The sequence below is a fragment of the Chryseobacterium oranimense genome, assembly GCF_900129755.1.
GTDB lineage: Bacteria > Bacteroidota > Bacteroidia > Flavobacteriales > Weeksellaceae > Chryseobacterium > Chryseobacterium oranimense.
In genome coordinates, this window is record NZ_FQWT01000003.1 from 457,789 (window position 1) to 515,459 (window position 57,671).

General features: G+C 37.6%; 49 protein-coding genes, 1 tRNA gene and 1 pseudogene (1 of these 51 running past the window's edge). 16 read left to right on the forward strand and 35 right to left on the reverse strand.

Annotated features, from left to right (window positions below; translation table 11 throughout):
• Nucleotides 1-500: 500 nt before the first annotated feature.
• From BUB03_RS22105 to BUB03_RS12775, 8 genes are all read right to left on the reverse strand, one after another.
• Nucleotides 501-734 carry a helix-turn-helix domain-containing protein gene (locus tag BUB03_RS22105; protein WP_228417870.1) on the reverse strand — a complete coding sequence of 78 codons (234 nt, stop codon included), beginning with the start codon at nt 732-734 and terminating at the stop codon, nt 501-503.
• A complete protein-coding gene (locus BUB03_RS22110; RefSeq protein WP_228417872.1) occupies nt 734-1,153 on the reverse strand; it encodes a response regulator in 420 nt (139 codons plus the stop codon). The genes BUB03_RS22105 and BUB03_RS22110 overlap by 1 nt, the downstream gene beginning before the upstream one ends.
• A gap of 1 nt (nt 1,154) precedes the next feature.
• Entirely contained in the window at nt 1,155-2,897 is a 1,743-nt protein-coding gene (locus BUB03_RS12750) for a sensor histidine kinase (RefSeq protein WP_073063590.1), read from the reverse strand.
• Nucleotides 2,898-3,817: 920 nt separating this feature from the next.
• Nucleotides 3,818-4,168, reverse strand: coding sequence for a DoxX family protein (locus tag BUB03_RS12755; RefSeq protein ID WP_073063798.1), 351 nt, complete (start codon nt 4,166-4,168; stop codon nt 3,818-3,820).
• Nucleotides 4,169-4,260: 92 nt separating this feature from the next.
• Nucleotides 4,261-5,016: an SDR family oxidoreductase gene (locus BUB03_RS12760; protein ID WP_073063593.1), complete on the reverse strand. Its 756-nt coding sequence runs from the start codon at nt 5,014-5,016 to the stop codon at nt 4,261-4,263.
• A 312-nt stretch (nt 5,017-5,328) separates the two neighbouring features.
• The gene (locus BUB03_RS12765; protein ID WP_073063596.1) at nt 5,329-5,694 is read right to left on the reverse strand and encodes a VOC family protein; all 366 of its coding nucleotides are present in this window, start codon (nt 5,692-5,694) and stop codon (nt 5,329-5,331) included.
• A gap of 49 nt (nt 5,695-5,743) precedes the next feature.
• The gene (locus BUB03_RS12770) at nt 5,744-6,337 is read right to left on the reverse strand and encodes a dihydrofolate reductase family protein (RefSeq protein WP_073063598.1); all 594 of its coding nucleotides are present in this window, start codon (nt 6,335-6,337) and stop codon (nt 5,744-5,746) included.
• Nucleotides 6,338-6,394: 57 nt separating this feature from the next.
• Nucleotides 6,395-7,264, reverse strand: coding sequence for an alpha/beta fold hydrolase (locus BUB03_RS12775; protein ID WP_139258839.1), 870 nt, complete (start codon nt 7,262-7,264; stop codon nt 6,395-6,397).
• Between the two features lie 280 nt (nt 7,265-7,544).
• On the opposite strand from BUB03_RS12775, the gene BUB03_RS21900 reads away from it, so the two are divergent.
• From BUB03_RS21900 to BUB03_RS12805, 8 genes are all read left to right on the forward strand, one after another.
• Nucleotides 7,545-7,688, forward strand: a complete 144-nt coding sequence (locus BUB03_RS21900) for a bacteriocin-like protein (RefSeq protein WP_155859182.1) — start codon at nt 7,545-7,547, stop codon at nt 7,686-7,688.
• 28 nt (nt 7,689-7,716) lie between these two features.
• Nucleotides 7,717-7,860, forward strand: coding sequence for a bacteriocin-like protein (locus BUB03_RS21905; protein ID WP_175547504.1), 144 nt, complete (start codon nt 7,717-7,719; stop codon nt 7,858-7,860).
• Between the two features lie 259 nt (nt 7,861-8,119).
• Nucleotides 8,120-11,131, forward strand: a complete 3,012-nt coding sequence (locus tag BUB03_RS12780; RefSeq protein WP_073063601.1) for a ligand-binding sensor domain-containing protein — start codon at nt 8,120-8,122, stop codon at nt 11,129-11,131.
• Nucleotides 11,124-11,738: a response regulator transcription factor gene (locus tag BUB03_RS12785; RefSeq protein WP_083538911.1), complete on the forward strand. Its 615-nt coding sequence runs from the start codon at nt 11,124-11,126 to the stop codon at nt 11,736-11,738. The genes BUB03_RS12780 and BUB03_RS12785 overlap by 8 nt, the downstream gene beginning before the upstream one ends.
• 266 nt (nt 11,739-12,004) lie before the next feature.
• On the forward strand, nt 12,005-13,129 hold the full coding sequence (locus BUB03_RS12790) for a hypothetical protein (RefSeq protein ID WP_073063604.1): 1,125 nt from the start codon (nt 12,005-12,007) through the stop codon (nt 13,127-13,129).
• A gap of 121 nt (nt 13,130-13,250) precedes the next feature.
• Nucleotides 13,251-14,180 carry a hypothetical protein gene (locus BUB03_RS12795; protein ID WP_073063607.1) on the forward strand — a complete coding sequence of 310 codons (930 nt, stop codon included), beginning with the start codon at nt 13,251-13,253 and terminating at the stop codon, nt 14,178-14,180.
• Between the two features lie 322 nt (nt 14,181-14,502).
• Nucleotides 14,503-15,540 (forward strand): terpene synthase family protein, encoded by a 1,038-nt coding sequence (locus tag BUB03_RS12800; protein ID WP_073063610.1) that lies wholly within the window; start codon nt 14,503-14,505, stop codon nt 15,538-15,540.
• Between the two features lie 30 nt (nt 15,541-15,570).
• Nucleotides 15,571-16,572: a terpene synthase family protein gene (locus BUB03_RS12805; RefSeq protein ID WP_073063613.1), complete on the forward strand. Its 1,002-nt coding sequence runs from the start codon at nt 15,571-15,573 to the stop codon at nt 16,570-16,572.
• 388 nt (nt 16,573-16,960) lie between these two features.
• Here BUB03_RS12805 and BUB03_RS12810 read toward each other — a convergent pair whose 3' ends face one another.
• Nucleotides 16,961-18,499, reverse strand: coding sequence for a toxin-antitoxin system YwqK family antitoxin (locus tag BUB03_RS12810; protein ID WP_073063616.1), 1,539 nt, complete (start codon nt 18,497-18,499; stop codon nt 16,961-16,963).
• 227 nt (nt 18,500-18,726) lie between these two features.
• Nucleotides 18,727-19,533 (reverse strand): hypothetical protein, encoded by an 807-nt coding sequence (locus BUB03_RS12815; RefSeq protein WP_139258841.1) that lies wholly within the window; start codon nt 19,531-19,533, stop codon nt 18,727-18,729.
• Nucleotides 19,534-19,895: 362 nt separating this feature from the next.
• On the opposite strand from BUB03_RS12815, the gene BUB03_RS12820 reads away from it, so the two are divergent.
• Both BUB03_RS12820 and BUB03_RS12825 read left to right on the forward strand, forming a co-directional pair.
• A complete protein-coding gene (locus BUB03_RS12820) occupies nt 19,896-22,133 on the forward strand; it encodes a tetratricopeptide repeat-containing sensor histidine kinase (RefSeq protein ID WP_083538912.1) in 2,238 nt (745 codons plus the stop codon).
• A gap of 8 nt (nt 22,134-22,141) precedes the next feature.
• On the forward strand, nt 22,142-22,771 hold the full coding sequence (locus BUB03_RS12825; protein WP_073063623.1) for a response regulator transcription factor: 630 nt from the start codon (nt 22,142-22,144) through the stop codon (nt 22,769-22,771).
• Nucleotides 22,772-23,029: 258 nt separating this feature from the next.
• Here the strand turns inward: BUB03_RS12825 and BUB03_RS12830 are convergent, their stop codons facing one another.
• On the reverse strand, nt 23,030-23,941 hold the full coding sequence (locus BUB03_RS12830) for a LysR family transcriptional regulator (protein WP_073063626.1): 912 nt from the start codon (nt 23,939-23,941) through the stop codon (nt 23,030-23,032).
• A gap of 133 nt (nt 23,942-24,074) precedes the next feature.
• On the opposite strand from BUB03_RS12830, the gene BUB03_RS12835 reads away from it, so the two are divergent.
• Genes BUB03_RS12835 through BUB03_RS12845 form a run of 3 tightly spaced genes read left to right on the forward strand, consistent with a single transcriptional unit; the run spans nt 24,075 to nt 26,763 of the window.
• On the forward strand, nt 24,075-25,055 hold the full coding sequence (locus BUB03_RS12835; RefSeq protein WP_228417874.1) for a polysaccharide deacetylase family protein: 981 nt from the start codon (nt 24,075-24,077) through the stop codon (nt 25,053-25,055).
• A gap of 18 nt (nt 25,056-25,073) precedes the next feature.
• The gene (locus BUB03_RS12840) at nt 25,074-25,469 is read left to right on the forward strand and encodes a Dabb family protein (RefSeq protein ID WP_083538913.1); all 396 of its coding nucleotides are present in this window, start codon (nt 25,074-25,076) and stop codon (nt 25,467-25,469) included.
• A 13-nt stretch (nt 25,470-25,482) separates the two neighbouring features.
• Nucleotides 25,483-26,763 (forward strand): serine hydrolase domain-containing protein, encoded by a 1,281-nt coding sequence (locus BUB03_RS12845; RefSeq protein ID WP_073063812.1) that lies wholly within the window; start codon nt 25,483-25,485, stop codon nt 26,761-26,763.
• A 160-nt stretch (nt 26,764-26,923) separates the two neighbouring features.
• Here BUB03_RS12845 and BUB03_RS12850 read toward each other — a convergent pair whose 3' ends face one another.
• The 4 genes from BUB03_RS12850 to BUB03_RS12865 form a co-directional block, all read right to left on the reverse strand.
• The gene (locus tag BUB03_RS12850) at nt 26,924-27,796 is read right to left on the reverse strand and encodes a hypothetical protein (RefSeq protein WP_073063630.1); all 873 of its coding nucleotides are present in this window, start codon (nt 27,794-27,796) and stop codon (nt 26,924-26,926) included.
• 93 nt (nt 27,797-27,889) lie between these two features.
• On the reverse strand, nt 27,890-28,675 hold the full coding sequence (locus tag BUB03_RS12855; protein ID WP_139258845.1) for an AraC family transcriptional regulator: 786 nt from the start codon (nt 28,673-28,675) through the stop codon (nt 27,890-27,892).
• Nucleotides 28,676-29,048: 373 nt separating this feature from the next.
• Nucleotides 29,049-29,133, reverse strand: a tRNA-Ser gene (locus BUB03_RS12860).
• A gap of 127 nt (nt 29,134-29,260) precedes the next feature.
• Nucleotides 29,261-29,830, reverse strand: coding sequence for a DUF6624 domain-containing protein (locus BUB03_RS12865; RefSeq protein WP_073063633.1), 570 nt, complete (start codon nt 29,828-29,830; stop codon nt 29,261-29,263).
• A 220-nt stretch (nt 29,831-30,050) separates the two neighbouring features.
• On the opposite strand from BUB03_RS12865, the gene BUB03_RS12870 reads away from it, so the two are divergent.
• Both BUB03_RS12870 and BUB03_RS12875 read left to right on the forward strand, forming a co-directional pair.
• Entirely contained in the window at nt 30,051-32,861 is a 2,811-nt protein-coding gene (locus BUB03_RS12870) for a TonB-dependent receptor (protein ID WP_083538915.1), read from the forward strand.
• 4 nt (nt 32,862-32,865) lie between these two features.
• A complete protein-coding gene (locus tag BUB03_RS12875) occupies nt 32,866-33,891 on the forward strand; it encodes a phytase (protein ID WP_073063636.1) in 1,026 nt (341 codons plus the stop codon).
• Nucleotides 33,892-34,021: 130 nt separating this feature from the next.
• Here the strand turns inward: BUB03_RS12875 and BUB03_RS12880 are convergent, their stop codons facing one another.
• The 12 genes and pseudogenes from BUB03_RS12880 to BUB03_RS12935 form a co-directional block, all read right to left on the reverse strand.
• Nucleotides 34,022-34,339 (reverse strand): hypothetical protein, encoded by a 318-nt coding sequence (locus BUB03_RS12880; RefSeq protein WP_073063638.1) that lies wholly within the window; start codon nt 34,337-34,339, stop codon nt 34,022-34,024.
• 5 nt (nt 34,340-34,344) lie between these two features.
• Nucleotides 34,345-34,695 carry an enoyl-CoA hydratase gene (locus BUB03_RS12885; RefSeq protein WP_073063641.1) on the reverse strand — a complete coding sequence of 117 codons (351 nt, stop codon included), beginning with the start codon at nt 34,693-34,695 and terminating at the stop codon, nt 34,345-34,347.
• 61 nt (nt 34,696-34,756) lie between these two features.
• Nucleotides 34,757-35,104: a hypothetical protein gene (locus tag BUB03_RS12890; protein WP_139258847.1), complete on the reverse strand. Its 348-nt coding sequence runs from the start codon at nt 35,102-35,104 to the stop codon at nt 34,757-34,759.
• Nucleotides 35,105-35,189: 85 nt separating this feature from the next.
• Nucleotides 35,190-35,543, reverse strand: a complete 354-nt coding sequence (locus BUB03_RS12895; RefSeq protein WP_073063647.1) for a hypothetical protein — start codon at nt 35,541-35,543, stop codon at nt 35,190-35,192.
• Nucleotides 35,544-35,562: 19 nt separating this feature from the next.
• Complete coding sequence (locus tag BUB03_RS12900) at nt 35,563-35,928, reverse strand: hypothetical protein (RefSeq protein WP_073063649.1); 366 nt, start codon at nt 35,926-35,928, stop codon at nt 35,563-35,565.
• 315 nt (nt 35,929-36,243) lie between these two features.
• Complete coding sequence (locus BUB03_RS12905) at nt 36,244-36,558, reverse strand: hypothetical protein (protein ID WP_073063652.1); 315 nt, start codon at nt 36,556-36,558, stop codon at nt 36,244-36,246.
• Between the two features lie 11 nt (nt 36,559-36,569).
• Nucleotides 36,570-37,553, reverse strand: a pseudogene (locus BUB03_RS12910) (RHS repeat-associated core domain-containing protein); the annotation flags it as partial.
• A 168-nt stretch (nt 37,554-37,721) separates the two neighbouring features.
• Entirely contained in the window at nt 37,722-38,483 is a 762-nt protein-coding gene (locus BUB03_RS12915; protein WP_073063656.1) for a hypothetical protein, read from the reverse strand.
• Between the two features lie 8 nt (nt 38,484-38,491).
• Nucleotides 38,492-42,109: a DUF6443 domain-containing protein gene (locus BUB03_RS12920; protein ID WP_073063659.1), complete on the reverse strand. Its 3,618-nt coding sequence runs from the start codon at nt 42,107-42,109 to the stop codon at nt 38,492-38,494.
• Between the two features lie 5 nt (nt 42,110-42,114).
• On the reverse strand, nt 42,115-44,910 hold the full coding sequence (locus BUB03_RS12925) for an RHS repeat domain-containing protein (RefSeq protein WP_139258849.1): 2,796 nt from the start codon (nt 44,908-44,910) through the stop codon (nt 42,115-42,117).
• 4 nt (nt 44,911-44,914) lie between these two features.
• Complete coding sequence (locus tag BUB03_RS12930; protein WP_073063663.1) at nt 44,915-46,537, reverse strand: T9SS type A sorting domain-containing protein; 1,623 nt, start codon at nt 46,535-46,537, stop codon at nt 44,915-44,917.
• A 225-nt stretch (nt 46,538-46,762) separates the two neighbouring features.
• Nucleotides 46,763-47,485, reverse strand: a complete 723-nt coding sequence (locus BUB03_RS12935) for a sterol desaturase family protein (RefSeq protein WP_083538916.1) — start codon at nt 47,483-47,485, stop codon at nt 46,763-46,765.
• Between the two features lie 333 nt (nt 47,486-47,818).
• On the opposite strand from BUB03_RS12935, the gene BUB03_RS12940 reads away from it, so the two are divergent.
• Nucleotides 47,819-48,019 carry a hypothetical protein gene (locus tag BUB03_RS12940; protein WP_040998941.1) on the forward strand — a complete coding sequence of 67 codons (201 nt, stop codon included), beginning with the start codon at nt 47,819-47,821 and terminating at the stop codon, nt 48,017-48,019.
• A gap of 276 nt (nt 48,020-48,295) precedes the next feature.
• On the opposite strand, the gene BUB03_RS12945 is transcribed toward BUB03_RS12940, so the two are convergent.
• The 8 genes from BUB03_RS12945 to BUB03_RS12975 form a co-directional block, all read right to left on the reverse strand.
• Nucleotides 48,296-48,568 (reverse strand): hypothetical protein, encoded by a 273-nt coding sequence (locus tag BUB03_RS12945; RefSeq protein ID WP_073063666.1) that lies wholly within the window; start codon nt 48,566-48,568, stop codon nt 48,296-48,298.
• Between the two features lie 37 nt (nt 48,569-48,605).
• A complete protein-coding gene (locus BUB03_RS12950) occupies nt 48,606-49,958 on the reverse strand; it encodes a S41 family peptidase (protein WP_083538917.1) in 1,353 nt (450 codons plus the stop codon).
• 9 nt (nt 49,959-49,967) lie between these two features.
• Nucleotides 49,968-50,708, reverse strand: a complete 741-nt coding sequence (locus BUB03_RS12955) for a hypothetical protein (protein WP_228417876.1) — start codon at nt 50,706-50,708, stop codon at nt 49,968-49,970.
• 205 nt (nt 50,709-50,913) lie between these two features.
• Complete coding sequence (locus tag BUB03_RS12960) at nt 50,914-51,840, reverse strand: T9SS-dependent choice-of-anchor J family protein (protein ID WP_073063669.1); 927 nt, start codon at nt 51,838-51,840, stop codon at nt 50,914-50,916.
• Between the two features lie 77 nt (nt 51,841-51,917).
• Nucleotides 51,918-53,216, reverse strand: coding sequence for a hypothetical protein (locus tag BUB03_RS12965; protein WP_073063672.1), 1,299 nt, complete (start codon nt 53,214-53,216; stop codon nt 51,918-51,920).
• Nucleotides 53,217-53,363: 147 nt separating this feature from the next.
• Nucleotides 53,364-53,492 carry a hypothetical protein gene (locus tag BUB03_RS22190; RefSeq protein WP_262484334.1) on the reverse strand — a complete coding sequence of 43 codons (129 nt, stop codon included), beginning with the start codon at nt 53,490-53,492 and terminating at the stop codon, nt 53,364-53,366.
• Between the two features lie 40 nt (nt 53,493-53,532).
• Entirely contained in the window at nt 53,533-56,841 is a 3,309-nt protein-coding gene (locus tag BUB03_RS12970) for a TonB-dependent receptor (protein ID WP_073063675.1), read from the reverse strand.
• A 60-nt stretch (nt 56,842-56,901) separates the two neighbouring features.
• Nucleotides 56,902-57,671 carry the 3' portion of a FecR family protein gene (locus BUB03_RS12975; protein WP_228417878.1) on the reverse strand. The gene runs 178 nt beyond the window's last position, so 770 of the gene's 948 nt are visible here — the last part of the coding sequence; its start codon lies beyond the right edge, outside the window — the gene reads right to left on this strand; it ends in the stop codon at nt 56,902-56,904.

The following is a 57,671-nucleotide window of genomic DNA, read 5'->3' on the forward strand; positions in this document are numbered from 1 at the left end:
CCGGTTCATTTTATTAAGACAAAGTAACAACATTATATGATAAGCTCCCTAATGATCAGCATCGATATATGTCGATAAGAACGTAGATATTTATCTATTTAATAGAAGCTAAAGTTACCTGTTCACGAAGCCTGTTTGAATTATTATCATAAGTAACTTAAAAATAAAAAGGAGGCTAAAGCCTCCCCTTTTTTCCTGTATAAATATGACCTACAAAGACCAAGACAACTTCTTTATATTAATTTGTGTTTTTTAATAATTTGCTTTCAAGAAGTTTCTTTATAAGATCATGTATACACTTATATTTATTTCATCATTTTTGTGTGTTATAAAACTTATCAACCAATAGACCTAGCTATTTCATTTGATTAATTTTATTGAGACAAAGTAACAACATATTATGATAAGGTACTCAACAATTCACGTCGATATATATCGATAAAGCTATAGATGTTTATCGATAATATTTCAATTAAAAGAAAAGAGGGTGATAAAAAGCTTTATATTTTGTGGTGGGTATTGATAAGGTCGATCAGTTCGACGAGGTTTTCAATTTTTAATTTATCAAAAATATTCTTCTTGATCGTACTTACGGTATTTTGCTTGATATCCAGGCTATTTGCGATCTCCAGATTTCCATGACCTTCTGCATACATTTCTGCAATCTGCAGTTCCCTTTTCGTTAAACGGCTGAGAGGATTAATTAAATCCGGATTTTGAACCAGCTGCAGCATTAAATTCCTTGAAGCGGAGAGAAATATTCCCCTTTATGAACAATATCTGAAATTGCCTGTCTTATTTCCGTCTCTTCACTTAATTTACTTACATACCCGCTGGCTCCGGCTTTGATAAATTTAAGTACATGAAGTTCTTCTTCAAGACCTGTAAAAACCAATATCTTAATATCGGGCTTGGCCATTTTCATCAGGGGTATAATATGCAGGCTGTTCCCGTCGGGAAAATGAGCATCAATGACGGCTATTTCTACTCCGTTTGCTTTTATCATCTCCACAATCTGCTGCGAAGACGAGGTTTGATAAATTTTAGAATTTGGAACAACTTCATCAATCAGGATCGCCATTCCCTGGCGTACGATGCTATGATTATCCGCTAAAAGAAATACGATCTCATTACGTTCAATTGGTTCTTCCATTTTATTTATTTAAGTTTAAATTAATTCTGAATGTTACTTTTGTTCCTTTATGGAGCTTGCTTGAAACGGATATATCTCCATTGAAAAGCTCTATAATTTCTTTGCAAAGATTCAATCCCAACCCTGCTCCAAAATTATCAAGCTTATCAGAAACCATGCCTTGATAATACGGCTCGAAGATTTTTTCAAGATCGGACTCGGAAATCCCTACCCCTGTATCACCTATCGTAGTGATGAGAGCAATATTATTTTCATCTATTTTCTCAGTAGCCATGGTAAGATCAATCTGTCCGTTTTCTGTGAACTTATTGGCGTTTCCAAGAATATTCATAAATATCTGGTTAATTTTTATGTAGTCTGAATTGACCATCAGATTCTCAGGGATCCTGTCGGTGACCAGAAATTTATTATTTCTTGTTTCTATATAAGGCGTAATTGCTGTAACAATAGAATTAATTTCATCTTTAAGATTAAAAACCGCCTTGACAAGTTTTTTTTCTGTTTCCTGGTTTTTTGTATACTCCAGAATCTGGGTAGACTGTATAAGAAGGGTATTGTTGGTAAACTTTATCGATTTAAGATAGTCTTTCGTGGTCTCATCTGCTGTAGTCCTGTTGATCTTGTCAATAAAAATATTAACGATCTTCAGTGGCGACATCAGTTCGTGGCTCAGCATACCAAGAATCCTGTTTTTGAAATTAAGACTCTTTTTAATCTCTTTATTCGCAGCATTCAGTTTCATTTCATAAATGAATGCAATTCTTGTTAAATACATGATCAGGATCGACACTACAAACATCAGGATCATCAATCCAAGCACAAGATAAGTTCTGATTCTGTTGTTATTTGAGCTCTGTTCGTTATATTCTTTTTCCAGTTCAGACTTAAAATCCTTAATGGCTTTTTCGTACACATTGATCAGCCTGTTACTGTAAACCAATAACTTGGTGAAATTGCCATAAAATTTTAAATTTTCCCGTTGGTTCTGAGCCATAGACTGTTGATTCTGAACGGTAGAGAGCTGGATCTTTTTGACTTCAGTAGTATAATACTTGTTCATGGATTTTGCCAGACTATCCATTCTTAGCTTTATCCTGGAAAGATTGGCTGGTTTTTTATTGGTCATGGTAATGACCGTGCTCTCCTTCTGAACATCTACCTTACCTGATATAGCATCTCTCAGACGTCCCATAAGACCTTTCTTTTTGATGGTATCAGAATAGGTCTGCGTCTGTATGTTCAGATCTTCAAAATCATCATTATTCTTATAGCTTTCCAATTCATAATGCTGATCCTGAACTGCCTGTAAAGGCGGTTTTGAAGAGGTCTGGTATACGGAGTCTATGATGGTTTTCAGCTTTACGATTTTTACAGTATCTTTTTTCTGCTGAGCCAGCCTGTTTTTCAATCCGGGATTTATGTTGCCATAATCGTTTATTTTTTCGAAATTATCATTAAGCTTCCTGAGTGACTGGAAATATAATTTCAAGTCTTTATCATCCTGGCTGATCATATATTTTTGAAGGTAATTCTGTGCATCCATGAAATCCTTTCTCGAATTGTCTGTCAATCCTCCCAGTACTCTACTCTCTTCCAGTTGGCTCTTAATAAACTTAAGCTTCTTCTCATTAACAAATTCGTTATAAAAGAATATAGCTATAATAACCTGTATTAATAGTATACATACGATCAATGAATAATGAACAACTTTCCTCCATTTAAAATTTAAGAATTTATATTTCATATCTGCTTCTCAGCTAATTTAATTTTCTGAATATTTAAGTTTTCCGGGTATTAGTTTTTTAAACGGTACAATAGTATGCCAAAGTAGCCGTTAGAGTGTTTTATTTTATTACAAAGTTAAAGTAATTTTTGTCTATTTATATGAGTAACACCTGTTGAATACAGGGGAATTCACTTACCTAAAATTACAAAAAAATAACAAAATTTCAGGATTCCGTTCGGTATAAGCATTTTTTTCTGTCTAAACATAGATATTGAAAATAATAATTGTTAGTTTTTCCTAAGTTCATAATTTCCTTTTAATAAAAAAATAGGCCATTTTTAACTTTAAAATGAATTTAAACAGGATTTTATTGGGTCCGAACCAATATCCACTACGTATTAAAAACTGCAAGCATATCGGTTATGCTTTATTCTACATCAGGTTTCCTATCACACCATACAGCTTTTTATGGTATTCAAATAATTTTTAATCCTGCTCACTATTCAATTTTCTGATAAGCCAATATATTTATTACATATTTACGTAAAATTCAATTATACAATAATAATTTTACACATAATATATTATTTATTAAATATAAGACTAAAACTCCACAATAATAAATAAAACATCAAAAAACAATAACCTGTAAACCATTTATTATGATACATACTTCTATCGTACATTATTTTCACCGACTGTTCTGGTATCTAAGCTTGCTGCCGGAGAAGGAGCCTGGTACTTCAAAGATTCCGATACACTATACAAAATCTATGGGCAGATCAAATGTGACCTGCCCATAGACATCAATAATGCTTACATAACCGGACTGGACAGCAGCAGTGATATGATCCGGAGCACTTCCGGTAATATTTTTAAAGTGTGTAGAAGAGGATCCGCGACAGATCCATTGGGGTTTTACCTATTTTATCCTGCCATCAAGCATTTTTCAAAGGATATTGCAGATAAATAACCGCCAGGTTCAGAATCAAAAAAGGGAGTTCAATAAGAACACCTTTGAGATCTTTGTCCAGTAAATGCAGACAAATGATGAGCAGAATACCTGCTGCCATCAGAAAGTTGCCCCAGACAAAAGTCTTGGGAAATAGGATCAGTAAAGCTGCAATAATGGTAATGCTGCCGTTTATTACCAGTGCCGCTTTATTAAATCCCCATTTGCCAAACATTTCTATCATTTCAGACTTGCCCGCAACCATTGCGTATCCCTGTTTAATGCCCATGCATACCGCAAAAAGAATCAGTATTGCATTAATTATTCTGACGATCATAATTTCATGTTTAAAAGTTAAAAAATGGATAACGGATTTTAAGTAAATCACATTATCCATTCTTTGGTTATGTACTTTTTAAAATAATCAGCTTATCTTGTAGTGTATCCTCCGTTGGCAAAAATAGTCTGTCCGGTGATCCACCATCCGTCAGTGACCAAAAATTCCACTAAAGGCACAATGTCTTTAATATCAGTAAGCCCGCCTAATGCAGATGCGGATTTATGATAAGCTACAGCATCCGGAGTTTCCTGACCGTAAAAGAAAGGCGTATCCATAGGTCCGGGCGCCACGGCTGTCACAGAAATTCCTCTGTCACCGAACTCTTTGGAAGCAGCTCTTGTAAAATGCTCTACCGGCGCCTTGGCCCCCGCATAAGTTGAATATAATCCTGTATATGCAGCCAGTAAAGAAGTAACAATAGTACATATCTTACCGTGATCATTTACTTTTTTGCCTGCTTCCTGAAGGAAAAAATAGGCAGATTTTGAATTAACTCCGAACATCGTATCATACTCTGCTTCAGTGGTTTCTACAAATGGCTTTTTCAGTACCATACCAACAGTATTAATAGCAATATCAACACCTCCGAAAGTTTTTACAGCCTCATCAAAAAACTTTGTAATATTTTCCACTTTGGTAAGATCTCCCTGAAATAAGAATGCTTCAGCACCCAAAGCCTTTACATCAGCCAAAGTTTTTTCACTTTCCTCTTTTGAGCTTTCACTATTGTAATGAATGGCAAGCTTTGCTCCTTTTGCTGCAAAATCTCTGCTTAATAATCCCCCGAGGTTTTTTCCACCTCCCGCTATAAGTACTACTTTTCCGTTTAAATCATTTTTTGACATGAGATTGTTTTTTTAATTGTTTTAATAGCACAAATATGGGGACTAAGTAATTTCAAATCATGGTGAACCTTTCGGAAGTTGTACAGAATTCCGAATTTCTTTTGTTTATTTAGTAACCGAACTATCTTTTAACCAGCCAGATAAACAAACCCATCCTACTTAATTTTAATAATTGCATTTTTCAGCACACCGGATAATGATTTCAGGTAGTAATTTCAATTTTCCAGGCATTTAAAAAACAAAAAATGCTGAAAAATAATATTTCGCAGCATCTTATGTTAGTTGGATTGACCCCTCCTACAACTGACCAATTTATGTTTGCTGTAAATTAAAAACAGTCCCTGCCGGATCAGTAATCCAGTGCATGTTTTCAGGAAGTTCTTCAATTTCGTCGCAAGTCTCCACACCGTTTGATTGTAAATATTTTGTCGCTTCTTCCACATTGGGAACAGTAAGCTGCAGCCAGGTTTCAGAATGGGTATAGTTGTCCACACAATCCAGCCATATAATATTGTTCCCGAATTTTACTTCATGTGTTCTCGAAACCGTAGGGTTAATAATCTGTTTTTCTTCAACTTCCAGCTTCAGGATATCCCTGTAAAAAGAAACTGTTTTTTCATATTTATTTTTTGGAATTTTTATAGCGATATTAATTCCTGCTTCAAATTTTGTATTCATATTATAATTTTCGAATGGGTGAAATAACTGATCTGATCAACAAAATATTTTACAGTTCAATATCACCTGTTATAATTTCACCGGAACGTTTATAATTAGCTATAATAACTCCTTTTGAGGTTACATGGCTCTCTGTTAAAACAAAGGCTGCCGGAAGAGCATTATTGTCAAACAATTTTTTTCCTTCACCGAGAATCAAGGGGTAAATTTTAAGCCGGATTTCATCCACAAGATCTTGTTTCAATAAAAGATGAACAAGCTCACTGCTTCCCCAGACCTGAATATCAGGCCCTTCAGACTGCTTAAGCTTCTGTATATCTTCCGGACCTTGGAGGAAAACAGTATTTTTCCAATCTGATTTTTCAATTGTCTGAGTCAGCACATATTTAGTTCCTTCGTTGACAGCAGGCCAAAAATCGGCATGGTGCGGCCAGTAGGATGCAAAAATATCAAATGTTTTCCTGCCCAAAAGATAATCGGCAGGTTTCATTTCTTCCTGCATGATCTTACCAAAAACCTCATCGCCATACGATACTGTCCAGCCTCCATATTTAAAACCTCCGGATAAATCTTCTTCAGGACCGCCTGGTGCCTGCATAACACCATCCATTGTAATCATTGATAAAACGGTTATTTTTCTCATATTCTCCTATTTTGTATTGATTAATAATAAAGTAGTAATCCTGGGATACCTATGTAATTACTTTAAAAAATTGTTTAAATACCCAAGAATCGTGTCGGTTTGCATCATCAGGCTGACATGACTCTGCCCCGGAACAATAGCAAGCTGAGACTTCGGCATAGGAGCCAGATCGGCAGAAATACCTCCTCCCAGTAATTTGTAGGTTTTTGCGAGCTCTGTTTTATCAAGTCCATCATTGTCTCCGGATATGATCAGGACGGGTGCGGAGATTTTAGAAATATTGGCATCACCTAAGTCAAACGGCTGCCCTGCAGTTGCAGTCATCTGTTCCAAAAATGGGGTCCATTTTGTTTTGTCAGGTGCCACTGCATCGTAGGCGGTATGCATTGGGCTGTTCATAAAAAGTTCAGGCTTCATCGATTTAAAAGCGCTGCTTACCTGCGGTATCCACCCTGCACTTTTATAAGCTGCAGAAATGATGACCAATTTGTTTAATTTCCGGGGACTCTGTATGGCAAACTGATAAGCTATTGCTCCGCCAAAGCTGTACCCTACTACATCCGCCTTGTCAATTTTCAGATAATCCATTACTCCTGCCACATCACCTGCTAAAGCGGTATGGGACAATTTCCTTTCTGAAAACGGTGTGTGTCCATGCCCCTGCAGTTCAACAGCAATGACTTTTCTGTTCTTTGACAGTTCCGGGATCAGCTGCCCCCAATTCGTATCAATTGTCATAAAAGCTCCATGCAGCAGCACAACAGGCTGGCCTTCACCATATACTTCATAATACACTTTAATGCCGTTAACGGGTGCATAACCGCTTTCCGAAGGCTTTATTTTTTGCCCGTATACTTCTGATGCAAGCATAACGATTGCTATCATTAGGATCTTAAGGAAGTGATTGGATTTTAATACATTTTTCATATTGTTATTTGAATTTAGGTTAATTGAAAAACTTTCAATCAAATTTACCCCGTCATTTCGAAAGGCAACTTGCCACAGGACAAGATTTTACATATCCCCGAAATTAATTCTTTACAGATCATTTTTTTTGAATTTTTATACACACGTATCAGTTGATATCAGAAAGTTTGAACTAAAATACCGGGAAAGACTGGCTTACTGAAGTTAAATATTTTTTCAGAATAATTCATGCTAATTGACTAAAAATTATTAATTTCGACCAGAACTAAACTCTATTATTATGAAAAATTTAAAAAAAATCAACAGACAGGAATTGAAAGCTATCAAAGGCGGGATTAACTGTACAGGCGGTCAATTATGCTTAATCAACGGGAAATGGGAATGCAGACCATACGATGGATGTGGCGGCGGAAACCAACCTTAAATTTTAAATTTAACCAATTACTACTATTATGAAAAATCTAAAAAAAATTTCAAGAGACCAGTTGAAGAGCGTAAACGGCGGTGCATCCTGCTCCCAGGCATGTTGCCCACCTCCGGGAATAAAAAGATGCCCTTGGGTGATCTGCGTAGCTCCATGTGATATATTGAGCTAGAATAAAGAATAACCCTTAACATTAACAAATAGAAAGCTTTAGAGTAAAAACTCTAGAGCTTTTTTTGTGGAAAGTAGTCAAATTCTGCTAAATGAACATTTAAGAGAAACCGGTAAAATAGAAATATTAATAACAATCATAACGCTTTACCATAAACGATGTTGAATTAAAATTATGAATTTTCTAAAATAAAAAACATTTTCGGTATTTAATATTATACATTCCGCAATATCTTTGCATCAGGCTAATAATATGATCTGTGCAAAAGTATATCTCCTCCGTTTTTATCTTTATCTTTTCCATTATTTACAGTCAACAATATAATATTCAGTTATATAATACCGACAACGGCCTCCCGCAGAACAGCGTAAAAGATATCATAAAGGACAAATACGGTTTCATATGGCTGACAACTGAAAACGGAATTGTAAGGTATGATGGAATGAAGTTCGTGGTTTATAAAAACCTTCCGCTAAACAATCAGAGGTTTACTTTTTTCTACGGCTACCCTAAAAAAGACAGCATTTTTACCACGGGAGATTCCGGAAAAATCTTACTCATCAACAAAAGATCTCCAAAAGTCACAAAAACTTCAAAAAGGAATGTCGATTTTATATCCAGGGACAATGTCAATTACTTTTTATACTCTTCCAATTATATCTACACCACATCGCCCGGTATAAGCCTTTATTTCCCATGTCAGGAAGGCATCTACTTTATACGGGAAAATTCCGTTAAATACATCAATAATCTCTCTAAAGCGGAAGAAAATCTGAATATAAAAGCGAAATATAAAAATATTGCCAGAATATTCGTGATCGATAAGTCCGTATTTTTCATTGATTATCAGTCAAAAAAAATTCAGAAAATTGAAAGAGGAAAAATCGTTAGTTCCTATAATGAGCCGCTATTAACCGATGCTAAAAGCAAAATCTACTGGAGCAGAGTCAATAACCAGGTTTTTGTATTCAACGGAAACAGTATTTACCGGTGCGATTATAAAGATAACCGGTTTAAAATATCAAAGCTCGTACAACTCACTGATAATACTAAAAATATTATCAGCGTATATTATGACCAAACTTACAGAAAGCTTTATCTGGGAAGCAGCACTTACGGCCTGCAGATCATCAGCTTTACAGATTTTACCTCCATCCAGAGACCTCCATCTAAGCCTGAATCTGTTTTTTATGCCACTTTACCATATGGCAACTCATCTGTAATCAATACTTACGGAGAGGTATTCAGCCGGAACGGATTTGTAGAAGACAAGCACTTCAAAAACACCGTTCCATTCTTTCTTGCTTATGACCAGGAAGATAATATTATTGCCCGCAAAGCAAGTGACCTGCTGCTGTACAGGAAAAAGAAAGCTTATGCAAAAACTGTTTCCAAACGAAATATCATTTTAGTAGACTTTTTTTTCGATGCAAAAAGATATTATGCTTTTGAAGCTCTTGAAAAGACAGACGGAACCATTGGATACAGCGGGGTTCTTATGATATATAATGACCTTTCGTTCAAAACTGTAAAAAAAAGATTTTTCTTTAATGACGAACCTACCCAGTTCCTGAAATTTGATGAAGACCATCTGCTGGCCGGCACAATAAAAGGTTTATACAAAGTTTCATTAAAGACGAATACAATAATCAAATTAAACCCGGATACCGGATTATCTGTCCGCAACATCATACAATCCAGGGACGGCAATTTCTGGATCACCACCTCAGGAAAGGGATTTTACCTGCTGAAAAACAACCGTCTCACCAAGATGCCTTATGATGCAGACAATAATATCTCCTCTTCTCATACTATCCTGGAAGATCAGAACGGATTTTTCTGGATTTCCACCAACAACGGACTTTACAGGGTTCCGGAAAGCCAGCTGCTCCGATATGCACAGGATAAAAAAACGAAGGTTAATTATTACAGATTTTCAAAAATTTCAGGCTTTAAAACCAATGAATTCAATGGAGGCAGCAATGTGTGCGGAAATAAACTAGGAAACGGAGAGTTCGTATTTCCCTCTCTTGACGGTTTGGTTTTCTTTAATCCTACAAAAATAAAGAGCTATTATCCTGAAAACATCCATATAGAAAGAGCCTTGATAGACGGCAAGGAGCAGTTTTTCAATCAGGTATTAAATGTAAAGCCGGAATCCAACCGTATCGATATATTTATAGATACTCCTTATTATTCTAATCCTGATAATCTTGTTATAGAAACCAAACTGAGCGGAACAACCAATGTCAAGTGGGAATCGATAGGAAAAGACGGGAAATTTTCCATTTCAAATCTCACGTATGGAAATCACACTTTTATTGTAAGAATATTGATTTCCGACCAGGGAAAATATATTTATAAAAAGATCAATATTATTATTCCGCCCTATTTCTACCAGACAGTATGGTTTAAAATACTTATTGGCTCGGTTTTCCTGCTTATTTTCTACTTTCTGGCAAGATGGAGAATCAGCTTTCTCAAAAAAAGAAACCACGAACTGGAAGAAATCATCAGCTCCCGTACAAAAAGCCTTTCTGACACTGTTGAAAAGCTTGAGATTACTAAAATAAAGCTTCATAAAGAAATTGAGCAGCAAAAAAAACTTATCGGGACTATTACCCACGATATTACAACCCCTGTAAAGTTTATCGCCCTCACCGCAAAAGAGGCTCTGAATCAAAATGAACTAAGCGGGCAGCAGAGCGGAAAAATCCTGGGTTCCATATACAAGTCTTCAGATCAGCTGTACAATTTTACCATTACCTTAAAAGAATATGCGGACATCTATACACACCACCGTTCCGACAAAACAGAACTCTATTCTCTATATAAGCTGATAGAAGAAAAAAGGGTTCTTTTTAATGCCATAGCAGAAAACCACAATACTGTTATCATCAATAACATTGACAAAACATTATTGGTATGGATCAGCAAAAATATACTCTCTGCCATTGTTCACAACCTCCTGGACAATTCGGTAAAGTTCACAAAAAACGGCACAATAACAATAGAAAGTGATAAAGAAGAAGATATCATCATCCTATTGATAACCGATACCGGTATTGGAATGGATGAAAAGAAAATAGAATATTACACAAAGCTTCAGGATAATATTGAAAACGAAAAGCTATTACTGCAAAAATACGGAATGGGTCTTCACCTCGTCCTGCAACTGCTTCAGATGATTGATGGTAAAATTGCTTTCAAAAAAAATACTTTAAAAGGAACGTCATTCAAACTAATTTTAACTAATAAAAAAGATGATTAAAGATATTCTCATTGCCGATGATCACGAGATTGTTTTGGTAGGTACAAGCATGATTCTGGAGTCGAGAATCCAGAATGTAGTCATAGACCAGGCTGAAGACTATCCGGAAGCCCTGGAAAAAATATCAAGAAAGAAGTATGATCTTGTTATTTTAGACATCAACATGCCGGAAAGCAAAAACAAAAAAATGATCACCGAAATTAAAGCATTGGATCCTGACATAAAGATCCTGATATTTTCCGCCTACGAAGAAGAGATAGCCGTACAATACATAAAAGCGGGCGCCAACGGATACATCAGCAAGCTTAGCAAGTCTGAGGAAATCTCAGATGCTGTAAACAAGATATTTTCTGACGGCTTTTATTATCCGTCATCCATAGTACAGCAACTTCTCCAGCAGTCTCCATTGGATTCCATAAAAAACTTATCCGCCCGGGAATATGAGATCTTTATCCTGATGGTACAGGGGAACGGGAATTTGGAAATATCTAATAAGATGGGCATACAGATGCCTACTATCAGCACTTATAAAAAAAGAATTCATAATAAACTAAAAACCAAAAATCTGGCTGACCTTATTAAACTATATCAAACCTATATAGCCTGATTTCACAAGCCACTGCATAAATCCCAATACGTAGAAAATTTTCTACATTTACATTTATTTTATTCTACATAATTCCTTTAATAATGTGACAATATTTATATATTTTTACATTATGAATGTTTTTAATTTAAAAACAAGATCAATAATCAATAAAATTAATAATGCGTTAATTATTAATTAACACAAAATTATTACTCATAAAAGGGTTAATATACTATGTTTCACATAATTAATATTCGGAAATTAAAAAATCTAAATTAAAGTAAATGTTAAAAAAAATTACAAAATTAGGACAAATATTAGGGTTGACAACCTCTTCTATTGTATTTTCGCAAACAGGGAATGTAGGAATAAACACCCCGAATCCCGGATCTACAATAGATATTAATGGATCTCTGGCAGCAAATTACACTGCAATAAATACAGCATCTTACAATTTAACTGCAACAGATTTCCATGTTTCTTACAATGGTACCGCTAATGCCGTATTCAACCTTCCGGCAGCCATCAGCGGCGTAGGAAATTTCAAGGGGCGACTATACACCATTAAAAATAATACAAATTTCACCATCACCGTAAATTCCGCTGCACCGGAAACAATCAACGGGAATGCAAGCATTTCAATACCCGCAAATCAGAGTGCCCAACTGATCAACACAGGACTTACCGGAGCAAGTTCTACCTGGGAAATCGTCTCAGAAGGTTCTTCAGCCAGTAATTACACAGCCAGCAACGGGCTCTCCATCTCAGGAACTGACGTTAAATTAGGAGGTACCCTATCCCAGGCCACCAATATAGCCACTGCCGGAAACAATCTGAGCATTAACGGAGGCGGAAAAGTCATGATAGGAACCAATACAGTTCCCACAGGAGCAGCCAATTCAAAAATAATCATAGACAACGGCACCACAAATGGCGCATTGCAGATTAAAGATGGCACCCAGCAGCTTGGCTACGTACTGACCAGTGATGCCAATGGCCTGGCTACATGGTCATCAACCGTTACTACTGCATTTGCCAACAACTGGACCTCTTACTCAGGAACACTGGTAAACCCTTTCACCGCACCCACCGGAGGAGGAAATCTTCCAACAGGAATTTCCGTAGTAATCCCTGCCAAAGGATGGTATTTTTTCCGAAGCGGTATTGCCATAAATTCCGAGTGTAATGATTACACATTCTACATCAACGGAATCGGAGATGTGTGGAAAAGTTACTGTACCTCCAATACCGCTGTTTTTATGGCTCCAAGAGATCAGAACCGGGTATTATATTTTTCCACTCCGGGAACCTATACTATTCTAGCCGTTAAAACAAACGGTAATATTCCAGGAAGCTTCAATGCAGGAAACCCAAGTTTTTATCTTGATTTTGTGAAATTCCAAAATTAAGGAAACTCCTATAACCATGATTCTAAATACATAAAGCTGAAAAACTGAACTGCTACAGGAAATCCCTCATTCCAATAGCAGTTCATCACCCCTATTTCTTAATTTAATATTGTATAAAAAGATGACCCAAAAAATATTTTTTCTCCCGTTACTTCTTGCCTTAAGCGGAAATTTAATGTATTCTCAGGCAGGGAATATCGGTATTAACACCAGCAATCCGGGCAGCAAGCTAACCGTTAACGGCTCATTTGCAGCAACCTACAAAACCACAGGAACGAGCGGATCTGTTGACGCTGATGATTATTACATCGCCTACAGCGGCAACAGCAACGGCACCCTAACACTACCCGCAGCCGTAACGGGATCCGGCAATTTTACAGGAAGAACCTATCATTTTAAAAACACCGGAACAGCAACATTATCTATTGCCGCCAGCGGAGCAGAACTAATTGACAATCAAAGTGGTGCAGGAGTAGCTTCTATAAGTGTTCCTCCGGGTTACTATGCTTTTTTCATAAGCAAGGGAACAGTTACCAATACAACATGGGAACTCATTTTACTTTCAAGCTCCGACAGTCTGCCAGCAGCAGCATCCACTTACGCCTTTTCTACAATAAGCACCACAAGCAGACAGTCCCTCCCCGCTACAGCAAGCGGACCCTATATCAATGGTGAAATTAATTATCCTCAAGGAACGGTTATCAATACAGGAAATGTAATGAATACAGCCAACGGAAGATTTACAGCTTCTACCAGCGGATATTATATGTTTTACGGTTCTACACAATTTGATAACGGTGCGGTTGCCGGCGCTCCCAATTTTGCATGGGCCATACTCTATCTCGTGAAAAACTTCAGTACCACCCCCAACAATGTATTGGTTCAATCTTACCATTCGAGCCCGGGAATATTGGTAGGAGCCAACGTTTCATGCATCACCTATCTGAATGCAGGAGAAACCGTAAGCATGGCTTCAGCAGCTGCCGTAACCAGCGGGACTATTTACCAGGTGGTAGTAAGTTCGTTTTACGGTTACAAAATCGCCAATTAAAATACATAATATATAAATTAGTAACTCCCCCTCATTACATGACGTCATACATGATGAGAAAGAAAACAATTTGTTCCCAAACAAAGAGGGGGGTTGCTAATTTTAATATGATCCGTTGCGATATTAAAAAAATCACAACATAATTAAAATATTTATTTTAAAAATAATAAAAATAAATAGTAAATTTAAAACATAATTCATGATTGTATGTGACTATTATTTAATATAATACGTCAACCAGATGATTCGTATTTCCGTTGTTTTATTTTCAGACATAATAACATATAGATAAATAAACGATAACCATCAAACTATAAAAATCATGAGTAATGAAAATTTTAATCCGCTTGACCTGCTCACGAACAAGTTCAGGTACCCTTTCCCAACCCTTAAGAACCCCCACGCAGACGAGCTGCAACAGATCACCGAAAACCATTGGATTGACGGAGAATACCTTTGGCTCTATAAGAACAATCCCGAGATCCGTAAAAAGTACAAAAAGACCCTGACCGCACATATTGCGGCTCAATGGTTTCCTACAGCCCCGATAGAAAGGTTTAAACCTATCTGCAGGTTAATGCTCTGGACCCTCTATAATGATGACCTATATGAGGAAGAAAAACCAGAAAATATCGAGTATGTGCATGCTCAGTCGATTGCAATACTGAACGGGGAAATCAGTGCCTGGCAGTCCGGAATACCATTAGGCAATATGCTAGCCTCACTGAGGGAGGAACTGCTACAGTTTATACCACAGGAGTCTATCCTCCGTTTCAGCCGGATGATCAGCAGATATTTCGACGGGCTGAAAACCGAACTGGAATACAAAAGAAATAAAAAGTTTCCAACGGTGGCAGACTGCATAGCTTTAAGGGAGGATTCTATCTGCCTGTATCCTTTTTTACAGCTTACTGAGGTAGAAACGGGAATTATATTACCCCCGGAAATACATGAGCACCCTGTCGTCAGGCGGCTGCAAGCCCTGGCCTGCCACCTGGTCACATTTTTCAATGAGGTGCAATCCGTGGTAAAAGATGAAGCAACGGGAAGCATTTACTATAATATTGTTAAAGTCATCCAGAACGAGCGTGGGATGTCGCTGGAGGAAGCATGCCTTGAAGATCTGCGCCTCCATAACGAAGATCTGAAAGAATTTGTAACGCTTCAGGCTTCCCTTCCTGATTTTGGGATCTGGCATGAAGCTGTGGTGAATTGGGTTCACTATATGAGCATGGTACTAAGTGGATGGAAAAATATTTCAACGAAACTGGCCCGTTACAATGCCATGGAATTTCCAAATGCTGAAGAGCTCAGGGATAAGCTAAACAAGAGGTTCCCTGAACCCAGAGAAATCAACTAAACTACATGTCCATTCTTAAACCAATAAAAAATGACAGCAGAACAATTTAACAGTTCAGATTATTTACCGCAGGGGTTTTATCCATGGCCCGATCTTATTAATCCACATGTAGAACAAATGGGAAGGGATATGGATAGCTGGATTGACAATGACTATACCTTTTTAACGGAAAAGCAGCGCGAAATTTATAAAAAAATGAGGCTTCATAGGTGTACTGCCCGTATGTGGCCGGATTTAACCTATGAACAGGCTATTCCCTGCAACAGGTTCATGCTTCAGTACGTAGCACTCGATGATCAGGCGGAACATTTATCTCTTGAAGAAATTCAACAATTGAGGACCCGTTGTACAGATATTCTCAGAGGCGCCGAACCTGCTCCGGAAGAAAATGCGCTTTATCATCATATGGCAATGATCCGGGATGAATTTCATGCTTTCATGCCGGATCTGTGGATGGAGCGCTTTATTTACTATTTCTATCAATCCTTCAGGTACGGAATAGAATTGGAGTTTCCATACAAAATAGCTCACCGCCCTCCTTCCCTGAATCTTTTTAAAACCATCCGGGAATATTCTGTCCTTATGCGCCCGTACCTGATCCTTGGCGAAATTGAATCGGGACTTATCCTGCCACAGCATATCTTTGAGCATATCGTGGTACAAAAGATGATCTCCCACATGACACTGGTCGTAGCCTGGCAAAATGACATCCACTCTCTTCCAAAAGAAATGGCAAAGGGCACAGAAGTCTTTAATCTGATCTTTGTATTGCAGCAAGAGTATAATCTTTCATTGGAAGATGCCTGCGCAGAAGCTTTGCGTATCCACAATGAAGAATTAAAAAATCTCATGGATTTGCATAAGGAATACAGGGAATTCGGCGAGTATCAGGAATATATTGATAAGTTCGTCTATTATGCCGGCGTAGGGCTTCAGGGCGTTAATACTTTTTATCTTGAAACCAACAGGTACAAACACGGCGGAGTCGGTTTTGCCTGGCCTGAAGATCATTCTGCAAACAAAAGCCTGTAATCATTTGAAATAAAAAACAGGTATAATTACAATAAAGCTCCCAAGTTATTATTTGGGAGCTTTATTTGAAATACCGAACTTCATGGAGATTACAATAGCATTAATATTATCTCCCACTATAATTTTTTGAACAAGCTTTACAGTTTCAGTTAAATATCCACCCAAACCACAGGAAAATAAATCCGGATAATGTTTTTTTTGATAAAACTATGATGTCCTTTATGTTTTTGTTTCAATTTGGTTTAATGCTTTCCTGCAGTTTGTTGGCTTTTTATGCTGAATGTTTTCCGGTTATTAGTTTTTGTTTTGACTTAAAAGTATGAATGCTGCAAAAGCATTCTTTATATATAGTCTGTGTGAGGTGATGTTTTGACAGTTATTAAACAGGCTACATGGATTCAAAAAATTCATACTGAAGATCAGCCTCTGTAATCTGTGTATTTAATGCATTATAAGGATCCTGCTCTCCTGCTTCAGCAAGGACCTTGGATTCCTGGATCAATCCCCCTTCAGGATTAAAAACTTTTACAATGATCCATTTTCCGCTGCGTTCCAGCTCTTTCAAACCGTATTCGGATTTATATTTAATTTTTCCGCTTTGAAGGATACCGTCTTTTACAACTGCTTTATTGGCAGGTTTTCCTTTGGCATACTGTATAATCTGTGCTGTGAAACCACTATCCTGTTCTACCGGCTGACTGTAGGTATAGACAACAGCTCCCTTTTCATCATAAACGGTAGAATTGTATACCGTCTGTGCTGCATTAATTTTTGTTTCCGCTTTTAAATTTTCTTCGTCTCTGAAATACCTGGAATGTACTAAAACGCCATCCTTATAATGCTGCTCTACAAGTGCTTCGTACAAAGTACCGTTATAAGGCATATCATCTTTATACGTAACCGATCCTTTGGGCTTTCCATCCGGATAGTAATACTTGATCTCCTGGGTCATCTCATCCTTAAGTATCTGCTCGGAAGATAAGTTTCCGTTTTCATCAAAATATTTTTTCAGGACTGCAAAACCGTTTTTATAAGACTCAATGGCAACAAAACCGGAAAAATTATAATTGAACTGATAATCTTCTCCATCCTGAGGCTTGTAAGATTCGGTTTCTTTATCATAGATATAGGTAAGATTTCCTATCAGCTTTCCTGTTTCATCATACGTTTTTTTATAGCCTCCTTTTTTGTTTTTCTTTTCTTCCTGCAGAATTTCACCTTTTGTGGAGTAGATGATACTTTCTGTTACTACTCCTTCTTTATTCTGCTTTTCAATTTTAGATACCTTCATAGGATCCTGGTAGTACTCTACCGTTATTTTATCAGCAGAACTTCCGGAACTGTTTACCCCGATAAACTTTCCTTTTTCACCATAAAATTTGGTTTCGAACGCTCCTGTATTGCTGTTACTTACGGTTTCATAACGGATTCCTTTAATATCCTCATCATAAACAACGGATTTGAAGTTATCGGGAGTTTCATAGGTAGTAACCGTGTTATAATAAGACATTTCTTCCGGATTTTTATAATTGTAGAGTTTGCCTGTAAAAGTACCGTCTGCCTTATAAATCAAATCCTCCAGGATTCTTCCCTGCTCGTCAAAAGTTTTAGCCGGCCCAACCTGGATACCGCCCGAGAATGTTCCTGTACTTAAAACTTTACCTTCTTCATTGTACCAGGTAACCTTACCTTCATATACTTCGCTTCCAGGTGTGGCATCCGAAGCAAGCCCTTCCATCTGAAGCGTTCCGTTTTTATAAAAATCCTTGATTAAAGTGAGTTTTCCTCTGTTTTCTGTTTCCCGGTAAAATTCCATCTTGCTCTGAGTGGTTTTCTCCCAGTTTTCATCAAAATAGATTTTTTCCTGTGCATTGATGTTAATACTTATGATCAGGGCGAAAACCGCTGATGTAAATAATTTTTTCATTAAAAAAGATTTAGATATACATAAAAGCCATAAACAAAAGCTTCTGTATTTTTATCATAGTTCTGATATGTTCTTTTCGGACACTTGAAAAATTTTCATCATTGTGTTTTTTTTATGCCCGAATGACGTAGGCAAAGATCTGCAAAATCGCCATTTCAAAAAATCCCTGTTTTCAGCTAATTTGTGATTTTACAATTTTGGAATACAACTGCTGTATTGTGCTTATTTTAGCAGTCAAATTGGATCGCAACTTCTGCTGCCTTTTTGATCAGTTTTCCTTTTCCTGCTTTAGAAGAAAGATACAGGATCACCCGTTCTTCCTCATAATCCCGGTTGGCACCAAAAATAAAATCAGGCTTTCCATCCTTATCAATATCCCCGATGAAAAGCAATTCGACAAAAGTATCATTAAAGGATTCCTCCTCTAAAAACAATGTTTCCGGAGAATTTCCTGCTGACAGATAAAGCTTATAATCCTTTACATTCTGGTACAATTCCTCGCCTTCATCAGTATGCACTTTTTCTGATGAAAGCACTTTTCCTTCTGCACGCAGAGTATATTCCTGATTTCCGAAATGAAATTTCAATTTTTCTTTTGGCCAGATTTTATTTTTCGCAATTTTAACCATTTTTATTTCACCCTGTGTCAGTCGCGGATTACCCAAGAGTAAAAGGCTGTTATTTTTAGAATTAATAATTCTGGTGGAGTCTCCCGAACATTCGGAATACCCTCTTGTAATGGTGTAATCTGCTTTGCCCAGATAAAACTTTCCGTCCTTTTGATAAAGATCCAACCAGTTTTTAGTGAGAGCATCCGCTTCGTTTTCATTCCCAAAATCCCGGTATTCTTTAGGTAGAAGGATTTCAAAATCTTCATTGGCCTCTTCAACCGGATTTTGCTCCGGATCTTTTAATTTTTTACCGGACTGAACTTCCTGTTGAGGATGTCTTACCTCTTTTTTTGTTTCCTGTATTTTATCTTTGCAGGACATCACCATCATTAAGGGTAAAAAAATTAAAATTGTTCTCTTCATTATTTTGCTCTTTTGTTTATCATATACTGTCTTAAAATGCTTATTTCTGAAACTGAATTTCATCACTTTCCTGATTATTTCTGCGACTGAAATTCTTAAATAATTTACTTTCACAAATAAAAAGCAAATTTGTAAAAAAATACGTTTGAAAAGCATCCCTTTTTTCAGCCAGTTTGACCTACATGTCCTGTTTAAAAGAAAAAATATAAAATTTCACCCAAAATTAGCTGAAAGCAGGGATTGGAAAAACTCAAAATAATAACGATTTTTGGCTGTAAATGTGAACCGGTCATATTTGATGTTATAACATACCCGGTGAGAAATAGCAAAGTAATAACTTTGCAGCGCTTACAAACCATACAATGCTGATCAATTTTTTCTCTTTTTTGCGCACTCCAATTATCTTTATATGTCTTGTATTAGCGGGTCAGGCCGCATCTGCCCAGGAACTGCACAATAGCCTGGAACAGCAATATAAAAAGTATAAACCGGGAAGTACGCAGCGAATGATGATTACCGGAAAGTATGCACAAGCTCTTTTTTTTAATAATCAGGAGGATAAAGCTTTTGTTATTTTAAATGAAAATATTGCTTATGCCAGAAAGCTGTCAGACGGTAAGTATGCTGCTTATTTATACATTATTTCAGCCATCAATTACAGACTGCTGGATAATGTCAAAGCCTATGAAAATGCTTCCAGGCTCGCCCAGCTTTATAAAGAAAAAACAAAAGACCTGGAAACAAAAGGCTATGTATCCTATGGGCTTGGCTGGATCCAGGAACGCAATCATAAAAAAGCTGAAGCGGTTCGATACTTCTTAAAAGCCTTATCATTTTATGAAAAAGCACCCTACTCTGAAACTTTAAATACCAGGAAAGCATCTGTATACCGGGAATTAAACAGTATTTATGCCGATTGGAATGATTATCAGCTTCAGGAGAAGTACAGTAAGTTATCCCTGGAAATTGCCCAACAGCAGAATGATCCTATGAACTTATTTGATGCTTATATGGCCATGGGATATATGTATGAGAAACGCTACGAATCTACTTCTGATAAGGCCTTTATCCATCAGGCAGAGTCTTATTACATCAAAGCGGTGGAGACCTATAAAGCCAATAAGGCCCATATCCCTATTCCTTCCAATCTCTCTTTTGTAGCCATCAATCTGGCCAATCTGTATTTAAATTATTTCCCTGAATCTTACAAAGATAAGGCACTTTATTATGCCAATTTAGCTAAAACCCAGGGGATCGCTACGGGAAACCACGACCATGTAGCCTCTGCGAATGGCCTCCTGGCAGAAATAGCTTTACAGAAAGGCGATAAAGAGGAAGCAAAAAAGCATCTGTTAGCAGCCCTTACAGAATCAGAATATGATAAGGTCAGCAATCCAAATATCAAACTGTCGATTTTTGAAAATCTATCGAAGCTGTTTGAGGATGAAAATAATTTTAAAGAAGCTATATTCTATCAAAAAGCTTACCTGGAAACCTTTAAACAAGTTTATGATCAAAAAAGTGCTGCCTTGGGCAAACAGCTGGAAACCCAGTATGAAAGAGAAAAGCAAAAGCAGCAATTGCTCCGGTTACAACTGGCCTCTGAAAAGCAGGAACAACGGCTAAAGGAAATGAGCTGGCAGAGTTTACAGCAGGCTCAGAAATTGGAAAACCTGGAACTAACAAAAGAAAATCAGCTGAGGAAACTGGAATTTACTGAAATGGAAAACAGTAAAAAAGCCCAGGAGCTTCGTTTATCGCAACTTGAATCCTTTAACAGAAAGCGGGAAGTAGATCTCTACAAAGCCCGGATTGACTATAAGGAGAAAACCAATACATTTTATATCGGGCTGACGGCCTCTGTTTCTTTACTGCTTATCTTACTGCTGTATGCTTATTTTCAAAGGGCAAAAGGTATAAAGCAAAAAGAAAAATTACATCTTCTGGAGATGGAAAAAGTCATACAGGACTCAAAAATATCCAACCTTACAGTGATGCTGGAAGGCCAGGAACAGGAACGGGGAAGAATAGCGCGGGATCTGCATGACGGCCTGGGAAGCCTGCTTTCCGGAACCAAAATGAATCTCTATTTATTAAAGGATAAATCCAATGCTGATCATCAGCTGCAAATAGAAAGATCAATGGAACAGATCGACATCGCAGTTGACGAGCTTCGGCATGTTGCGCACAATCTTATGCCGGATCTTCTGCTAAAATACGGACTCCAGGAAACACTGGTAGAATATGTTTCCCGGATGACTACTCCGAAGCTGGATGTTGATGTTCAGTTTTTATATTATTCAGATCAATTACCATTAGAAAGCCAGCTGCTGGCCTACAGGATCATTCAGGAACTGGTGAACAATGCTGTAAAACACGCCACGGCAAGCCAAATTATTATTCAGTTTATTGAAAATGAATCCGAGTATGTTATTATCGTGGAGGATGATGGGAAAGGGTTTGATATAAATACTTTGAACCACTCGCATTCTGCAGGATTCCACAACATCCGCTCCCGTGTAGAGTTCCTGAAAGGCACCATGCAGATAGAATCCCAGATCAATATAGGAACCAATATTGAAATCAAATTTCCAAAATAAATAAATTTATGACTAAAATCGCTATAACCGATGATCACCCATTATTACTGGAAGGTTTAAAAAACATTCTTTCCCAACAAGAGGACTTTTCAGTTGTTGGCTGCTATTCTTCTTCAAGTGAACTTTTTGCAGGATTAGAAAACCAGAGTCTGGATGTCCTGCTCCTGGATATTAATCTTTCCGATGGCAACAGTATAGACCTGATCCAACCTATATTAAAAAAATATCCTGACACTCAAATCATTATTTTGAGTGTACACAATGAGTTTGCGGTCATTAACAGTTCCCTGGAGGAAGGGGCCATGGGATATATCCAGAAGAACGCTTTGGTCACAGAAATAATTTCAGGAATACAGACGATACTTAAGGGTGAGAAATTCTTATGCAATCAAACGAAAAAAATTGTAGAGATGAAAACGAATTCCGGGCTCAATGCGGTGCCTAAATTAACCCGCAGGGAGAAGGAAATTTTAATAGAAGCCTCTTTAGGCCTTACCACCATTCAAATAGCAGATAAACTATGCATCAGCCCGCATACAGTAGAAAGTCACCGCAAAAACCTGATTGTCAAATTCAAAACTACCAACTTAAGCACAGCAATAAAATTAGCAATGGAATATGGATTGGTTCGTCCATAAGGAGATATCATCTGATTATAGTAATAGGAAATACAGCTCAAAGATAATGATAGAACACTCTATTGGCTAATACAAATATTAAATAAAATGACATCATTTGCCTTCAATGGTGTCATTTATCTTTGTAAACTTAAAGAAGTCAGAGTCAAACACTTGATATTTTCTTAACTTTTTAGTTCAATTATACTGATACTTTAGATCATCTGATATTGGCAATAATTTTTATTATGCATCAAAGCTCCATTCCACAGGTACAAATCAAACCATTTGCCTTTCCCATTTTTTTTCAAATAACTTTTTCAGTTTATCCAGCTCATTTTTATACATGGTATTCTTTCTGGTGCCAAAATAAAGAGTGTTTTCCCATGGCTCGGTTCCCTGCCAGACTAATTTAATTTTTCCGGCATCCAATGCCTCGTGGCAAAGAAAGTCCGGCACTACAGAAAATCCATCATTATCGCTCAAGCAGCGGATAATAGAACTGATATTGGGTACAATATAGTTGGGGCTAAAATCCGGATGTTCATTAAAATTCTTTGACCAGAAATTTTTCAGGTGTTCCATATCTCCTGCTGTGCTGTACCATAGTTGTTGTTTGAGAAAATCTCCTGCACCTGCAATATCATTATTTTCCAATAATGGTGTCAGTTCGGATAAATCCGTATTGCTCCCGGCAATCAATACTACCCTTTCTTTGGAAAACGGTTCGTAAACAAGGTTTTGCTGATTCCCTTTTTGTGGCGTAACAATCATATCCAATAACCCGCTATCCAGATCCGCCTGCATTTGCGGATAAAGCCCGAATTTGATAATCAAATTAAAAGGCAGGCTTGCAACGTGTTCTTCCAACGTATATTGGAAAGTTTCAAAACACATTCCTACGCTGATAGTTACTCTTTCAGGTTGCGAGCGGCGATGAAAATGCTGTTCGGCACTTTCCAGCTTTCTAAGCGGCTCGAAGATGAAGTTGTAAAGTATCTTTCCTTTTTCGGTAGGAACCATTTTTCGTGGCGAACGGTCAAAAAGCTTATATCCGGCATACGCTTCCAGAGAGTTCAAATGCAGGCTAACGCCCGGCTGCGAAATGAAAAGTTCCTGTGCGGCTGCCGATAAAGTCCCGGTTTCATATATGCTTCTAAAAGTTCGAAGCCATTCTAAATTCCATTGCATATATAATTATTCTGATACAAATATACAATTTAAGTTATTTGTGTAATACATAATTCTGATAGAAATTCGCATTATCATTCATTAATCTGATAGCAATTTAAATAATATACCAATGGACAGACGAAATTTTCTTATGAAAACCTCATTAGGAGCATCCGCGTTGGCCCTTCCGGGGTGGCTTGATGCGGCAACTGAAGCAGTAGAGCAAAAAACATCCGGTTCAGCCAAAAGCTTTTGGCCGAACGGAGCCAGATTGGCAATTTCCATCGCCCTGCAATTTGAAGCCGGAGGACAACCAATTTCCGGAGCAGGCGGACTGATACCTGAACCAATTAAAAAAGGTTATCCCGATCTGGCGACCAATTCTTATTTTGACTACGGGGTGCATGAAGGGCTGCCACGACTGCTGGATTTGTTCGACAAATACGGTGTGAAAGCAACTTCATTTATGGTTGGAAAAGCGGTGGATAATAACCCCGAACTGGCTCGTGAAATAGTAAGACGTGGACACGAACCCGCTGCACATGGCAAAGAATGGGCGTGGCAGTATCAACTATCAAAAGATGACGAACGGGAATGGATACGGAGCGTGAAGCAATCCATAGAAAAAGCAACAGGTGTTACACCATTGGGCTACGATTGTTACTGGATGCGCGGAAGTGTACATACACTCAGCCTGCTTCAGGAATTGGGTTTTATCTACCACAACAACGATTTGAGCCGTGATGAGCCATATATCCAACAATTAAATGGAAAGCCTTTTGTAACAATGCCTTACACCATCCATATGAACGATATAGGTTCCTATGATTTTCCCGGTTTCTCACCTGCCGATTATGAGCAACAACTTAAAGACGAGTTTGACCAACTGTATGAAGAGGCGGCAACCCGAAGACGTATGATGCTGATTAGTTTTCACGACCGCATTTCGGGGCACGCTTCCCGAGTGCGCGTGATAGAACGTTTCCTCAAATATGTAGCACAACACGATGGCATCTGGTACGCTACCAAAGGCGAAATTGCCAAACACGCATTAGCTACCCCTGACATTACTCCGCTTGTAAAACGTGATGTGGCGGAAAAAAGCGGACTTGCAGGGAATACAAATTTATAACACTTAAAAATCAGTAAAATGAAAAATAGCATCATCATATTATCTGTTCTCTTTTTTGGCTGTTTTGCCTTTTCGGTAAATGCACAGAGTATCAACAAAAAAGAAAAAGCCGTTCACATTGTATTATTCAAGTTCAAAGAAGGAACAACCTCCGAACAGATACAAAGCCTTAAAAAGGAGATACTGAAACAAAAAAGCATTTTTCCCGGGATTCTGGAAATTTCATTTGGCAAAGACTTCACATCCAGATCAAAGGGTTTTGGCTATGCCGAAGTAGCAGTTTTCAAAAACAGGAATTCACTGGAATCCTTCAACAAGTCCGACTATCATCAGCAACTGATTGCTACTCACATCCGGCCGATTCTTGATGATATTCTGGTACTGGATTACGAAAATAAAAATGATAAAAACTGAAAAAATTAAACAGATGAAAACAATTGTTGTAGCCTTTATGGGCCTGGTAATGCTATTTTCAAAGCCTGCCTATGCACAAACAAAAGCATTTAATAGTGAAAGATTGGAAAAAATAGATGCTGTAATTAATAAGCATATCGCAGCTTCTCATATTTCCGGTGCAACTGCCCTCATTCTTAAAAACGGGGAAATTGTATATAACAAGGCATTCGGTTATGCAGATTTGGAAGCAAAGAAGACAATGCAGACTGACGATATTTTTAGAATCGCATCACAATCAAAAGCCATTACAAGTCTTGCTGTGATGATGCTTTGGGAAAATGGTAAATTCTTATTAGACGAACCGGTTTCAAAATATATTCCTGCATTCAAAAACCCGAAGGTTTTGATCAGCTATAATCCTAAAGATGGAAGTTATGTAACCCAACCGGCTACCCGGGAAATTACCATCCGTGACCTATTAAGACATACTTCGGGTATTGCTTATCCGGCTGTTTTCAGCGACCCTACCATGTGGAGCATTTATGAAAAAGCCGGTGTCCCATCCGGTATAGGCACTACAAATTCAAATCTCAAAGAAAAAATGGAGTTATTGGCAACACTGCCTTTACAACACAATCCGGGAGAGCGGTTCACATACGGACTGAATATAGATTTGCTCGGATATCTTATTGAAATATGGAGTGGAGAAAATCTAGATAAATATCTTAAGGAAAATATACTGACACCACTAGAAATGAATGATACTTATTTTCACCTTCCCGAAAACAAGAAACACCGGCTAGTCGGTCTGTACGAAGTAACTCCCGAAAATAAACTTATAAAAGTGAAGCATCCGATATATGAAGGGGTAAATGCTGATTTTCCCAAAATGGAGGGCAGTTATCTATCTGGAGGAGCCGGATTGAGTTCTACCACAAGCGATATGGCAAAATTCTATTCTCTCTATCTTAACAAAGGAGTTTATAAAGGCAAAAGATTAATTAGCAGAAAAACCGTAGAGTTAATGCTTACCAATCAATTGGGTGATGACGTTCTCATTTCTCCATTGCCTCCACAGCCGGAAAACTTTCAGTTCACTTTAGGCGGCTTTTCAATAGTTACCGAAAAGAATGATTACTTATCGCCTCAGAGTATTGGAACCTTTGGTTGGGGCGGTGCGTTCAATACTCACGGTTGGGCAGATCCTAAGGAAGGTATAATTGCCCTTCTTTTTACACAGGAATATTTATCTCCGTGGTATTCTATAGGAGAAGAATTTCAGACGGCTGTTTATCAATCCATCACTGATTAACGAGATAACTCTCAATCCATATTAATATAAAAATAATTCATCGAGTCAAGTCAACAGCCATCATTCTGCAGCACTTAAAAAAATTAGTACCGCGATTTTTTGTCATAATAGTTATGATTGTTTTGAGAATTATAAAAGGTTATCCAAAAAACCTGCAATTTTACAAACTGCAGGTTTTAATAGCTCTTTTTGAAGTACAAATGTAACTGTATAAACCCATCGTAAAAACAGCATAAAATATAAGGTTTGTAGATCCTGGGTAGTTTAATACAACTCCCAAACCAAGGCTTAACATAACAAAGGTACACACTGATATAAATATTGACCAGTCAAGAAATTGAGTTGGGATATTCAACAAGAATTCTTTTTTAATCAAGCTCAGAATTAAAAGAATAGGTACAGATATTTCCAAAATACCCAGGAAATAGATAAAGGGTTCAATACCGCCTGGTATCTTTGATAAAAACGAATTACTGAATAATTTGATATATCCTCCCATAACTTCGGTCGAATTAACAATCTTCTGCCAACCCGGAAAACCCATCGTATAGAATATCGTGAAATAAATGGGTAATATTTTGATTCTGGTAAATATTTTATGATTCAAATTGTTATCATTTTGCTCTATATACCACAGACAAAAATAAAGTACTCCTACATAAAAATACATTGTTGCCGAGGCTCCATGATTCGACAATAGACGAACCATAAACCCATAAAGCACAACAGAGAGAATACTAAAAAAAATTCCCCACTTAAAGAATTTTGCATTTTTATCTGCCAAAAATTCCCGCTCGATTAGGGCAATAGCTAAAAAAACAGATGCTATTAATTGTAAAACTGCTGTAAGATATAAAAGGATTGTATAATAAGAAGGATATTGATCAACATTCGTACGGTTATAATAATTTAGATATTCCAAATGCGTAGTATCCCCTCCGGTTAGTAACGTCCACCCGTTAATTAACATTGTGAAAATCAATCCGACTCCTACAGGTATAATTATGAGGGATTTTAAGCTCAAACTATTCATATTTACATTTTTAATATTATGGTCCAAAATAACAAAATAAGTTCCCGACAATAATTATATAAAAACGTATATAAATGATAAAAACGCGAAATATTACAATTTTCTTTTAAATTCAGTTGGCGTTAACCCTGACTTGAGTTTGAAAAATTTGTTGAAGTTTGTAGTCTCTTGAAACCCTAAGTCGTACGCAATTTGTTTTACCGACAATTCATCATATGCTAACATACGTTTAGCCTCCAGCAGAATTCTGTCATTTATTATTTCTTTAGGTGTTTTGTTGAAGGTAGAGGATGTAGCCAATTGTAAACTTCTGAGACTAACATTGAGCAATTTGGTATAAAACCCCGTATTCTTATAATTTTTAAATTTTATATTTACTTCTTGTTTGAACCTGAAGGACAACAAGTCTGGGGTTGATATTTTTCTTTTTATACCCGTTTGATCATCTACCTCCCTTTCAGACAGCAGCAATAAACGATACAGGAGATTGTGTAAAATATCACCTTTTTTATTGTCAGATTTATACTTTAATTCCTCAAGTACTTCAGAAAACAACTCATTAAGCTTATTGAAATTATTGTTTATTTTAAAGTATGACTGGCTAAAATTATTGTTAAAAAGCAAAGTCGATTGCAGGAATTTCCTATCAAAATCTGTTCTGCAAAAAAACTCTTCTGTAAAAATAAGTGCCTTCCCATCATATGTTTCATTTGGGTCAAATGCGTGTACCTGTCCCTTTGAAATAAACAAAATGTGACTGGGTGATACTTCTATGGGCTCAAAATCAACAGTATGTATTCCTACTCCATCCGTAAATAGATAGATCTGAAAAAAATCGGTCCGGTGCGGTTGGAAAAGTTTGTGTGGCTTTCTACTCAACCTTTCCTTTATAGTGGTTGTATTTATTTCTTGTATTTTGTTTACAGTAAATAAAAATGGATATGTTATCAACTTTGATGACAATAGGAAATAAAAAATTAATTAATAACCTCAAATCTACTAATTTATATTTATCCTGATTATTACTCTGAAAACAACTGAATGTGAAACATAATTATAAATCGCTTTTCGGGAAACAATTGGAAAGCTGAAACTGCCAATTTTAAAAGAATATCTTTAGAGAAGTATACTTGCCATAACAATCAATCCCCTTCTCACACTACCAAATGGAAACAAAAAACCTGCAATTTTTACAAATTGCAGGTTTTAATAGCTTTTGAAGCATTTTTTGAGTTTTACTCTTACTTTTCTGCGGAGAGTGAGGGATTCGAACCCCCGGACCTGTTACAGTCAACAGTTTTCAAGACTGCCGCAATCGACCACTCTGCCAACTCTCCTGAATAACGGCTGTACCGTCGTTTTCAGTGGTGCAAATATATAACGTTTTTTGAAACTGGCCAAATATTTTTTTAACTCTTTTGTAAAAAATAGAAATACACAATTAAATAATGTCAACACTGTAATTTAAGGAGCTGTTATCCATCCTGTTTTTATTCTCCACATCGTATAATCTGCATCTTTGTTATCCAATTCATTAATAGTTTCAATGCCTGGGATTTGTTCTATTTCTTCCTGTGAAAAAGATTGTAAATTAACCTTCAGGCGTTCTTCATTCAGGTGATTTTTATCTTCTACAGGATAAGGTATTCCTTCCGCGGTCAGCTGTGTTCCGTACTTTTGAGGTTGGCTTTGAAATACCCGGATTCTGTCATACAGATAAGCTATATTCAGGGGATTGATATCGTTTTTGTTTTCAATCATCATCTTATAACAGCTTTTCATAAATTCAGGCTCACCGATAGAATGCTGAATAATCAGCCATGCTGCATCACTGCCCTTCTCTCCTACTTTTAAAATTGTGGGATAGCCTATTTCTTTAATGATGTTTCGCAGTCTTTCCGCATTTTGCCTGTGGACCAGCTCCATTTCCGGATGATAACTATTGGCAAGCTTGCCTTCAGAATTCAGTTTTTCTCTCACCGACAGATCTTTTTCGGCCAGATTCATCAGTTCTTTTGCAAATGCTTCATTCATTATTATCATGGTAATGATGTATTTAAAATAAATATAAACCTGATTTCTAAAAACAGAATCTAAAAGTTTAAAATTAGGAATTCTCCGGCAATTAGGATCACAATTCTTATTCTATCACGGATCTGCTGTTCATAAATCCTTAAAACAATCGTAATCTACATTTCAAGCGATTCCCCAAACAGACGTTTAATTTTGCGTCTGCTTAATATACTGTCATACCATGAAGAAAATCTTTACGTCTGTTTTATTTTGTGCATCCATCTTTTTCTATGCACAGACCGGAACGGTTTCCGGAAATATCAATGATGACTCCAAATTATCGCTGCCGGGTGCGAAAATCTCCCTGACACCGGGAAACATCTACACGACTTCGGATGATCACGGAAACTTTGTTTTCCTGAATGTACCTCCTGGAAATTATACCATGACCGTCAATTATCTTGGTTACGGTATCAGTGAGTACCAGGTAACTGTAGAAGCTGAGAAGAATACGAAACAAAATATTATTTTCAACAGAAAGGAAACAGTGATTGCGGAAGTGGTGGTAAGCGGATCTACCCTGAAAAACCAGGCCAGAGCGCTGAACAAACAAAAAAGCAATGCCAATATTACAAATGTGATCTCTTCCGACCAGATCGGGCGCTTTCCCGACGCCAATATTGGTGATGCCCTGAAACGTGTTCCCGGGATTGCCATACAAAATGACCAGGGAGAAGCAAGAAACCTGATCATCAGAGGTCTTGCTCCCAACTTAAATTCCGTGACCCTGAACGGTGACAGGATTCCGTCTGCCGAAGGTGACAACCGTAATGTTCAGATGGACCTTATTCCCTCTGATATGATCTCTACCATAGAAGTTAATAAAACACTGACTCCTGATATGGATGCTGATGCCATCGGAGGTTCTGTTAACCTGATCACAAGGGCTTCACCCAACGGGCAGAGGATTTCCGCCACTCTCGCAGGAGGCTACAACCCGATCCGTGAAAAAGGAAATTACACCGCAGGATTTGTTTATGGGAACCGTTTTTTAAACAAAAAATTAGGAGCTGTTTTCAGTTTTTCTTACAACAACAATAATTTCGGGTCCGATAATATTGAGCCTACGTGGAGCCTTGCCAAAGATGCTGCGCAAACGGCTTACGTCAGCAAAATGGGAATCCGTTATTACGATGAGCACCGCATCAGGCATAGTTTTGACCTGAATATGGATTATGAATTCAATTCAAAAAACAAAATTTATGCATCGGCGATGTATAATTTCAGGACTGATAAGGAAAACAGGTTTGCCCTGGGCTATAAAATAAAACCGGTTTATAATGATGACGAAACGGAGATCACAGGCTGGAAAGGCAGCATCACAAGACAGAATAAAGGCGGAGATTCCGATAACGACAATACCCGTCTTGAAAGACAGAAAATACAGAATTATGCTTTAAGAGGGGAACATCTCTTAGGCTCCAAGGTTGACCTCGACTGGTCCATGAACTATGCTACTGCCAGCGAAAAGAAACCGCATGAACGGCATATAGAGTTTGAAAACGGAAAGATGAATTTCTCTTCGGACCTGAGTGATCCGCGCAGGCCCATGATCACTACCCTTTCTACAGATAATCCGGGAGTTTATGAGCTAAGTGATCTTTCGGATTCCAACAGCTTTACCCAGGAAAAAGAATTCGGGGCAAAGGTAAATGTACGTTTCCCTTTTTCTGTTATTGACGATCAGAAAGGCAGGCTTCGGGCAGGTTTGCGTCTTCGTGTAAAAGAAAAGGAACGGGACAATGATTATTATGCTTTTGAATCGTTGAATGATATGGGAAGTCTCCTGTCGGTTCCTACGGTATATTTTGACGGTCAGAATTTTCAGCCGGGAAATTATGTTCCGGGAACTTTTGCAGATCCCTCCTATCTGGGCGGTCTTGACCTGTTTAATCCTAATTTATTTAAAGGTGAGCTGAAACCGGAAGAATTCCTGTCGGGTAATTATACTGCAAAGGAGAATATCTATGCCGGATACATCAGATGGGATCAGGATTTCAACGATAAACTTTCGATGATCATCGGGGCCCGTATTGAAACTACAAAAATTGATTATACGGGAAATTATGTACTGGATGAAGAAGATCTGGCAGGGAAAATCAACCGTACCAATACCTATACGAATATTCTTCCGAATGTATCTTTTAAATATGTTCCTGTCCAGGATCTTATCCTGCGTGCAGCATTTACCACTGCTTTAGCCCGTCCGAATTATTACTCGCTGGTTCCTTATCTTAATGTGATTTCCGGCGATGAAACCATTGCCGCGGGAAATCCTGATTTGAAAGCTACGTATGCTTATAATTTCGATTTTATGGCAGAGAAGTACTTTAAATCTGTAGGAATCCTGTCGGGAGGTGTTTTTTATAAGAATCTTAAAGACTTTATTTATACCTATTCAAGAAGGAATTATACATCAGGGGATTTTGCGAATGATTTTGCGGGACAAACCAACCCTATTCCCCCGGGAGAAAGCAACTGGGGCTTTACACAGCAGCGTAACGGTGACAATGTGGATATTTATGGTTTTGAGGTTGCCCTTCAGCGCCAGCTAGATTTTATTCCGGGAGCATTCTGGAAAGGGCTTGGAGTGTATATCAACTATACTTACACCCAATCTAAAGCAAAAGGCATTACGAATGAAGATGGTGTGGAGAGAACGGATGTCGGACTTCCCGGAGCCGCCCCTCATATGTTCAACGGATCGCTTTCATGGGAAAACAAACGTTTTTCGGCAAGGGTTTCTATGAACTATGCTTCTCATTATATCGATGAATTGGGCGGGAATTCATTTGAAGACCGTTATTATGACAAGCAGGTTTTCCTGGATGCCAATGCTTCCTATAAGATCACCAGCCAGCTGAGAATTTTTGCAGAGGCCAATAATCTTACGAACCAGCCGTTACGGTATTACCAGGGAATCCAGAGCCGCACCGCACAGGTGGAATATTATAAGCCGAGATTCACTTTAGGATTGAAATTTGATTTTTAAACGTATGAAAAAGTTACCAATTATTATAGCAGTTTCAGTTGTCCCTTTTGTGGTAAGCTGCACTGCACGACATTCAGGTATAAAACCCACTGTCATCACAGAAACAGTGGTACACGATACGGATGATCCGGCAATCTGGATCAATCCCGAAAATGCTTCGAAAAGTATCGTTATAGGAACCGATAAGGACACTGACGGCGGATTGTATGCCTTCGACCTGAGCGGAAAAATCATCAACAAGGTTTCAGGATTAAAGCGCCCGAACAATGTAGATATTGAGTATGGCTTTATGCTGAACGGAAAAAAGACGGACATTGCTGCCGTTACGGAAAGGGAGACCAATACAGTGAAGCTTTACAGCCTCCCCGATCTGAAGGAAGTGGGTGAATTCACAGTTTTTGACGGTGAAACGGAACGCGCTCCGATGGGAATTTCGATGTACAAAAATCCGGCAACGGGAGAAATCGATATTATTGTAGGAAGAAAATCCGGGCCGGCCGACGGCTATCTGTGGCAGTATAAGCTTTCTGAGAAGGATGGGAAAATCACCGGTGAAGTAATCCGTAAATTCGGCAAATACAGCGGCCTGAAAGAAATCGAAAGTATTGCCGTGGATGATGAACTGGGCTACATCTACTATTCTGACGAGCAGTTCGGGGTACATCAATATCATGCAGATCCGGCGAAAGGAAATGGGGAGCTACTGGTGTTTGGAAAAGGCGATTTTAAGTCTGATCTGGAAGGAATTTCTATTTATCCTACCTCAGCACAAACAGGCTATATCCTGGTTTCGAACCAGCAAAAAGATACTTTCAATGTATATCTGCGGGAAGATCCTGCGAAAGGAAGGATTGCCGAGATCCCGGTTTCTACAAGTGAAAGTGACGGCTCAGAGGTTACCAACATCAATCTTGGACCACAGTTTCCAAAGGGTATGCTGGTTGCGATGAGCAATGGCCGGGTTTTTCATTTTTATGACTGGTGGGTTGTTGAAGAAAGGATAAAAGCGGCGCAGGAGGCTGGAAAGTAGAGGGATTTTGTTTCAATTTTATTATCGTTTAAAGGATAACCGTTTTGGTTATCCTTTTTTTGAGGGTTTTTAAATATTTTCAATAAGTTAATTATTGAAATATCAAATCATGACGTTGGAGTATGATTAACTAAATTTCATTTTTTGGCAATGTGAAATCGAAAAAAATTTCTGAATAATCTACATCAAAAACAAATAGTCTACTAATACTATCATTTCTCACAACAACAAACTTTACATATTCAACAGCTTTCTCCTTAAGCAATAGAAGATTAATTAAAACTTTAGATGTTAATTCTTTTATTTTTTCATCTTTAGCCATTTTATTTCTTCCTTTATACAAGGTAATTAAATCATCGAGTATTAATGGGTAATTTGAGTGTGAAATCTCAAAATCCTTTAATTTTGGATCATATTCTTTTACAGTATTGTAAATCAGATCATTCATTTATATTAAATTAATTTATTGAATTTATCTTCATCAATTTCACTTTCTAAATATCCAATAACCTTCTCCCAATCTTCACTTAAATAATACATCCCGAAATAATTTTTACCATAAATATTTGCTCCTTTTAATAATATTCCTGTATAATCTTCTAATCCAATAAGCAATAAACTCATTTGTTCAGCAAGCTTAAAATTTTCTTGGCGAGTAGCGATACCTTTTCTTATTTTATATATTCCGATTAAATTTTCTCTTTCAAATCTACCATTACTCAGCCTCATTTGATAATCATTAATTTCTTCAGAGAGATTAACTGTTTTTTTTATTAAATTGAATATTTCTTCTTTTGTTTTCATTGATTAAGGTTTTACATATTGTACATTACCTATTACCAAAAAAGTATAGCAACTCCATTATCTAATTATCATAAAATATCATTCCCAGAATGATACTATAATCTTCACTGCTAAAAATAGAACAACTTTTTTCCTCTCCATCAATAACAGACAATCTTACATTTTCCAAATCTGAATTCTCTAATCGTTCAACAACTTCCCTATGTCCTTCATAAGAATCGCTTAAATGGATACTTGAATCCAATCTGTCATTGTAAATATCAAATAAATGTTGTCTTGTTTCAGAAAATGCAGAGTTAAAAATATCTTTCTGGTCTTTAATTTTTTTAACATAATCAATAACTTGATCTAAATGATTTCTTATTTCATAAAGATCATTTATAATTAGACCATTCATAACTAAGTTCATAATTATATTTTATCTGGGACATAATGTTCATGTACAAGAGAACTTCATAGTCTCACCGCTACCACTGTTACTCACGATCATACTTCTATAAACCATTCCCTTCTGTAAAATCTCTTTTCAATTTATTTTTAAAATCTTCAAAATTAGAATGAAAAAAATATGGCGGCGGTGTAGAAAAACGAAATATCAATTCATCCATAAAAAAAGCTACTCGTTCCCAACAATTATCTGCATAATCATCATAATTATATCTATGATGAATGCTCTTGCTAAAGTCGACAAAATCTTCTTCTGTCAAGTGATATTTATTTTTGTACAAATTTATATATTCGAATATTGAAAAGAAGAAATCTTTATATTGATCTATAGTTAGCCTAGAGAGATTTTCTGGATTAAATTCAAGATATAATTTTTCTAAAATTTCTCTTCTTTCTTTCATATAACTTCTTTACAATTTTTTATAAGCCATTACCTTTCGTGACATGTCTTTTCATTTTATTTTTGAAATCCTCGAAGTTAGAATCCCAAAAAAATAGTGGGTGATAGGTATATAAAATCGCTAATTCATCCATAAAAAATCTTACTCTTTCGCCACAATTATCTTCAAAACCATCATCTTCATAATTATATACAAAATCATTTGCAAATTCCCTAAAGTCTAAGGATGTTAAAAGATATTTGTCTTTGTATAAATTTATATACTCAAACATTGAAATAATAAAGTCTCTATATTCATCCAGGGTCATGTTGGAAATATTTTCTGGTCTTAGTTCAATTTCTAATTTTTCTTGAATCTGTTTTATAATTGCGTTTCTTTCTTCCATATAATTTATTTTACAGGTTCCAAGCTGGGGTAGTGGTTTGAATTAATGCTCTAAATATTGCTACATTTATAGGAATTGCAGGTCGTATTTGTCCATAATTCGGAACATTACTGTACTAACCATAAGCTATTAAATACCTCGCTGATGTTTTAAAAGTATTCCGTTTCCTCTTTATTCCCGAAAAATAATTATTTCATAAAGCCTGCTTTTTTCAATAAAAAGGATAACCAAAACGATTATCCTTTTTTGATGCTTGTTATTCAAATGATGTTCCGTAATGTCCATGACCATTCAATCCTAACATATCTTGAAACGTTATTCATTTTTCCAATAACACAGTATGTTTGATATATTTTCGTCAATTAAACATAATTCTTGAAAATTAATATAATCCATAATAACAAGGAAAACTTTATCCCCTGGATAATCCATAAGAGATTTAATCAATTTTAGATATAGTTCTTTTGTTAAAATACTTTTTGTTATTTTTAATCTTATTTCATATAATGAAATAATCCTATTTTTATCTAATAAACTTGATATTTCTAGAGAAGGCTTTGTACAAGTTTCGCCTATTATCTTTTCTTGTTTTAAAAGAATATTTATTTGATTCTCTATAATTGTACTCATTATTATTTATATTATTTAGGTTTGATAGGTGTTACGCTCGCACCAACCACAATTCCCGGCACTAAAAACTCATATTCATCTGCATAATATTCCTTTGCCATAAATGATGTATTTGGAATAGCTTGTCCTAAGGTAAACGTTTTTGTTAATAACACTCCTCCAACATTATTTCTACCTAGTGCAAATTTAGTAGCGACATCTTTCATTGGCGTCCATGATGTCCATATACTATTATTATCTCCTCCTGCATGAAGTCCCATATTTGAATGAAAGGCACCAGTAAATGATAACCTAAATCCATTAGGAGTTGCTATTCCTAAAAGTGCTTCTTCATATGCAATACCTCCATTTAAAGATACCCCTCTATATAGTGTTATATTTCCTTTTGGTTTACTGTCTACGTCTGTAGCAGGTATATCAACCCCCTTTGAATTAGCCGCAAATTGAGTATCCCCATTAAGCATTAATGGCAAGCCCCAAAGACTACGAGTTGCTAAAGTACCTACAGCACTATAAAATGCCTGCGCATTTATCTCAATAATCTCCCCAATCTGAACAATTCTACTAACTCTACTAATTTCTGCTCCAGAAGCAAGAGTTGTAATACCAGCACCTTTGTCACCTCCAAACAGTCCCTTTAAAAAGTCCCAAAAATTATTTTTTGCAGGACCCGGACTTGCTGCTGTAGCCATAATATTAGCAAATTCCCGGGTTTGTCCGAAAGTTTTTGGTCCCCCAACACTTCCACTATGATTGGCTGTTAGAAACTTATCTCTATCCCCAATTGGATCTCCCCCAAACCAGCCTGAATTAGCATTCTGCATAAAGGTATCCCCCATAAAAGGAGTCATGGCTCTTCTTCCATCCGGATCTATAAAGCTTACAGGGTTGTTTAATGCATAATTATATGGAGAAAATCTTCTGCTTGTTTCTGCCAATGGATCAACTACTCCCCATCTTACGATATCACTCATATACATTCTTACACCATAATCGCTCCAGCCGGTTTATTTTATCCGTAACTGTTAATACATTAGGAATAATCTTTTATTTAACTTAAAACAAGTAAGAGCAGGATAACCCGCTCTTCCTTGTTTAAAAATATGTTCATAATTTAAAATCCTATAAGTTTTTCCAAGTAATAAACTTCCAAATAACAAATACTAATATGGTAATACATTATCACAAATAATAGGAGCCTGCATATATTCTGCAGCTAATTTATCCTTTAAATATTTTTCATGACCTTTGGCAACGCCAAGTCCTAAATATATGGAATTGTTATTAATAAGAATCATTCCCTTAGGATTTTGAAGATTGTTTTTGTTGGTAAAATAAAATTCATAATCTCTATTTGGTCTAGCTAAAACAAAAGAAAGCATTTCAAAATAATCATCAGTTTCAAATTCTATTTCTCCAAAATATTGAGGATATCTAAAATATTCTTCTTTAGGCTTAAATCCTATTAAACTATTTTTCATAAAATCAAATATGATTTCTTTTTCAACTTTATTTACATGTATATATAAATCAATTAACTTAATTTCATCAATTATAGAAAAATTTTTAACAACACATAATGTACGATCACTTAATTTAGATAAAATAAAATCCATTATTTTGATATAATGCTTAATGGAACTAAAAGATAGCCCTGCCGTAAAAATTACTAAATTCTTATGTGTTTTTAATAGATAAAAAGTATAAACTATAAAACTTTCTATAGCCTCACCCGAATTTAAGTGATCATCTTTAAAACCTATAATATTTTCAATTTCAAGTTTAAGCTGATTTTTGCCTTTAAGATTACCATAATTATCATAAATTTTAATTGCACTTTTAATAGGAAAATTTACAATAGTAAAATCTTTATTATTGATTAAATATTCATAATCACTATCTATATACGTTATTATTAGGCTCATATTAATTATTATTTAGTAAGAAAATTTCTAATTGGGATACCATATTCCTTTGCATTTACATTTCTTGTAAAATTTCCACTAAGAATTGTTTTTATATATCTTACATTTCCTGTCTCTATTGCATACCTAATTGCTGCATTCATACTATGGTTTCCTTCTGTTAAAATTATTTTACCATCAGTTGTTATAAATCCAGCTCCCTGTTTATTAAATTTTCCAGCTTTCATTAGTTTGTAAGAAGCTTCAATTATTGCTTCAGAATTTTTGGATAATGATTTTTGCCCACTGTAAATTCCTGCTTTCTTAGCAAAATTGGCTATTTTATTTTCCATAGAAATTGCAGCTCCACCGTATGCTCCAACTAATCCAGTTCCTAAACCTGAACCAACTAATCCATGTTCTGCTCCCCATTTAATACCTCCACCAACATTAAGACGCATGTAATCTGTCATTTGTCCTCTAAGATCATCCATCCTTGCTTTGCCAGCGGCATCAAGAACGAATGCATTTCTTGTATGTGTATCAAGCCATCCAGATAAGGGGCCTCTGATATTTTCTTGCACCCAGTTTGCTGTTCTTTCACTCAATTTTAGTTTACTTCCTGGTGGGTCTTCTCCAAATTGACCAAAGTCAAAGCCTCCAAAATAATCTGGGCCATTAGCATAGGCCATAAGATTTTTATACTCCTCTGTTTCACCATAAGTCTCCGCCTCTGTAACAAATCCACTACCACCAGCACTACCTCCTCTTCCTTCTCCGGTACTTTCTCCAATCCAGCTTTCTGCTGAACCTGAAGTAGCACTTCCACCACCTGCATAATACCACCACAGAGAACCTCCAGGTGCACCACCTTCACCAGCACCAATTGGCGTCATGGCTCTTCTTCCATCCGGATCTATAAAGCTTACAGGATTATTTAAAGCATAATTATATGGAGAAAATCTTCTACTTGCTTCTGCCAATGGATCAACTACTCCCCATCTTGCAATATCAGACATATACATTCTTGCTCCATAATCGCTCCAGCCGGTTTCCTGTTGAAGTTCCTTACCATTATATTGGTATTTATAAGCCGGATTTCCTGCCAAAGCATTGTAACCTTCATGCTTCATCCCGAAAGGATAAAAATTGTTTTCCTCAATGATCTCTGGTCCTGAACCGTTTTGGGTGTAGCTTAAACGCACATTGCCTAAATGGTCTGTATAGCTGTAAATATACTTATTATTTTCAAAGTTATAATAGCCTTCAGCCGTAGGAACAAATTTTAAAGTGAAAGGGGCTGATGCAGTCTGGGATTCATACTGAAAACCGTCAAGATAATCTGTAGAAATGGAGACCTCACCTACGAACAAATCCCCTCCGTATTTATATACTTTACGCAATTTCGTACCATCTGCTTTAAAAGTATAATTTGTAGTGACATTACGGTTGGTCAGGCTTCCTGTTACTAAATTTCGGACCCGATAGGTCTGGTTAAAAGTTATTTTGGCAGGAAGGTTATGAAAGTTGTAATCAATCTGCAAAACGCCTTTGTCCGTATGATTCTTCATATTCCCGTTATCGTCATAGGAAATGGTATTCCCTGAGGTATCAGGATATCCGCTGTAATTGGTTGAGCTGTCGGTAACGGAATTGAGCCTGTTGCCCGTATAAGCATAAGCGAGATTGTCTATCTGTGAAGCTGTTCCGGAAACTCCTTTCGTATTTCTCTGAAGGGACATAATATTGGAGTTCATGTCGTACGTTACCGTCTCATTGTAAAAATCGTTTTGGGGAACAGAAGAGCCTGGCTCGGAATACGCTCCTTTTTTCAGCCTGTTCAGCCCGTCATACTGATAGGTATATCTTCGGAGCACATTGTCGTTGGCCGTTCTCCAGTCTACCTCGGAAATGGTCCCGTTGAACTTTGCTGCGGTATTTGCCGGATTATTGTACTTGAGTTCATAGCCAAACAGTTTCCCGTTCAGGTTCGCAGGATCATTCACCTTTGTGAGTGCACCTCTGACGTCGTAGACATAATCAATGCTTTGCAGATTGTTCCCTACCTTTTTATTGGAAAGCCTGGATAACTCGTTATAGGTATTCTCCGTCAATAATTCCTGGGGCTGGCTGTCCACCTGGTGGTAATGTTTCTTCAGGCGGTTCTGTGCATCGTATTCGAAAGTCTGGGTAATGACTTTTTCGGTATCGGTAGTAAGCCTTTTATGGTACACCTTGGATAGCTGGGTTACTCCTGCGAAGTCCAGCAAAGATTCCGTTTTGGTGTATCCTCCCAGATGATTGATGGAGTAAGTTCCCACAGCCCTGGATTTTTCATCGTACCAGATGTAGTTTTTTGTCCAATTGTCGTCTTCTATGTTTTTTGTAAGAGACAACACAGGGAGATTTTTTGTATTTACATTCGCATTTTGATTGTCAGTAATAACATTTTGCCCCAATATTGTTGCAGGAAAAGAAGGGTTAAAACTGTATTGAGGATAGGTATCATAGTAATTTACAGTCAATACGTTATCAAGATGTTCCGGGATGGCGTCGTTGGTATAGTAAATATCCATTCCGCTTAAGCTGAACGACGGACTTGATGTTCTTGTTGCGTTATTTGCTGCATTGGCAACACCAGCTGTATTCATATAATACTGGAGCTGTCCTCTATTGGCATAATCAGTAGCTATACCCGTATATGCTATTCTTCCAAACTGATCATAGCGGGTATAAGTCCATTTATTATTCGGCTTTTGATTGGCATCCTGTGTGGCTATTAATCGGTCCTGTCTGTCGTACACCATATACTCCCAGCCTTTGCCTGGAAGCTTCTTTTCCACAAGCCTTCCCAGACCGTCATAACGGTACTGGTAGCACAGATTATCCAAAGCGGTCTGGTTTACAGCAGCCACGGCAGCCATTGGCGGAATAACAATTACCTGCTGACCGAATTCATTATAAACATAATAAGTATCCACATTCTGTGTCCCGTCATTTTTTCTTACTAAAACGGTATTTCCGTCAGAGGTTTTAAATTCTGTGGTGATGTTCCCGTCTGCATCTGTTACGCTGTTTTTCGTCAGTTGGTTGGCAGCATAAGTCCCGTTTTCAGAAAGTGCGGATAAGGTAGCATTATCCTGCCAGGATGTGGAAACCGTATATTTCTTCACTTCTCCTGCTGTATTTGCAGCATAGGAGATACTTGAAGGATGGGCCGTAAAGTCATTTCCGGGCGGAGTCACTTTCTTTATTCTTCCCAGCGGAGAGTTTTCCAGCTCTTTTTCTGAATAGATTTTCTCGTTTCCGAAAATATTCACCGCATTACTCAAAGGATCTGCATAGATCGCCCCGTTTTGGGTACCGTTCTGCGGAACAGGCAGGTATTCTTTAGTCACTCTCCCAAATTCATCATACTGGATATGGGCGACAATATCTTTTCCGGAAGGTGTAGCTTTGATATCTACAACCTGTTTTAGCCTTCCGAGGTCATCGAAGTACTGAACCTGTTCGGATTTTTTGGTACAGTTCCCGTCAAGACAGGTTTTGGTATATATATAATTCTCCGAGGTGCTTGCATTGACAGTCTGGGCATTGAAATATGCCGTTGCAGACAACAGGGTGAAGAGTGATATTATTTTTTTCATCGTGATTAGTGTTTATAGTTATACTGGTATTCCTTCAAAGTTTTACCCGTGGCATCCGTAATTTTTATCAGCCTGTTGGCATGATCATACAGATAAGTGGTTTTCATGCCGTTTGAAAAGATACTGTTCGTTATACCGATCAGCGGATCATAGGTATATGTGGTAACGGAATAGTTTTTTAATGCAGGGTCTTTTCTAAGGTTTTCCAGAGCCTGCAGCAAAGAGGATTCAGTAGCAGGGTTAGCTGCATCGGCATTTGAAGCATTAACGGCAGCTGTTACAGTGGCCAGATTCATGACCTGGCTGTACGGCAGACCTTCAATCTTAGCAATAGGCTGTGTTTGATCATATCCCCAGATGGTCGTTACCGGGAAATTGGCTTTATCGGAAATCTGTACAAGGTTGCCTTTCTCATCATATACATCAAGGGTAGCTGTTGTAAACTGTGCCTGGCTCTGCGTATTGTATCCCATAACAGATGATGGGTACAAATTGGAAGCATTATCAAATTTTGTTTCCGATTTATCTACGACAGCCCCGTTTACCTTCACTTCGGTCTGAACCGGTATGGAGATCATATTGGCATTCATCAGTCGGGTATTGTTCGTGTCTGATGCATAGCTTATCTTTTTCTCGGTTACTTTTCCGTCTGAAGCCGTTTCTTTGATTAAATAAGGCTGGAAATTACCTGCATTGGAAAAGGTTTCTGTTATATTCTGTAAGCTGCTTCCGTTATCAAAATACGTTTTGGATGTGGTCTTGGAAGATTTCATCCATGAAGCTTTGGATTTATATCCGGAACATAATGAGTATTCAGGTACATTATTGATTTCCTCAAAAACATATTCCATGTTCTCATCAGATACTAACTGGTTCTGCTGATTGAAAGTTTCCTTTTTACTGAGCACACCGGATGAAACTATATTGTAATACTGCTTATAAAAGAAATTTCCACTTATTTCATAATCGTCCGGCGTTTTGAAATAATATTTTGCATATCCGATGTTTCCGGACTCTCCACCATAAATTTCCTTAACATTGGTATATAAATTAAAGCTGCTTGCGTAGTCCTCATCATTACATACCTCATTCGTAAATTCTTTCCCACTGGAGTCGTTGGGATTAGAAAATGAATTATAATTATAGGTTACAGATTTTTTCAGACTATTAGCCGATGTATAATATTTAATGTTGGCTATACGCGGAACTTCAGTTGGTATACTATTCTTGTACGGAGCTGAAAGGCTGGCAATGGAATAGGTTTTAATTGAACCATTTCCGTTTCCCGTTATTTTAAAGGTATAATTTCCTGGAGTCAGATTGTAGTATTTTATTCCTTCACAGCTGGTATATCCGTTCATTTCAGCTCCTGCCGAATTTATGAGCTTATAGATTGGTGGGACAACAATATCTCCATGTATGTCATGGATGGTGTAAACTTCTGAAGTCAATTGGGTCACATAAAACTTTTTCGCTTCAGTTACCTGGAATGTATAGTTCCTGTTAATATTGGTATCAAAATCAGCAGTATTGGCAAGGCTTAAAAACTGTATATCCGGCCGTGTTATTTCATTATTACTCAACTGGATACTGCTATTGTCCTGATATGTTTCGCCTGCTTCGAAATTATAGACTACATATCCTCCTTCCGGCAATATCATTTTCTTCAATAATCCTAATGTATAGCTTTTCGGATTCTTTTGATTGCTGTCCGGGCAAAGAAAATTCCCATATTCATCGGGATTGCCTGACGGGCTGTAATTGGTTTCGGAACCGTACTGGTCATATTCAAATGTCCTGTTTTCTACAATCTGTCCGCTTTTGTCAAGTTTTTTTATTCCGGCTAGAATTCTTTTATCCTCGTTATTATTTTTAAAGATACTATAAGCATGAAAACTGGAATAATCCAGGCTATATTGAGCAATAAGGTTGGAAGAAGCATCTGATAATGAAATATTGTTTACCTGATAGGGATCGTCTTTTCCCGAATCTTCCAGAAACTGATTGTAGGTATACCCGATTGTTATTTTACCATACCTAGTAGACATGTTTTGCAGCTTACAGTTCTGGTATAACAACGTAGTAGAAGTTCCTGCATATTTGCTGTTCTTCTGATAGGTAAAATTGGCAACAATATTATTATTTTCATCGGAGATTTTAGTCAGAAAGAATGCAGATTTGTAATTAAAACCTTTATAACTTACATCATATCTTGAAATACTATAGTCTTCAAAAATATATTTGATCCCTTTATCATTTGTTAATGTAAAAGAATTAAGGATGAGTGTCGCATTATTGGAGTCTCTTGTATACTCAATTTTAATATTGTTTCCTGAGATATTATTCAGGCTGAAGGTATTATTTATGGTATCCCGTACAAATTTGAATTTTCCAGATTCCCCGGGAATATCATAGTAATAAATATCATCGAATATATTTCTTTTATAATTGGTGGCGTTTGAATCCGAGAATTCCTCATCTGCTCTGCCATTGATTACTCTTGAAATAACCCCTCCTTTCAATAAAGCCCAACCTAAACCCACTTCACTGCCTGTTTTATTTCCAATGGCGTTATAAGGATGATAGCTTAAAGCCGTTGAAAGTTCCACATTACCATTGCCTGTAGGCAGCGTAAGCAAAGGAATTGAAATATTCGGAATTCCAGTAGACAATGAAACCGGAGTATTTACATAAGAAGAAAATGAAGAAACCGACGGCATAGGCTCAGGGGTATCCCCAAAGTTCCTCTGGGATAAGCCCCAATTAAATATAAATATGAATAATAAAAGTATTTTTTTCATCGTGTTATTTCTTTATTAGTTTAGCACTTGCTGTTTTATTATTATCTGTTTTTATCGTCACCAGATACGCTCCCTGAACTAAATTCTGAGTATTAATCTTAGTCACCTTATTTTTAGTCTTCAAGCTTTGAAGCTGTCTTCCCCCCATATCATACAGCATAATATCAGCCTCCTTAAAATCAATGCCTATTTCTACATAAGCATAGTCTGAAACAGGATTCGGATAAATTTTGATGTCTTGTTTTTCAATTAACTGGTCAAGCTGTTTATCCCCTAACTTTACAATCTTCCAGTTCTCTTTTCCAAGTTCTTCTGCACTGGTTCCGGCCAGAATAATCGAGCCGTCTCTGTTCAGTTTTATATCAGATAACCTTTCTTCTCTTTTTCTGGATTCTCCTTTTACATGCTTTCTCCACTTTTCATTACCATCCTGATCCAGATAAAGCATCCAAAAAGTTTCATCATCAGTCTGTATCTTTCCTTCTGCCTGAGTATAGCCACCAAGTAAAATTCCTTTTGTGACATCTTGATTCTTGGCTCTTGAATCTTGGCTCTGAATAACACTGGCTCCCATCAGAATATCCCTGTTTCCGAAATTGTAGGATTTCTGCCAAAGCTCTTCGCCTCTTTCATTTAATGAGATTAACCAAAGATCCGTTCCTTCTTCTATTCCTACCGATTTATTCCCTGATCTTTCGGATCTGGATTCGCCTCCAATTAAATATCCTGAAGTGGTTAAGGCTAATGTTCTTAGATGATCATCTCCTTTACCTCCAAAGTTCTTTTCCCATTCTGTTTTTCCGTTCTTGTCAAGCTTAATGATCCAGTAATCTCCTTCACCATAGTTTTCTGTAGATTTCGGAGTGCGGGATACGGGATGTGTGGTCGTTCCGGCCGTTTTATCAGCAGAGCCTGAAGCACGAATCCCGGAACTTCTTGAGTAGACCCCTAACAAAGCTCCCCCGTCTTTAGTAGGAATCATTTTCTCCACTTCATCTAATCCTTTTCCTCCTAAAATTAACTGGGAGATTTCTTTTCCATCTTTATCGAGTTTTAGAATCAAAACATCTTTTGAGCCATAACCTTTTGTTGAATTCTGAATGTTTCCAGCAACAAAAAATCCTAAATCTGTACTTTGAATCACAGATCTTGCTTCTTCATCGGAAGAAGTTCCTAATGTTTTCTGCCATAGTTCATCGCCAAATTCATTAAGCCTAATAAGCCATATGTCTGATCCACCTTTGGAGTCTTCTTTTTTATCTAAACCTTTTCCGGAATAAGAAGTGCCGGCAACAAGAAATCCTCCCTCCTGGGTAGCTACAGAAGCTGACAGGTAATCATGATTCTGACCTGAAAAGTATTTCTCCCAGACTTCTTCTCCCTGCTGGTTTAATTTGATTAAATGGAAATCGTAACCGTTGTTTTGCTTTTGGCTATTAGCTGCTGGCGTCTGGCTTCTAGACTGAATTGAACTTCCTGTTATTAAGTATTGACCATCAATAGTTGTAGTGATCTGGCTTAGGAAATCCTGAGTATTGGATTTGATATCTTTCTGCCACAATACTTCCTGGGCAGACAGGCCCAAGAACGTGCATAGAATACATGCACCAGAGTAAATTTTCTTCATCTGTTTGTGTATTTAGTTAATAGTTAGTTTTTAATTTCGGGCAAATTTAACATTTTTTAACACATATACAAATCTCATTGCAGAGATTTAACAGAGGTTTTCTCACTTACCTGTGTTTTTATAATGTTTCAAATGATTAATGATGTAAAGGTATCAATGGAAAGCGACAAAACTTGTCGCATAAAAATTTAAAGCCAAATCCGGTAATAATCCGCAATAGAAATATTACCGGTAAGTTCCGAAGAGCCTGTCCCAGATGGAGGTATAAAAACCAAAGTTCTTGGTTTCATCCAGATGGTGCTGATTATGGAATCTGGTGGTTCCTATAAAAAGCCGGTCAAATGATGCCGGGAAAAATTCCCGGTTCAAATGTCCTATCGTTCCCCAAACTAGATTGATTAACAGATAAATAACTATAGAAATTATAGAGAAGTCATAACTCATGAGTAAGGCAAGAATCATCAGTCCAAAACCGATCGTTTCAAAAGGATGCAGGACAAAAAGGCTCAGGAAATTGGTGCTGACATGCTCATGGTGTTTTCCATGCAGTATTTTATACATAAAAGGCAGATGGGCCGCATAATGAAAGAAATACATCAAAAGATCCATCAGAAAAATCAAAGCAATGGTTTCCAGAAAGACAGAAACTACGGAAGGTTGGGAATCAATAATAATCCATTTGTTTTTCCATAAAAATACGCCCAGCAGCATGACGAAACTATTGCAAACAACAGTAAGAAAGCTGAGATAAACATCGGATTTGGTAAGAGGATGGTTTTGTTCCTGCAACAGTTCTTTACGGCACGTCTTCTCAATAAACTGATACAGCGTGATTGAAAACAGGCACAAAAAGATATTGGATAAAAGACTGAAAATAATCCACTGCAGCCAGCTGAACTGCCAGAATATCTTTAAATAGCCGGAAAAATCAAACCAATTAAAATTCATACATTTATCATCTTCAACTTAGCTCATAAATATATGAATTCATGCTAAAAAAACCAATAATATAAATTTGAAAAGCAAGCTTTTTTTAACTGTTAATGAAAGATAAAATATCAAAATACTTAAGGAAGAGTTTCTCTTAAAGTAATCACTTATCTTAATAAAATCATCCGATTTTTACCTTAAATATTTACTAAGTTGTACAGTGAATCAATTAGTAATAAATATTTTCAAATTAATTTATATCTAACATAAAAAATAACTAACTTAGGATAGAACAAAAGCGGAATCTGAAAAGCTTATAAAAGAGTAGGAAAACCATAAAAATGTTAATTCATGAAAAATTTAAAAAAAATTTTAAGAGAGAATTTAAAATTAGTAAAAGGAGGTACCAAGGAAGGGTGTCCGGGACCAGGATCGCCACTGTACCATCCTTATGCTTCACAGGAACAATGTGAAAATGCAACAGGAAAAACCTGCTATTATTCAGAGGATAGCTATTGCTTCCCTGCAGGATGGAATGCTGATTTACTTTAATAATCTATAATGTAATACACCAGAGATCCGTTTCATAACCGAATGTGAAGCGGATTCTATTTTATTTAACATTTTGCTTTAAATAAACGGTTTCCTAAAATCATTTGATTTTACTATAACTTTCTTTAATCATTAAACTTTCTTACTGATTCAAATATATACACGAAATCATCTTAAGTTTAAGCCACAATAAAAAAAGTTTATATTTTTATTTTAAACACTTTAACCTGAAAAAGTTAGTATCTAAAAATCAAAGATTTTGTAATTCAAATAAAATCATTTCTGCCTCACTTTTCTCTTCAGTTCACGGACCCGTAAAGTAAGCTGTTTACGCAGATCATCATGATACTGCCTGTAGTTTTTTATGCTTCTTTCCAGCTGTTTTTTCTGAGCCAGATAATCTTCATACAGCTCGCTTAATTCTGAGATCTTCGAAATCATATCAGAAGGCTGAATCTCCGGATCACCGGCTGTTTTTTTAAGCAGTCCCCGGTAATATTCCATACGGTCTGTAAGGCTGCTGTGAAATTTTGGTTCTATTCCCTGCATGGTTATGGGTTTAATATATTAAAATTTAAAAAGACGGTCACTTTCCAATGGCTGCAGAAGGTGTATCGCTCTGAAATAAAATCTTAATACTTCCATCCAAAGCATTTTTACCTGCTGATTTTGAATAAATATTATTCATAGCTTCTGCAATGAGGGTTTCCTGAGAATCTCCAAGAGGCAAAAGCGGTAATGCGGCATACTCACTCGCTGCAATCTGCGGGGAAATTCCATTGTTGTAGCTCCCTTCCCCATCGGCATTGAAAACTTTATAAATAACAGGATGCAGCTGCCATGAGATCTTTTTAGGTTTCCTCTTGTCTTCCACCATAAATCCGGCCATATCTTTACCGAGGGTCACATCCCCTACCTGAATCACCTGCATATAAGGTTTAAGGTTATTGATCACAATTTCCGAAGCAGATGCTGTACTTCTTGAAGTTAAAATATATACTTTATTAAGGTTCAAAGCATTGGTACGAAGGGCATTGAAATCAAGAGCTGCCGGATCGTAGGCAATCTGCCGGGCAAATGTTCTTTTCACTTCACCACCGTTTTTGTTTCCTTTATAAATAATGAACGGAGAAGAGGATGATATCCCAGAAGGAATCATCGAACAAAGTGCTGCAGCCGAGGATACAGACCCTCCGTAGTTATAGCGTAGATCCAGAATCAGTTCCTGTATTCCAGCTGCTTTGAAAGCTGCAAATTTTTGGTTTAATGAAGAAGTTATTCCATCCGGAAAATCATAAATGTAAAGGTAGCCTGTTTTTTTACCGTTTTTTTCAAATATTTTAGACTCTAAAGGCTGTTCAAAGGAATATCCGTAATATACTGTGATGTTCTTTTCATCAGTAACGGCACCGTTTTTCCAATTACCAACCCGGAGTTCTATTACTGTCTTATCTTTAATAGACGAAGTTAATTCTTCCGCATTGGCAGCTGTAATAGCCGTACCATTAATTTTAGTAATCATCATTCCTCTTTCCAGCCCGGAATTGAATGCCGGGGAATTTTTCATAACCAGTTTTACCGTTGTCACTACATTTCCATTGGCCAGTTGGATCACGGCATAGTCAAAACCGTACATATTCCGTACAGAACGGGGATAGGAAGAAGGATCCTGTGTATCTACAGCAAACGAAAAACGGTCCTGAGCAGAAAGCAGGTTTTTAAAAAAGTCTTTCACAGGAAGATGATAATCAGGTTTGGCAGGCATTTGCTCTGCCCAGTAATAATATCTTTTCATGCTGTCCTGTACCCAAAGGTTGACCGATTCCGTACTTCCTTCCGGAAAAACAGGAGCTCCCTCATCATCATTGCGGATGCATGATAAGATAAAGACAGAAACTGCAAGAAGAAAGAGCAGCTGAAAGGTAAAATGCTTTTTCATAGAATGGGTTTACAGGTAATCTGCCACATCAATCTCTCCCACAACCGTAAAGACTCCGTTGACCATTTTTTCCTGAAGAACGATCAGGTTGGCTCCCATATCCTGCTTTATTTTTACCCTGATCATTTCGGAGCCGTTATAAGGAATATCTGTTCCGGGTTTATACAATTCCAGATAAACCGGGGCTGTGCTGCTGAAAAAACTATATATTTTCACGGGTGTGAAATCTTTTTTTCCAATAGGGTCAAATTCGGCAAGTATGGCTCCGTTTTCTCTTTTCAGAACTCCTTTAACACCGGTGAGTGAGGTGCCGGAATATTCGCCAAGATTCGGGAAAATAAATTCAAAGCCTACTTTTCCCAGATTCACCTGTGGCTTTACGGCAGAAGCCTGGAGAAAGATTCCGGGAAGGTTGAAGAAATTCAGGGTTTTATAATCGTTGATATTGTCGTAAGTAAGATTATAATGGGCTATTTCGAGGCCGGTTTCGGTGTTGTAAATGCCAAGCCGGTCTGTTTCGCCTTCATCAAGCACAAATTCCAGCTTGGTTTCTATTTTATTGGTATAAGAAGTATTTCCGTTAATAGATACAGGAGCTCCGTTAAGCCTGAGCTGGAGAACATCCGGCTTTGAGTATCCTTTAACATTAACTTCTGCGGGTTTCTGCGATTGATCAAACGGCTGCATAACGTTGCTGTCTGAACAGGAAATAAGCAGCATAAAAAATACCAGTGTAATGAATCTATTCATTTATATTAATTTAAATTGATAAAGTCTAACCTAGAAATATTGCCCCGCCCGGTGAGAACGGGACAATAAAAATTATAAAAAAACTAAGTTGGATATGTTTATGATCAGGAGGTTATTGCGGGGAAGCTTTAAACCGACCGGATCGATTAAGTTTTCATGGTAATTCTGCAGAATGTACTGCAATTCACGGATAATTACTGCTTTATTATTTTTTAATGAACTTCAGACTTTCCGTTATGTTTCCGTCAGAAACTTCTGCTATATACATTCCTGATGTTAATGTAGCTACATTCAGAGATCTGTTATAGGAAGCTGAAAATACTTTTTGTCCGGCTGCATTATAAATAGTAACCGAGGTCATCTTTTCTTTAAAGCCCGGGTTCAGTTTAAGCTGAAGGAGTTCCTTTACAGGATTTTCCTCTATTTTTGTTAAATTTTCTTTTTTATTCTTTACATCTGCTGTTCCCAAGAATGATGAAGCATAGATCGCCATTTCATCAATATTGATATTCTGAAGGTTATTACCACTTGCCTTTCTGTTTGACCACAGCCCAATATAGATTTTTTTACCTGCAAAAGCCGAAAGGTCTACAACATCTTCTGTAAACTGGGTAAGATCGTTGGAAAAAGGATTGTCGGTAGTTCCCGCTATGATACGATATGGACTTGCAATGTCATTTCCGTTTGCATCTACTGTCATGGCCTGGAAATCTGACAGTTCCGGAACGGGCTTCTGGGCTGTGCTTACGAAAATAAAAAGATCACGTCCGAGATTAAGGTGCGAAGTTCTCTGTCTTCCGATAGAAGCTGCAAGGCTGATGGTTCCTGATGCCCCTTCCAAATTGATCTGCGGGGAGATGATCCAGTCGTTTTCAGTACCGAAACCGGCAACATTACCTGTTGGGACAAGGCTTACCGAATAACGGAGAACACCTGATGTTCCATAGGTTAAAGCAGTGCCGTTGTGGTAAATATTCTGTCCCTGAACCCATCCGTTTCCGTTGGCGTTAAGGTCATGAGTAGTCCATCCCTGAAGATCGGCAGGTGTATCAAAAGAATTGCTCCATACCTGAAACTGCGCAGCCACAGCCTGTGATACCAATACAATAGATAATAAAAATAGTTTTTTCATAATACTGATTTATTAGAGGTTTTTGAAAAATAAAAAAGCAGGGAAAGACATGGGAAGCTTCCCCTGCATTTAAAGTTTTACTCCTGAATAGAGAAGTTATATTTCGTCCATACACCCTGGAAGTTTCCACAGTTTCTAGGCGATACGTTCCATGGTCCGTCGTTGAAGAACGGCTGGCTCATTCCCCATGCAGAAGCTGTAGTTCCTGTCAGTAAGTTGGCCGCCGGGATTGATGCCGTACCAGTTCCTGTAACAGAAGTTGTAAATCCGTGTACTTTGATGGTGCTGAAGTTGGAAGCAGAAGAAAGCTCAGAACCTGTACCTTCTACTTTGATTCCTACAGGATAACCTGTTACAACAGCGTTGTTTAGTGTCAGTTTACCACTTCTTCTGATGTGGATACCGTTTTCGTAAGCTGATCCTTGCCCTGCAATACCGTTTTTAGCCCCTATGATCGTAAGGTTGTTGATAACAGGATTGGTAATAAGTGGTGTAGAAGTACCTTCTGCGTTGTTATCAAGCTCGATACCGTTAGAATCCGGGCTACCTCCGCTAAGGCTGTGGGTAGAATTGTAATCTGCCAAAGCAAGAGCACAGGTAATGGTTCCTGTGTATCCGTTGTCGAAATCGAAGTTATCATCATCCGCAGCGAAAGAAACAAGGTTAGAAGCGTTTACCGTACCTCCGAAGAATTCAAAAGAATCGTCTTTACCGTAAGATACTTGGATGTGATCCAGGGTAGTTCCGTTTCCAACTCCTCCTAAAGTAAGACCGTTGATCTCGTTTCCTGAATTTGGAGCCAAAAGGTCGTATCCTGCAAATTCAATACGAACATACTTCAGTGTTCCCCCGTTGTGAGAAGCATTGGAACCTCCGTAGAAAAAATCAGGACCGGTTAATCCTTCGATCGTTTTTGTAGAAGGGGTGTTGGTAGGAGCATCACCTAAAATGATCACACCGCCGAAGTCACCAGGAGCAGCCGTTGTATCTTCGTTTCCATCCAATAGTTTATAACTTGTAAAAATAATAGGCTGAGATTCTGTACCGGTAGCGTTGATTTTACCTGTTTTAGAGATCACCAATACTCCTGTAGCCGTGTTGCTTGTGTTTGGTTTTGCTTTAATAAAAGTTCCTGGCTGAATAGTCAGTGTAGCACCGTTTTTAACCGTTACGATTCCGTTAATTTCTACCACACCGCTCCATGTAGTGTTTGTTGTGATATCTCCGCTTACACTGGTTACAGGAAGTGCGGATGCAGTAATATATTCAGCAGATGCAGACTTCATTTCGAAAGGAGTTGAAGAATCCGCAAGATGATCATTTTGGCAAGCAGTAAGAGATAATGCTGCAGCAGCAATTAAAGTTAATCTTTTCATTTGTTATAATTTTTAATAGATCCGGATTTATGGTTTTTCAGGCCGGAAATTTTTAATATTTAGGAATATCCGCCTCTATATTCCTGCGATTTGGTTTTTACTTCACCCTGCGTTCCAGGAGGGGCTGTCCTGCCGGGGTTCCCTTTTTTATCCGTCGCTGTCCGGGAAAAAACAGGAACGTTCGGTTTTTATCTGATCCGGTACTGCTGTGCGCATCATCAGTATGGGTCTCCGGTCATATTTCAGGTTTCCGAAACCTGTACGCTTCTCTATCAAGAGCTCTTTTTATCTTTATACCGGGATATTCAGGCTATCGTTAAAATGTGTAATTTACACTTAGGCCGAATACCCTTCCGCTGTAAGCACGGAATGTGATTTTATCAATATCCTTGTCATATTTGTTGGTGGCACCCGGAAGCAGCTCCCAGGCTTCCCTGTCTGTCGCTACATTACTTCCTCCGTCTCCTTTCGGAACTGAATAGGAATTGAAATTGTTATAAAATTCTTTCACCCGGTTGAAGAGGTTCCTTACATTCAATTTCAGTTCAAGGTTTCTGTTTCTCAGGAATTTATAGGAAATCTGTGCATCTGCAACAGCATACGGTCGCTGGATCTCTTCTCCGTTGTAAGCATATCCAACGGTAATGTACTGGTCGCCTTTGGCATTATATAAAAAACTGGCTCCCAAACGGTTTCCATCAAAGGTTAACCCTAAATTATAGGCATAAGGAGTTTGCCCGTATAATGGTCTTTCCACTTCATAGGTTTCATCATTATCCCCGGTTTTATACTGGTTTTTAAAAGCGATTACTTTCGTTGTATTGTAGGTGAAATTTCCGCTTACAAAAAGCTTTTCGAGTAAAGAGCCTTCTGCAATAAAGCCAAGATTTTTCCGTACTTCAACCTCTACTCCTTTCAGCTTTGCATTTTTGGAATTTCCGTTGTACAGGAACAGGTTTCCTTCGTTGGAAAGATGGCCTTCGCGTTCAATAGGCTTATCAATATTTTTGTAATACAGTCCTGCGGAAAATATTTCTCCCAGTCCCGGAAACCATTCAAACTTGAAATCATAATTATTGACTACCGATGAGGTCATTTCCGTATTATAAATCAAGCCGTTGGCCACCGGATCAAAGTAAGGAAGTCCTGTTCTTTCATTAAACTGGGGACGGATCACTGTTTTGTTGTAAGCCAGCCTTACGTTAATTTTATTGGTGGGGCTGTAAGTGAAGTTTGCAGAAGGCATCCACTGCCACGGCTTATCATCGATAGGTTCTTTTATAACTGATTGATTATCTGACACATCCAGCTGCTGAGAAATAAGGTCATATTTGAAATATTCTGCGCGAAGTCCCCATACCAATCTGAATTTGTTTTTCCACCGGTTATCAAACATCACATATACAGCATGCTGGGTTACCTTTCCTTCGTATTTATCATTTTTATAGAGCGGCCTGGTTTGCCATCCGATACCTCCGGGAACATACTGGGAACCATCAAACCAATTAGCCAGTGCGCCATACATGGTTAAATAGTTTTTCTCGTTGTTCGGAACATCCCTGTTTTCGTCTACTCTTAGAAAAAACTTCTGCTGCTGGTTGGTATTGTTTTTTATAACACCGGCATATCCTGCTTTTATATCATTTTTAAAATTTCCCGTATCCATATTCCATTTCAGGGAAGCTCCGTAATTATAATCTGTTTCTTTATTTTCGATATATCCACGGTAAAAATTGCTCCCGGAATTGTAGATTCTGTGATAGGTTAAGATTTCGCTGCCGATAAAATCATAAAGGGTCAGATACTGTGTATAATCTTTAGTATCTGATTTTACTCCTGTTCTTGCTGCAAACCAGTTGATTTCTGCATTTCCTACTTTATGGTTTCCTTCGAGTTTATTCTGCAGAAGGGTCTGGTAGATCGGGTAATTGGTGTTGTCGGTATAGGGTTTATCAAGACCTTTAATTTGTGAAGGATCGTTATTGGGAATAATTCCGTTATAAAAATAATTGTAGGATGCTTCTGCATTGGCAGGGGTTCCACTGCCGTTGGTATACTGATTCCACCCTGTTACCCGGGTCAGTGTATTGTCATAAATATGGGTATATGAATTTCTGAATGAAATCCTGCTTTTTCCCAGCTGGAGTCCAAAGTTGAGCATTCCGGCCAGTGTAGAATTGTAATTGTAGGAAGCTCCTTTGTTTTTGAAATTGTAAAATACAATAGGAGCTGTTCCGTTTGCCTGCCAGTTGGGGTCATATGGATCTGTAGTATCCAGCCAGTTTCCCCTTCCCGTATGGTCTATATCTAGCTTACTCTGCTCGTTTCTTACTGTAAATGCTCCTGCAAAACCCCATTTATTGTTGTTTTTAAGGGTAAATGTTCTTCCCAGGGCAACCTGTATATTCGATCCCATATCCCCTGTCGTACTGAAGGTCGAAAAGTTATCATTCTTAAATCTTTTAGACTGCTCAAAAAATATCGGGTTATTCCAGTCCGTAGCTTCAAGATCTTTGGGAAAATCCCTGGTTCCGTCATCATAGCCGAAATAATCATATTTTCCACGTTTGCGGCTGAGAAATTCTTTAAACGCCGACTGGTCGTTATAGGAAGTTCCCACACTTACTGTCGTAAAGTTTTCATTGGGTATATCTTTGGTCCTTACTTCTACATAGCCTCCTGCAAAGCTGGCATTCATATCCGGAGTTGCCGTTTTGCTCACCACTATACTTTCTACCATGGCAGTAGGGATGATATCAAATGAAAAGTTCTGGTTATAGGCTTCTGTACTGGGCAGATTGATCCCGTCCATTGCTGCTGTATTCCAGCGTTCTCCCATGGAGCGGACTACTACATATTTATTATCGATGGTGGTTATCCCCGTTACTCTTTTCAGGGTCCCTCCTACGTCATTATCCGGTGTCTTGGCGATCTGCTCGGCGGAAATACCATCGCTCATCTGGGCAGCTTTTTTCTGTTGGGCAAGAAGTCCGGCCTGGGTATCTGCTTTCCTGGTTCCTGTAATCACCACTTCCCTGATGTCTGTGATCTTTTCCGAAGCCTGCTTCATGGCAAAGGATACAGTATTCGTTTCATTATTGGCTACCGAAAGCTTCTCTACCCTCAGGGGGCTGTATTTTGGAGCTTTTACAGTTAAAGTATATATTCCGGAAGGAAGATCTACCACGAAATCACCATTATTGTCCGTAACGACAGTCTTTTTGGCGACTGTAACTTCAGCTCCGGAAACGGGATTTCCTATTTCATCTACGATCTTTCCTGAAATTCTTCCGTCACCTGTTACAGAAATACCTGTTCCTTCATATTTTATCGAAATAAGGTCCCCACGGAGTCGAAATGCCACCGGAAGTCCGTTTGTAATATCTTTCAGGCAGTTGCTAACGGTTGCATTTTCACAGTTCACGCCTTTTACCTTCAGCTCTCTGATATCCATCTTTGAATAGGCCAGCCTCATTCCCGTTTTTCCTGCAAAGTCTTCCAGGACCTCAATAAGGGGCCTGCTTGCCGGGACAGAAAATGATACCTTCCGGACCAGTTCCTGAGCTTCGGCTGCTACTGTAAAGAATACTGCTGCAACGGTAAGACCGCATTTCAATCTTTTCATATGTTCAAGTTCTCTTTTATTAAAAGTTTTATTTTTTTAATGTTATTTCTGTAGGTTGATTTATTTTTTCAGGGTGTAGATCTGATCTTCTTTGTGTACTTCAAGTCCAAGTATAAAGGCTAGTGCTTCCATATTTTCATCTGCTGTACCTCCTGTAAAATCGGCCGTTATCTTTTTCTCAGCAGTTTCTTTCGGATAAACAATTCTTATTTTATAGTTAGCCTGCATCACTTCCGCCACTTCTTTGAAGGAAACATCATTGAAGCTCAATGACAGCAGTTTCATACTCTGTTTTCCCGATTTATTTTCCGGGGTAAGTGAAATGACAGCAGCGGTATGGGCAATCCCGAAATTGGTCCATTTCTGGTTGGGTTTCAGGTAAGAGACCGGGGCTCCGGCGTAGGATACGGCAACTTTTCCTTCATATAACTGTACAGATTTATCTTTCCCGGACTGTGAAACTTTAAAAATAGTCCCCAATACTTTGGTACTGAAACCATCTGCACGCACAATGAACGGATGTATTTTTGATTTTGCCACGGAAAAGACTGCATCTCCTTTCAGGTCCACAACCCTTGTGGAAGCGGGAAATGATTTGTCTACAGTAAGCTCCGCGCCTTTCAGAAGAGTTACTACAGAACCGTCTGTCAGATAAACTTTTCGGTTTCCTGAACCGGCAGTATAAATATCCGGTTTAAAAAAAGCATGATAGGTAAGAATTCCCCCCAATGACAGCAGAAGTACAACTGCAGCTGCCACTGTATAAGCATATTTCTTAAACGGATATATGTGAGTTGATTTTACAGGTTTGATGAAATACAGCTCAAGTT

What these genes read in the sequence shown, in the direction of transcription:
- BUB03_RS22105 (WP_228417870.1), bottom strand. Translation starts at nt 734, where the DNA reads ATGCTGCAGCTGGTTCAAAATCCGGATTTAATTAATCCTCTCAGCCGT.
- BUB03_RS22110 (WP_228417872.1), bottom strand. Translation starts at nt 1,153, where the DNA reads ATGGAAGAACCAATTGAACGTAATGAGATCGTATTTCTTTTAGCGGAT.
- BUB03_RS12750 (WP_073063590.1), bottom strand. Translation starts at nt 2,897, where the DNA reads ATGAAATATAAATTCTTAAATTTTAAATGGAGGAAAGTTGTTCATTAT.
- BUB03_RS12755 (WP_073063798.1), bottom strand. Translation starts at nt 4,168, where the DNA reads ATGATCGTCAGAATAATTAATGCAATACTGATTCTTTTTGCGGTATGC.
- BUB03_RS12760 (WP_073063593.1), bottom strand. Translation starts at nt 5,016, where the DNA reads ATGTCAAAAAATGATTTAAACGGAAAAGTAGTACTTATAGCGGGAGGT.
- BUB03_RS12765 (WP_073063596.1), bottom strand. Translation starts at nt 5,694, where the DNA reads ATGAATACAAAATTTGAAGCAGGAATTAATATCGCTATAAAAATTCCA.
- BUB03_RS12770 (WP_073063598.1), bottom strand. Translation starts at nt 6,337, where the DNA reads ATGAGAAAAATAACCGTTTTATCAATGATTACAATGGATGGTGTTATG.
- BUB03_RS12775 (WP_139258839.1), bottom strand. Translation starts at nt 7,264, where the DNA reads ATGAAAAATGTATTAAAATCCAATCACTTCCTTAAGATCCTAATGATA.
- BUB03_RS21900 (WP_155859182.1), top strand. Translation starts at nt 7,545, where the DNA reads ATGAAAAATTTAAAAAAAATCAACAGACAGGAATTGAAAGCTATCAAA.
- BUB03_RS21905 (WP_175547504.1), top strand. Translation starts at nt 7,717, where the DNA reads ATGAAAAATCTAAAAAAAATTTCAAGAGACCAGTTGAAGAGCGTAAAC.
- BUB03_RS12785 (WP_083538911.1), top strand. Translation starts at nt 11,124, where the DNA reads ATGATTAAAGATATTCTCATTGCCGATGATCACGAGATTGTTTTGGTA.
- BUB03_RS12790 (WP_073063604.1), top strand. Translation starts at nt 12,005, where the DNA reads ATGTTAAAAAAAATTACAAAATTAGGACAAATATTAGGGTTGACAACC.
- BUB03_RS12795 (WP_073063607.1), top strand. Translation starts at nt 13,251, where the DNA reads ATGACCCAAAAAATATTTTTTCTCCCGTTACTTCTTGCCTTAAGCGGA.
- BUB03_RS12800 (WP_073063610.1), top strand. Translation starts at nt 14,503, where the DNA reads ATGAGTAATGAAAATTTTAATCCGCTTGACCTGCTCACGAACAAGTTC.
- BUB03_RS12805 (WP_073063613.1), top strand. Translation starts at nt 15,571, where the DNA reads ATGACAGCAGAACAATTTAACAGTTCAGATTATTTACCGCAGGGGTTT.
- BUB03_RS12810 (WP_073063616.1), bottom strand. Translation starts at nt 18,499, where the DNA reads ATGAAAAAATTATTTACATCAGCGGTTTTCGCCCTGATCATAAGTATT.
- BUB03_RS12815 (WP_139258841.1), bottom strand. Translation starts at nt 19,533, where the DNA reads ATGAAGAGAACAATTTTAATTTTTTTACCCTTAATGATGGTGATGTCC.
- BUB03_RS12820 (WP_083538912.1), top strand. Translation starts at nt 19,896, where the DNA reads ATGCTGATCAATTTTTTCTCTTTTTTGCGCACTCCAATTATCTTTATA.
- BUB03_RS12825 (WP_073063623.1), top strand. Translation starts at nt 22,142, where the DNA reads ATGACTAAAATCGCTATAACCGATGATCACCCATTATTACTGGAAGGT.
- BUB03_RS12830 (WP_073063626.1), bottom strand. Translation starts at nt 23,941, where the DNA reads ATGCAATGGAATTTAGAATGGCTTCGAACTTTTAGAAGCATATATGAA.
- BUB03_RS12835 (WP_228417874.1), top strand. Translation starts at nt 24,075, where the DNA reads ATGAAAACCTCATTAGGAGCATCCGCGTTGGCCCTTCCGGGGTGGCTT.
- BUB03_RS12840 (WP_083538913.1), top strand. Translation starts at nt 25,074, where the DNA reads ATGAAAAATAGCATCATCATATTATCTGTTCTCTTTTTTGGCTGTTTT.
- BUB03_RS12845 (WP_073063812.1), top strand. Translation starts at nt 25,483, where the DNA reads ATGAAAACAATTGTTGTAGCCTTTATGGGCCTGGTAATGCTATTTTCA.
- BUB03_RS12850 (WP_073063630.1), bottom strand. Translation starts at nt 27,796, where the DNA reads ATGAATAGTTTGAGCTTAAAATCCCTCATAATTATACCTGTAGGAGTC.
- BUB03_RS12865 (WP_073063633.1), bottom strand. Translation starts at nt 29,830, where the DNA reads ATGAATGAAGCATTTGCAAAAGAACTGATGAATCTGGCCGAAAAAGAT.
- BUB03_RS12870 (WP_083538915.1), top strand. Translation starts at nt 30,051, where the DNA reads ATGAAGAAAATCTTTACGTCTGTTTTATTTTGTGCATCCATCTTTTTC.
- BUB03_RS12875 (WP_073063636.1), top strand. Translation starts at nt 32,866, where the DNA reads ATGAAAAAGTTACCAATTATTATAGCAGTTTCAGTTGTCCCTTTTGTG.
- BUB03_RS12880 (WP_073063638.1), bottom strand. Translation starts at nt 34,339, where the DNA reads ATGAATGATCTGATTTACAATACTGTAAAAGAATATGATCCAAAATTA.
- BUB03_RS12885 (WP_073063641.1), bottom strand. Translation starts at nt 34,695, where the DNA reads ATGAAAACAAAAGAAGAAATATTCAATTTAATAAAAAAAACAGTTAAT.
- BUB03_RS12890 (WP_139258847.1), bottom strand. Translation starts at nt 35,104, where the DNA reads ATGAACTTAGTTATGAATGGTCTAATTATAAATGATCTTTATGAAATA.
- BUB03_RS12895 (WP_073063647.1), bottom strand. Translation starts at nt 35,543, where the DNA reads ATGAAAGAAAGAAGAGAAATTTTAGAAAAATTATATCTTGAATTTAAT.
- BUB03_RS12900 (WP_073063649.1), bottom strand. Translation starts at nt 35,928, where the DNA reads ATGGAAGAAAGAAACGCAATTATAAAACAGATTCAAGAAAAATTAGAA.
- BUB03_RS12905 (WP_073063652.1), bottom strand. Translation starts at nt 36,558, where the DNA reads ATGAGTACAATTATAGAGAATCAAATAAATATTCTTTTAAAACAAGAA.
- BUB03_RS12915 (WP_073063656.1), bottom strand. Translation starts at nt 38,483, where the DNA reads ATGAGCCTAATAATAACGTATATAGATAGTGATTATGAATATTTAATC.
- BUB03_RS12920 (WP_073063659.1), bottom strand. Translation starts at nt 42,109, where the DNA reads ATGAAAAAAATAATATCACTCTTCACCCTGTTGTCTGCAACGGCATAT.
- BUB03_RS12925 (WP_139258849.1), bottom strand. Translation starts at nt 44,910, where the DNA reads ATGAAAAAAATACTTTTATTATTCATATTTATATTTAATTGGGGCTTA.
- BUB03_RS12930 (WP_073063663.1), bottom strand. Translation starts at nt 46,537, where the DNA reads ATGAAGAAAATTTACTCTGGTGCATGTATTCTATGCACGTTCTTGGGC.
- BUB03_RS12935 (WP_083538916.1), bottom strand. Translation starts at nt 47,485, where the DNA reads ATGAATTTTAATTGGTTTGATTTTTCCGGCTATTTAAAGATATTCTGG.
- BUB03_RS12940 (WP_040998941.1), top strand. Translation starts at nt 47,819, where the DNA reads ATGAAAAATTTAAAAAAAATTTTAAGAGAGAATTTAAAATTAGTAAAA.
- BUB03_RS12945 (WP_073063666.1), bottom strand. Translation starts at nt 48,568, where the DNA reads ATGCAGGGAATAGAACCAAAATTTCACAGCAGCCTTACAGACCGTATG.
- BUB03_RS12950 (WP_083538917.1), bottom strand. Translation starts at nt 49,958, where the DNA reads ATGAAAAAGCATTTTACCTTTCAGCTGCTCTTTCTTCTTGCAGTTTCT.
- BUB03_RS12955 (WP_228417876.1), bottom strand. Translation starts at nt 50,708, where the DNA reads ATGAATAGATTCATTACACTGGTATTTTTTATGCTGCTTATTTCCTGT.
- BUB03_RS12960 (WP_073063669.1), bottom strand. Translation starts at nt 51,840, where the DNA reads ATGAAAAAACTATTTTTATTATCTATTGTATTGGTATCACAGGCTGTG.
- BUB03_RS12965 (WP_073063672.1), bottom strand. Translation starts at nt 53,216, where the DNA reads ATGAAAAGATTAACTTTAATTGCTGCTGCAGCATTATCTCTTACTGCT.
- BUB03_RS12970 (WP_073063675.1), bottom strand. Translation starts at nt 56,841, where the DNA reads ATGAAAAGATTGAAATGCGGTCTTACCGTTGCAGCAGTATTCTTTACA.